The organism is Microbacterium sp. Leaf151 (assembly GCF_001424225.1).
Taxonomy (GTDB): domain Bacteria; phylum Actinomycetota; class Actinomycetes; order Actinomycetales; family Microbacteriaceae; genus Microbacterium.
Genome location: NZ_LMOR01000001.1, coordinates 345,008 through 401,758, shown reverse-complemented (window position 1 = coordinate 401,758; position 56,751 = coordinate 345,008). Strand labels below are relative to the sequence as shown.

Sequence of the window (56,751 nt, the reverse complement as noted above, 5' to 3'; positions counted from 1 at the left end):
GACGCTGCGGCAGTACGACCGGCTCGGTCTCGTCGTGCCCGCGCGCACCCAGGGTGGATCGCGGAGGTACTCGAGCCGTCATGTTCAGCAGCTGCGCGAGGTCGCCCGGCTGTCGGGCGAGGGCATGAGCCTCCCCGCCATCGCCCGCCTGCTCACCCTCGAGCAGCAGGTGCACGACCTCGCCCGTCGTGTGAACGACCTCGAGCGTCAGCTCACCGTCGAACGCCAGTCTCGACCGGGTGCGCGCGTCTTCGCGGCCGGAGCCACGGGCTCCGTCGTCACCCTCCGCCACGGTGCACGCGTGCGCCGTGCCACCGACATCGTCCTCTGGCGTCCGCGCGACATGCACGGCGACTGACCCCCCGCGGGATCCCGGATACCGGGAGTGCTGGTGGCTTCGACGGGCTCGGCCACCCATGGCCCGTGAGCCCTTCGTCGGAGACCGGATGCCATTTCCTCCGGTGCGTCGACAGGCTCAATCACCCCGGGATGGGCGGGTTCCGAGGCCGGTCGGCGCGGCGGCTGTCGTGGCGCAAGGTCCTGGAGCCCGTTGAGGGGACCGGTCGCCGCCGGGGTCAGGCGGGGTCGAGCCGCAGGACCGTCGGCGATTCGCCGACCCGCAGGTCGTCGGCCACGCGGATCGTGCGGGCCACGGCATCCACGGCTCCGATGACCGTGCCGAACCGCTCCCGATCGGCGCACACCGCGGTCACGGTCACGAAGTGCGAGCCCGTGTCCCACGTGTACGTCGCGAACGGGGGAGTGCGTGCGTCGCTCGGCAGCGGCATCGCGAGCTTCTCGCCCACCCCCAGGAAGGGGTTGGGGAAAGATTCGGTGTCGTCGTACTCCATCGGCATCATGGCCCGCGCGGTACGCGCCTGCGGGGTGGCCTCCTGCAGCTGCGCCATGACGACGAGCAGCTCGGGATCGCTCTTCCACACCCACACGAGCACGCGACCGGCGGCGCGGCGCATCAGCAGGGGGGCGGCTTGGCTGAGGATCCACGCGAACGCGCCACCGCCGGGCCGGGGGGTCGCGCCGGCGGCCTGGTTCGCCTGGCTCAGCAGCATGCCGATCGCCGCCTTCCGGTGACGACGCCCGCGCAAGCCGAGAGATCCGGTCACGGGCACCCAGAGGTCGGCGGGAGCGTCGGCCTGCAGTCGAGACATGGCTTCAGCCTACGAGCCGGGGCTGTGCGGCGGATGAGTCACGACACCATGGGCGCGGCGAGGGCATCCTTCGCACCCGCCGCTCCCCACTGACGCAGGGCCCCGGCGACGGCCTGCGAGTCTTCGTTGGCGTCGATCTCGTAGGCCTTACCCCATCGCATGCGTACGATGTGCACCCCGTGATTGCGGTAGGCGGAGCCGTCGGGCAGATCGGCCGTGGCCGTCCAGCGGATGGTGATCGTGGTGTGCCACGGGCCGCCGGCCGCCCACACGTCGTGCACCGTCAGGTGCAGCGTCGGCGTGACGGCGACGAGCCGCTCGAACCAACGCCGCAGGGCGTCCTTATCGTGGCGCTCGCCGCCCAGCGCGTGGTCGACACTGAAGCGGTGGTGGATGTCGTCGGTGCACGCGGCGAGAAGAGCGTCGAATTCTCGCGCGTTCACCAGTTCGAAGTTGCGGCGGGCGAGTCGGCGGACCAGGAAGTGATACACGGCATCCCTTTCAGGATCGTGCGCGGGTGAACGCGCGGAGACGGCGGTGGATGGCGGCCTGCTTCCACAGGTAGAGGCCGCTGAGGACGATCGCGGGGATGACGACCGCCTGGAGCAGCAGGCGCATCGGCTCCGCGAAGGCGGGGGGCGCGTACACGAACGTCCCGATCAGGGCGCCGGCGACGAGGTGGATGACGCGCGAGAGGGAGCGACGTGTGCCGGGGCGGGACAGGAAGGCCATGAGAACTCCGATCTGGTTGACAGTGTCAAGTCATCGTGGCGCGACTACTTGACACTGTCAACCCCTCTCGCGAGAATCGATCCATGGAACCTTCAGACGGAGATCTGCGTGGACGCCTGATCGCGGCTGCCCGCGCGGAACTCGACGATCACGGCTACGGCCGAGTGAGTCTGCGCGCCGTCGCCCGCCGTGCCGGGGTGTCGCACGCGGCGCCGGCCTACAGCTTCGGAGATCGCACCGGCATGCTGTCCGCCGTCGCGGCGCAGGGGTTCCGAGAACTGGCCGCCGAGCTCGACGAGCCGATCTCGGAGGGTCGGTCGGTCCTCGCTGAACTCGGAAAGCGGTACGTGGCGTTCGCTCGTCGACATCCCGCGCTCTACGACCTGATGTTCCGCCCCGGCGAGGTCGACGAGAGCACCCCCGAGCTGGTCGACGCGCGCCGTGCCTCGCTCCTCGCGCTCGTCGCGGCCACAGGTGGGGCGGAGTCGGGGGAGCCGAGCGCACTCACGATCATCAGCTGGGCGCTCGCGCACGGGCTCGCCTCGCTCGATGCCCAGGGTGCTGTCGGCTCGCTCGCAGCCGATGCGACGCCCGCCCTGCTGCTCGATGCGTACGCGCGGGTGGTGGAGGACGCCGGAGATCCGATGCGGTCGTAGGGCGGCCGGGGCGCTCCGAATGCGTCGCGCCCCACGGGCGGCGTTCGCGACGAGAGAACGCTCCCGCAGCGCAGGGGGTCGCCGGTGTCGGAGGTTGGTGCCAGGCTGTATCCCGCGGCCACCGCGACCGCATCGACCTGTTCTGGAGGTGCCGTGCTCGGCAAAATCCTCATCCGCTACCTCTCCCGGTACCGGTGGTTGCTCCTTGCATTGCTGGTTTTCCAGTTCGTGGCGGCCATGGCGTCGCTCTACCTCCCACGGCTGAACGCCGACATCATCGACCAGGGCGTCGCACGGGGCGACACGGCCTTCATCTGGTCCCAGGGGTCGATGATGCTCGCCATCTCGCTCGGTCAGATCACCGCCTCCGTCATCGCGACCTACTTCGCCGCTCGCGCGGCGATGGCCGCGGGCCGCGACATCCGTCGCGACATCTTCGAGAAGGTCAGCGGCTTCTCCGAGCGCGAGCTGTCGCAGTTCGGGGCCGGGTCGCTCATCACCCGCAACACCAACGACGTGCAGCAGGTGCAGATGCTGGCGATGATGGGCGCGACCATGCTCGTCAGCGCACCGTTGCTGGCGATCGGTGGCGTCTTCATGGCGCTGCAGCAAGACGTCGGCCTCAGCTGGTTGATCGCCGTCTCGGTGCCCACACTCCTGATCGCCGCGGGCCTCATCATCGCGCGCATGGTGCCGCTCTTCCGCAGCTACCAGGCGAAGCTCGACGCGGTGAACCGCATCATGCGCGAGCAGCTCACCGGCGTGCGCGTCGTGCGCGCGTTCGTCCGCGAGCGCATCGAAGAAGAGCGGTTCCGCGGGGCGAACACCGACATCATGATCGTCGGGCGCAAGGTGGGTTCCCTCTTCGTACTGCTGTTCCCGCTGGCCATGCTCGTGCTGAACGTCACCGTCGTCGGCGTGATCTGGTTCGGCGGCATCCAGGTCGATCAGGGCGGCGTGCAGATCGGCACGCTGTTCGCCTTCATGCAGTACGTGGCGCAGATCCTCATGGGAGTCCTCATGGCGAGCTTCATGACGGTGATGATCCCCCGGGCGGCCGTGTCCGCTGAGCGCATCGGCGAGGTGCTCGACAGTCATTCGACACTCGAACGACCCGCGAACCCCGTGAGCGTGTTCCCCGAGCGCGGGGCCATCGAGTTCGACGATGTCTCGTTCGCCTACCCGGGCGCCGAGTCGGCCGTGGTGTCGGGCATCAGTTTCACCGCCCGTCCGGGCGAGACCGTCGCCATCGTCGGCTCCACCGGCGCCGGAAAGACGACGCTCGTCTCTCTCCTCCCGCGACTGTTCGACGTCACCGCGGGCGCCGTGCGCGTCGGGGGTGTCGACGTGCGAGAGGCAGACCTCGACGGGCTCTGGAAGAGCATCGGGCTCGTCCCGCAGCGGCCCTTCCTCTTCAGCGGCACCGTGGCATCCAACCTCCGCTTCGGGCGGGAGGACGCCACCGACGACGAACTGTGGAAGGCGCTCGAGATCGCGCAGGGGCGCGACTTCGTCGAGGCGATGGAGGGCCGACTCGACGGGCGCATCGCCCAGGGCGGCACGAACGTGTCGGGTGGTCAGCGCCAGCGCCTCGCTATCGCGCGGGCCATCGTGCATCGCCCGGCGGTGCTCGTATTCGACGACTCCTTCTCGGCGCTCGACCTCAGCACCGATGCCCGGCTCCGACAGGCGTTGTGGCAAGAGCTGCCCGAGGTGACGAAGATCGTCGTCGCCCAGCGCGTGTCGACGATCACGGGGGCCGATCGCATCGTGGTTCTCGAAGAAGGACGACTCGCGGGCGTCGGCACCCACGAGGAGCTCCTGCAGACCAGCAGCACCTACCGCGAGATCGTCGAGTCGCAGTTGGGGGTGGAGGCATGAGCACCACCGATGCGCTCACCGAAGAGGAGCGGGCCGAACTCGAGTTGGCCGAGCAGGCTCGACTCAATTCCGGCGACTGGGACAGCGTGGCGCCCGGAAAGGCGTCGAACTTCGGCCCCAGCTTCCGCCGGCTGATCGGCCTCCTGCGCCCCTACGCGGGGGCGTTCACATTCGTCTCCGTGCTCGGCGCCCTCGGCGTCGTGCTCGCCGTGCTCGCGCCCCGCGTGCTCGGCGACGCCACGAACATCATCTTCGAGGGCGTGGTCTCGAAGGGGTTGGCCGAGCAGTTCCCGGCCGGCACCTCGCAGGCCGATGTCGTCGAGGCTCTCCGCGCGGCGGGCCAGGGCGATGTCGCCAACATCGTCGGGGCGATGAACAACTTCTCCGTCGGCGCAGGTGTCGACTTCGACGCCCTGCGCATGGTGGTGGTCGCCGTCCTGGCGATCTACGTCGGTTCGTCGCTGCTGTCGTGGATCCAGGGCTACGTCATCAACGTCATCATGGTGCGCACGATGTGGCGCCTGCGTGAAGACCTCGAGGCGAAGATCAACCGCCTGCCGCTGTCGTACTTCGACAAGGTGCAGCGCGGAGAGCTGATCTCGCGTGTCACCAACGACGTCGACAACATCACGCAGACCATGCAGCAGTCGCTCTCGAGCGCGCTGACCTCCGTTCTCACGGTCGTCGGCGTGCTCATCATGATGTTCACGATCTCGTGGCAGCTCGCTCTCGTCGCTCTCGTCTCCCTTCCGCTGATGGCCGTCATCTTCGGCGTCATCGGACCCCAGTCGCAGAAGGCGTTCGGCGAACAGTGGAAGAAGGTCGGTCGCCTCAACGCCCGCGTCGAGGAGTCGTTCTCAGGTCACGCCCTCGTCAAGGTGTACGGACGCGAGAAAGACGCCCGAGACAAATTCGAGGTCGAGAACGAAGAGTTGTACGAGGCGAGCTTCAAGGCGCAGTTCCTGTCCGGCATGATCATGCCCGGCATGATGTTCGTCGGAAACCTCACCTACGTCGGCATCGCCGTGCTCGGCGGTCTCATGGTGGCCGGCGGGCAGCTCCGCCTCGGTGACGTGCAGGCCTTCATCCAGTACTCGCAGCAGTTCACTCAGCCGCTGTCGCAGCTGGGCGGTATGGCCGCGGTGGTGCAGTCGGGCACCGCATCGGCCGAGCGCGTTTTCGCGCTGCTCGACGCCGACGAGCAAGACCCGGATGCCGCAGACGCCCCCGACCACGTCGGCGGACACGGTGTCATCGAGTTCGAGAACGTGCGCTTCGCCTACACGCCCGACCGGCCGCTCATCACCGACCTGTCGTTCCGCGTCGAGCCCGGACAGACGGTCGCCATCGTCGGGCCCACCGGCGCCGGCAAGACGACGCTGGTCAACCTCATCATGCGGTTCTACGAACTCGACGGCGGTCGCATCCTGCTCGACGGGCAGGACATCGCCGACCTCCGTCGCGACGATGTCCGTGCCCGCACCGGAATGGTGCTGCAGGACCCGTGGCTGTTCGCCGGCACGATCCGCGACAACATCCGCTACGGGCGCGAGAGCGCGACCGACGACGAGATCGTCGAGGCCGCCGTCGCCACGCGCGTCGACCAGTTCGTGCACTCGCTGCCCGACGGCTACGACACCGTGCTCGACGAAGACGCCGCCAACGTCTCGGCGGGTGAGAAGCAGCTGATCACCATCGCCCGCGCGTTCGTCGCCCGGCCGTCGGTGCTCATCCTCGACGAGGCGACCTCGTCGGTCGACACCCGCACCGAGTTGCTGCTGCAGCAGGCGATGGCCGCGCTCCGCGAGGGGCGCACGTCGTTCGTCATCGCGCACCGGCTGTCGACGATCCGCGACGCCGATCTCATCCTGGTGATGGAGCACGGCGACATCGTCGAGAAGGGTACGCACGACGAGCTCATCTCCGCCGGTGGTGCGTACTACCGCCTCTACCGTTCGCAGTTCGAGCAGGCGGCGTCCGACCTCGACACCGTCGAGACCGAGGCCGAGCGTTCCGTCGATCCGCGGCACGCGCCGCCCGCTGACGACGCTGTGGTGGTGTCGGCGATGGCGGCCGCGGCATCCGAGGTCCGTGCTCCCGCGGGTACCGACGGCCCGCCGCGCCCCGCCCACGGCTCGCCCGCCCCCGACCGCCGAATCGACGGCGAGGGCTGACCCGCGCGACGGGCTATCCGCTGACGAGCCCGTCCGGCCGTGCGCCGGGCGGGCTTGGTCGTGCGGGCGGTGGGCTCGACGGCGCGGTCGCGTCGGGTGCCCGGCGGCGCCGTCTCGTCCCTCCCGCGCCGCGCCCGGCGAGAGCCTCACCCTGGGGACAGTCGCCGAAGCGACGAAACCCGCTCCGGTACAGTGGACGGCGCATGATCCTCACCGCGCGACCCGACCGCCGCATAGATAGGCCTCACCCCTCGTGACCACTCCTGCGACGCCCGCCGACCAGTCCGCGCCCGTCGCGTCGACCGAGATATCCGGCCGATCCGAGGCGGCGAACACCCCCGACCGCCCGCTTCGCATCCTCATCGGCGCCGACACCTTCCTCCCCCATGTCAACGGAGCTGCGCGCTTCGCCGAGCGCCTGGCCGCCGGACTCGTCGCCCGCGGCCACGACGTGCACGTCGCGGCGCCGGCCGTCGACCGTCGCGGCGCCGGGTCGGCGACAGAGACCATCGAGGGTCAGCCGGTTCCGATGCACCGGCTTCCCGCTTACCGCTTCCTGCCGCACGACTGGCTCACCTTCGTGCTGCCATGGCGGTCCAAGCACTACGCCCGCCTGCTGCTCGACGAGATCAAGCCCGACGTCGTGCACATCCAGTCGCACATCATCATCGGACGAGGACTCACGCGCGAGGCTCGAAAGCGCGGCATCCCCGTCGTCGCAACCAACCACGTCATGGCCGAGAACATCCTCGACTTCACGACCCTCCCCGATTTCCTCGACCGCATCTTCGTCAAGCTCGCCTGGGCCGACGCCGAGCGCACGTTCAAGATGACGCGCGCGGTGACCACGCCCACGCGCAAAGCGGCCGACTTCCTCGAGTCGACCATCGACATCTCGGGCGTCATCCCGATCTCGTGCGGCATCGACCGCTCGAACTATCGCCCCGACCTCACGCCTCGCGACGCGAACCGCATCCTCTTCGTCGGTCGCCTCACCACCGAGAAGCACATCGACGTCGTGCTCACGGCCCTGTCGCAGCTCGACCCCGCCCTCGACGTGACGTTCGACATCGTCGGCGGCGGCGACCAGCGCGCCAAGCTCGAGGCTCTCGCACAACAGCTGGGGGTCGCCTCCCGCGTGACCTTCCACGGCCACGCCTCCGAGGAAGACCTGCGCAGGCTGTACTCACGCGCCAGCGTGTTCGCCATCGCGTCGATCGCGGAGCTGCAGTCGATCGCGACGATGGAGGCCATGGCCTCCGGGCTGCCGATCGTCGCGGCCGACGCCGTGGCATTGCCGCACCTCGTGCACCACGGCGAGAACGGCTACCTCTTCACGCCCGGCGACGCCGAGGAGCTCGCCGAACGGCTGACCGACGTGCTCACCGCCTCGTCGGACGACCGCGAACGCATGCAGCAGGCCTCTCTCGATGCCGTCGCGGTGCACGACATCACCCGCACCCTCGACACCTTCGAGGCGCTGTACCGCGGTCGACCGCTGCCGGAGTAGTCGCGTGCACGTCGTGATGTTCGCCGACCAGCATCTCGAGTCCCTCGGCGGTGCGCAGGTGTCGATGCGGCTGCAGAAGCGATTCCTCGAGCGTGCCGGCCACGTCGTCACGGTGGTGGCGCCGCGCCCGCACCGACCCGCCGCCCACGACGCCTCCTACCTCGATCTGCCCTCCCTGCCGATCACGGTCGACCGCGAGTACGCGCTCGCCTGGCCGGGCGCCCGCACCGATCGGTTCCTGGATGCCGAGATGGGCGCGCGTCTGCCCGTCGACGTCGTGCACGTGCAGGCCGATTTCTGGGGCGCCTTCGTCGGTCACCGCTACGCCGACCGTCACGGTCTGCCCGTCGTGCACACCATGCACAACCGCGTCGACGTGGGCATCGAAGCGACCGCACCCTTCCCGGGCCTCGTGCTGCGCGCACTGAACGCCTGGGCGCGGCGCGCGCTGCCGCGCGGGGGCACCGCGGCGGTGGCGGGGCGCGGTACGGCCCCGGTCGGCCGCGGCATCGACGGCTGGGCCTACCTGCGCCGTCTCGCGGCCCTGTCCCACGCCGTGACCGCGCCCTCTGCCCACTTCGCCCGGCGTCTCGAACGGCACGGGGTGGCGCCCTCGGTCGATGTGATCTGGAACGGCATCGACGACGACGCGCTCGATGCCGCCCTCGCGGCCGGACCCACCGAGCGTCGCCCGGGTCGTCCGCGTTTCGTCTGGCTCGGCCGCATGAGTCCCGAGAAGCGTCTGCTCCCCTTCCTCGAGGCGGTCGCCGAGTCGAGGATCGATGCCGAGGTCGAGATCATCGGCGGCGGTGGCCAGCTTCGTGCCGCGCAGCGGCTGGTCGAGCGCAGGGCGCCGGTGGCATCCGTCGCCTTCGCCGGACGACTGCCCTACGCCGAGACCCTCCGCCGGCTCGCCGACGCCGACGCCGTGCTACAGACGTCCATCGGCTTCGAGACGCAGGGCATGACGGTTTTCGAGGCCGCCTCGCTCGGCACCCCCGCCGTCGTCAGCGACTCCGACATCGGTGCCGAGCTCGGCGCGGGAACCTGGGCCGTTCCGGATGCCACGGTCGCTGCGCTCGCGCAGACCCTCCGCCGCGCGGCCGCCGACATCGCCGCCGGGTCGCCGGTGACGCCCGATGAGAGTGTCGCGGAGCGTTTCCGCCAGTCGTCGCGCACGGCGGCGATGGTCGCCGTGTACGAGCGGGCTGTCACCGCCGGTCGGTGACCCTGCGGGTCCCACGCCCGCCGAGCCTCGGCGTTGCGGGACGGCCTGTGTCGTCCCACGCCCGCCGAGCCTCGGCGTTGCCGGGGCGGCCTATGCCGTCCCACGCCCTCCGGGCGGCGCCGGGGCGGCGTGTGTCGCGTCTCCGGGTCACTCCGTCCCCACGATGCGCAATGAAGCGGTCGCCGCCGATGCCGATGGCAGGGTGACGTGCAGGGTCGGGCGTGCGGCTTCGACGGCGGGGGCGGCGTGGACCGCGCTCTCGCGCGAGCGGGTCGAGCGGTCCGTGCGGGGCGTCGACGACGCGACGCGCGACGGGTCGGTCGGAATGCGCCCGTATCCGTCGTTACGGACGAGCCATACGGTGCCGACGACGCCGGCGAGGGACAGGATGCCGAGAGCAATGAGATAAGCCATGGCAGAAAAACTACGTCTAGAGGAATCATGCCCACGAGTGGCATGATGGACGGTGTTCGTCAGATTCCTGCCACACCGGAGGTGCGCTCATGCGCTCGGTCGCCGTCGTCATCCAGTCCGGGTTCGCGCCCTTCGAGTTCGGCCTCGCCTGCGAGGCGTTCGGCCTCGACCGGAGCGACGACGGCATCCCGAACTTCGACTTCCGCATCGTCGCACCCGACCCGGGTGTCATCCCCTCCAACATCGGCTTCTCGGTCAATGTCGAGCTCGGCCTCGATGCGGCGGCAGACGTCGATATCCTCGTCCTCGCGCCGATCCCCCGCGAGCAGTGGGGCGCCGTCGACCCGCGCGTGACCGAGGTAATCCGCGCCGCACATGCGCGCGGTGCGTGGTTGCTGAGCGTGTGCAGTGGGTCGTTCGTGATCGCGGCATCCGGGGTGCTCGATGGAAAGCGCGCGACGACGCACTGGCGGTACGCCGATGTCATGGCGCGGATGTATCCGGCGATCGAGGTCGACCCCGACGTGCTCTACGTGCAGTCGGGCAACATCATCACGAGCGCGGGAACCGCCGCAGGACTCGACGCCTGCCTTCACCTGCTGCGCCAAGAGCTCGGTTCAGAGCTCACCAACCGCATCGCCCGGCGCATGGTCGTGGCGCCGCAGCGCGATGGCGGACAGGCGCAGTTCATCGCATCGCCGATCCCGATCGACTCCTCGCTGTCGCTCGCGCCGGTGACGGAGTGGATGCTCCAGAATCTGGATGCCGAGCTCTCCGTCGACCGCTTGGCGGCACGTGCGCACATGTCTGCGCGTACCTTCGCCCGGCGGTTCAAGGCGGACCTCGGCGCGACCCCGGCGGCGTGGCTCGCCCGCCAGCGGCTGCTGCACGCGCAGCGCCTGCTCGAAGAGACCGACCTCGGTCTCGACCGGATCGCGTCGGAATGCGGCTTCGGCTCGGCGGCGGTGCTCCGGCAGAACTTCGCCCGCACGATGGGACTCACCCCCACCGCGTACCGCGCGCGATTCTCGTGCGCGGGGCCCGAGGAGGCGGCATCCGATCTGCCCGAGATCGATGCCGAGTCGGTGCCGGCCTGACCGACGGATGACGCGGCTCGGGGGTGCGTCCATCTGCCGGTGGCGGCGCGTCCGGGGTCGGGCGTCTGCCGACCTGCGCGGCGGGCCTCAGCCTCGAGATCACGCGACGTCGTCGAGGTCACGCGAAGTCGTCGAGGTCACGCGACGTCGTCGAGATCACCCACGATCGCGGGTGATCTCGCGCAGATCGCGTGATCTCGGCGGGTCCTCCTCGTGTCGCGCTCGGGATGCTGAGGCTTCGTTGCCCTCGCCCGAGCTCACTGCTAAACTTGAGTCAACGCCGCTCAAGTTTGAGCGAGAGCGAGAACACTTCCAGGAGAACACATGAACGCCACGCAACAGCCGGGGCAGGAGGACGCGCGTAGCGCCCTCGAGCAGTTCGGCATCAACCTCACCGACCGGGCACGCCAGGGCAAGCTCGACCCCGTGATCGGGCGCGACGGAGAGATCCGCCGCGTCAGCCAGGTGCTCACCCGGCGCACCAAGAACAACCCGGTGCTCATCGGCGAGCCCGGCGTCGGCAAGACCGCGGTCGTCGAGGGCCTCGCCCAGCGCATCGTCGCGGGCGACGTCGCCGAGAGCCTGAAGAACAAAGAGCTGGTCGCCCTCGACATCTCGGCGCTCGTCGCGGGGGCCATGTACCGCGGTCAGTTCGAGGAGCGCCTCAAGAGCGTCCTCAAAGAGATCACCGAGTCCGACGGGCGCGTGATCACGTTCATCGACGAGCTGCACGTGCTGATGGGCGCGGGCGGCGGCGAGGGTTCGGTCGCCGCGTCCAACATGCTCAAGCCCATGCTGGCCCGCGGTGAGCTGCGCCTCATCGGAGCGACCACGCTCGACGAGTATCGCGAGTTCATCGAGAAGGATGCCGCGCTCGAGCGCCGCTTCCAGCAGGTCTACGTCGGCGAGCCCACGGTGGAAGACACCGTCGCGATCCTCCGCGGCCTCAAGGAGCGGTACGAGGCGCACCACAAGGTGGCCATCGCCGACGCTGCGCTGGTCGCCGCGGCATCCCTGTCGAACAGGTACATCCCGTCACGCCAGCTGCCCGACAAGGCGATCGACCTGATCGATGAAGCGGCATCGCGCTTGCGGATGGAGATCGACTCGGCCCCGCTCGAGATCGACGAGTTGCGCCGCCACGTGGACCGACTCAAGCTCGAAGAGCTCGCCCTGAAGAAAGAGAAGGACGCCGCCTCGAAGGAGCGCCTGGCCGCGCTCCGCGAGTCCCTCGCCGCCGAGCAGGCCAAACTCGACGAGCTGCAGGCGCGGTGGGAGCGCGAGCGCGCGTCGCTCAACCGCGTGGGTGAGCTGAAGACCCGCCTCGACGCCGCCCGCGTGGATGCCGAGCGCGCGCAGCGCGAGGGTAACCTCGAGCGTGCGTCCCGGTTGCTGTACGCCGAGATCCCGGCGCTCGAGCGCGAGCTCATGGCCGCCGAGCGCGAAGAGCCCGCGGGCGACCGCATGGTCAACGACCAGGTCACCGACGAAGACATCGCGGCGGTCATCGCCGCCTGGACGGGCATCCCGGTCGGGCGCCTGCTGCAGGGCGAGACCGAGAAGCTGTTGCACCTCGAGCGCGAGTTCGGCAAACGCCTGATCGGACAGCGGGATGCCGTGAAGGCGGTGTCCGACGCCGTCCGTCGCTCGCGCGCGGGGATCAGCGACCCCAACCGCCCGGTCGGCTCTTTCCTGTTCCTCGGCCCGACCGGTGTCGGCAAGACGGAGCTGGCCAAGTCGCTCGCCGACTTCCTCTTCGACGACGAGCACGCGATGGTGCGCATCGACATGTCGGAGTACGGCGAGAAGCACTCCGTCTCGCGGCTCGTCGGTGCCCCTCCGGGGTACGTGGGTTACGAGCAGGGTGGACAGCTCACCGAGGCCGTGCGCCGTCGCCCTTACAGCGTGGTGCTGCTGGACGAGGTCGAGAAGGCGCACCCCGAGGTGTTCGACGTCCTGCTGCAGGTCATGGACGACGGCCGACTCACCGACGGCCAGGGTCGCACGGTCGACTTCACGAACGTCATCCTGATCCTGACGAGCAACCTCGGCTCGCCGATCCTGATCGATCCGACGCTGTCGATGGAGGCCAAGACGCACCAGGTGCAGGCGCTGGTGCGCCAGGCCTTCAAGCCCGAGTTCGTGAACCGTCTCGACGACATCGTGATCTTCCAGGCGTTGAGCCAGGACGACCTCGCCCAGATCGTCGAACTGGCCGTCGACGCGCTGCACAAGCGCCTGCGCGAGCGCCGGCTGACCCTCGCGGTCACGCCCGACGCGCGGTCGTGGCTCGCCGAGCGCGGCTACGACCCGGTGTACGGCGCCCGTCCCCTGCGCCGGCTCATCCAGACCGAGATCCAGAACCGCCTCGCGATGGCGATCCTCGCGGGGACGGTCCGCGACGGTGACGTCGTGCGGGTCGATGTGGCCAGCGACGCGGATTCGCTGATGCTGGTCAGCGCGGGGCCGGCGGCCTCCGGTGACGAAGACTTCGTCGAGGCGGAGATCGTCGAATAGGAACGACGAGGAAGGGGGATGCCGCGCGAGGGCGTGGCATCCCCCTCTCCGTGTGCGTGCGGTCGACCGCGCATCGCGCGGTGTCGGCCTCTGCGCCCCGAGGCTGTTCGCTCATAAACGCTGTCCGTGCGCATAAACGCGTTGGCAGAGTGTTTCTGCGCACGAATGGTGTTTATGGGCGGTGCGCCGCCGCGGCCGAGCGCTGGCAGAGCGCACGGCCGCGGCCAAGCGCTGGCAGAGCGCATCGGCAGAGCGCCGACACAACGACGAACGCCCGCCGCGCCGGCACCCCGCTGACGGGCTCCGGCGCGACGGGCGTCGTCGCGGGCGGGCCGATCAGTCGTCGACGAGCAGCGACTCCTCGACCGTGCGGCGCTGGCGGGGAGCGAGCTCGCGCTCGCGCAGGCCCTCTTCAGCGGCGTCGATGTCGCCCAGGGCGCCGACGGCGATGACGGTGACGGGGGTGAATCGGGCGTCGATGTCGAAGGCCGTACGCAGATCGTCGGCGACGAAGCCGCCCATCTGGTGGGTCGCCAGTCCCTCGGCGTGCGCCTGCACGGTGAAGTGGGCCGCGGCCTGACCGCTGTCGTACAGCGCCCACGTGCGGGCCTCGCCGTCTTCGGTCTCGGTCTCGGCGAGTACGACGACGAGGGCGCCGGCGGCGGGGGCCCACGCCTGGTTGAAGCCCATGAGCGCGCCGACGAGCTTCTGGTGCGCGGCGGTGCCGCGGCGGGCCACGATGAAGCGCCAGGGCTGGAAGTTCATGCCCGACGGCGCCCAGCGGGCGGCCTCGAGCGCGGAGCGCAGCGCCGACTCGTCGATGGGCGTCTCGGGGTCGAAGACGCGGGTACTCCAGCGTTCGGCGAGCACGTCGAGGATGGGGGCGTCGGTGGGGGCGGTGCGGTCGAGAACGAGAGACATGGGTACTCCTGAGAACGGATGACGAAACCGGGACGCCGTTGACCCGAACCAGTGAACGCCCATCGCGCGCGAGATGTTCCCACGTGACGGAGTGAGTCGTTCCGTTCGCGGCCGCGGGAAGATCCCGGTCAGTTCCGTTGCACGATGGCGGGCGGGCTCGGCGACACACCGGTGGAGGATGCCAACGGTGCGGCGTGTTCGGTCGAAGCCCCGCCGTTGTGCGCCGGCTCTTCCCGCCGTCTCACTCCGCCCAGGATGCGGGGCCCGCGGTGCCCGCTGCGTACTCGTCGAGCGGTACCTCGTCTTTTCGCCACGCATCGATGACCGGCTGCACGATCCGCCAGCACTGCTCGGCCGCGTCGGCGCGGACGGCGAGCATCGCATCGCCGTCGAGGATGCCGGAGAGCACCTCGCCGTAGGCCCTGAGCGCGCCCTCACCGAGGTCGGCCGCCAGGGTCACGCGCTCGAGCTCGAGGGGATCGGCGGCACCGTTGACGTTGAGGCCGAGACTCATGGTGTCGGGGCCGAGCGAGAACACGAGCTCGGACGGCTCGCTCTCGCCGACGAACCCGCCGGGAAGGTGTCGCACGGGCTTGAAGGTCACGGTGACGGCCCGGTGGCCGGAGCTGAGCGCCTTACCGGAGCGCAGGGTGATGGGAACGCCCTGCCACCGGGTATTCCGCACCTCCACCGTCATTTCGGCGAGCGTCTCGGTGCCGCGCGCCGCATCGACCCCCGGCTCGTCGACGTAGGACGAGAAGTGGCGGTCGCCGACGCTGCCCGCGGTGTACCGGGCGCGGCGGGAGTTGCGCACGGGATCGTCACCCCGCACGTGGGTGGCGCGCAGCACCGCCGACGTGGCGTCGCGCAGATCGAGCTGAGTGAGGGATGCCGGGGGCTCCATGGTGACGAACGCCATGACCTGCAGCAGGTGGCTCTGGATCATGTCGACGAGAGCACCCGCCCCGTCGTAGTAGCCCGCGCGACCTTCGAGGCCCAGGGGCTCGGGGTAGTCGATGTCGACCGAGGCGATGTCGTCGGCCGACCAGACGCTCTCGAGGAGGCGGTTGGCGAAGCGGGCGCCGAGCAGGTTGAGCACGGTCGAACGCCCCAGGAAGTGGTCGATGCGGAACACCTGGTCTTCGGGCACGAGCTTCGCCAGCTGCTGATTGAGCCGGTGGGCGCTGGCCTCGTCGGTGCCGAACGGCTTCTCGAGAGCGAGGATCGTTCCCTCCGGAATGGTCACGTCGCTCAACGCGAGGCACGACTTCTCGGCGACGGCCGGAGGCACCGCGAAGTACAGGGCGGGCCGGCCCTCGGAATCGTCGAGGAGTTTCTGCAGGTCGGCAGGCTTCGTGATGTCGGCCTGCGAGTAGGTGGTCTCCGAGACGGCGGCGAAGGCGCCTTCGGCATCCATCGTCTGGAACGCCGTGTGCACGACCTCGCGCCAGTGTTCGTCGGTCCAGTCCTCCATGCCCGCTCCGTGCAGCCGCACCGACCGGCCGGGTTCGCGCGTCAGCAATTGGCCGAGGGCGGGCAGGAGCAGTCGAGACGTGAGGTCGCCCGAGGCGCCCAGGATGATGAGGGTGGTGTCCGCGGCCATGCGGCCACCGTAGCGCTCCCCTCCGACACCGGTGCGCCGCTTGCAGCGAGCCCATGGATGCCACTAGCGCGATGCCCGGCCACGATGTCGGTGCCCTCTGCCATGATCCGAGGGTGACCACTCCGATCGAGGATTACGCCGTCCTCAGCAACTGCCGCTCCGCCGCGCTGGTGTCCCGCGACGGCAGCGTCGACTGGTTGTGCCTCCCGCGCTACGACAGCGGGTCGATGTTCGCCGCGCTCCTCGGCGACGAGTCGCACGGGGCATGGTCGCTGCGCCCGGCCGATCCCGACGCGCGGGCGACCCGGCGGTACGACGGCGACACCTTCGTACTCGTCACGCGGTGGGAGACGGCGACCGGCATCGCCGACGTGTACGACGCGATGCCGATCGACGGGGGCATCGACGCCCTCGTGCGACGAGTGGTCGGGGTGTCGGGCGAGGTGGACTTCGTCACCGAGGTGCGCTTGCGCTTCGACTACGCTCGCGCGGTGCCCTGGGTGCGACAGATGGGCCACGGCGGCGAGCACCTCATCCTCGCCGTCGCCGGCCCGGATGCCGTGACGATCCGCGGCCCGCGTCTGATCGCGGTCGACACCACGCACCGCGGCCGGTGGACCACCGCGGCCGGTGCGAGCGTCGACTCGGTGCTGTCGTGGGGTCCGTCGTGGAAAGACGCCCCGCCGGCATTCGACGTCGAGGCCGCTCTGGAGCGCACGCGCGAGTGGTGGGCCGCCTGGGCCGACCGCGTGCAGTCGGCCGGCACGCACGCGGCGCTGGTGACGCGCTCGCTCATGGTGCTCCGCGCCCTCACGCACTCCGAGACCGGTGGCATCGTCGCGGCGGCGACCACGTCGCTCCCCGAGGCTTTCGGGGGCTCCCGCAACTGGGACTACCGCTACGTCTGGCTCCGCGACGCCGCGCTTACGCTGAGCGCCTACATCGATCACGGCTACCTCGATGTCGCTCAGCACTGGCGCACCTGGCTGCTGCGGGCGATCGCCGGGGACCCGGCCGACGTGCAGATCATGTACGGCATCGCGGGCGAACGCGACCTGCCCGAGCGGGAGCTCGAGAGCCTGCCGGGCTACGGGGGAGCGGCCCCCGTGCGCATCGGCAACGGAGCCGTCGATCAATACCAGGCCGACGTGATCGGCGAGGTGATGGTGGCACTCGAGGCCGCGCGCGACGCCGGGGTCGAGGAGACGACGTTCTCGTGGTCGCTGCAGCGGGCCCTGCTCGACCAGCTCGCGCACGAGGTCGACAAGCCCGACCTCGGCATCTGGGAGATGCGCGGCGACCCGCACTTCTTCACCCACTCCCGGGCGATGGTGTGGGCGGCGTTCGACCGCGGCATCCGGGCCGTCGAGACCGGCGGGCACGACGGCGAGGTCGACGTCTGGCGCACGCTGCGCGATCACGTGCGCGCCGACATCTACGCGCACGGCGTGCACGAGGGCGGGTGGTTCACGCAGCACTTCGACACCGACGAGGTCGACGCGTCGCTGCTCGTGCTGCCGCAGGTGGGTTTCTGCGCCTACGACGATCCGCGCATGCTGGCCACCGTCGCCCGAATAGAAGAGACCCTCATGCCCGACGGCTGGTTGCTGCGGTACCGCACGACCGGGGTCGACGGGCTGACGGGTGACGAGCATCCGTTCCTCGCGTGCTCTTTCTGGCTCGTCGGGCAGTACGCGCACAGCGGTCGGCGCGACGAGGCCGTCACCCTGATGAAGAAGCTCACGGCGGTGGCGAACGACCTGGGGCTGCTGTCGGAGGAGTACGACCCCACGGCCGGACGTCAGGCGGGCAACACCCCGCAGGCGCTCTCGCACCTGGCGCTGGTGGCCGCCGCCGATGCCCTGGATGCCACGGCCCCGCACCACGACGGCTGACCCCGGCCTAGAGTCGTCGCATGGACGACGAGGTCGAGTTACGACGCCTGCGCGAACGCGTGTACGGCGCCGGAGGTGCGCCTGCGACGCCCGCGATGCTCGAGCGGCTCGCCGAGCTGGAGGACCGCTCCCGGCCGCCCCTCGGCGACATCGACCGGCTCGCGCCCGCCGACCCGACGACGGCGCCCCCCGAGCCGGACCGTGTCGACGATCCGGAACGCCTCGACGAGCCGGAACGCTCCTACGAGGACGTGGATGCCGCCGCACCCGCGTCGCGACCCGTCCTCCGCGGGGTTCTCACCGCGGTCGGAGCGGTCGCCCTCCTCGGCGTGGGGTTCGCCGTCGGCTCGGCGGCGACCGCGTCGATGCCCGGCGACCCCGCCGCCACCGCCGACCCCGCCGCGGCGATGTATCCCGAGCTGACCTTCCCGCAGACGATCGAGGACGCCATCTCGGCCGACGTGCTCCGCGACAGCGCGATCGACTCCGGCAGCACCCGGTTCATCGGCACGGTCAATGACTTCGACATCTTCTTAGCCCAGCCCGCCGACGGCATCGGCCGCTGCATCGTCACGTTCACCGCGATCGATGATCGACCGTGGTCGGCGGGCTGCGCGAGCGGCACGCAGGAGGGCGCAGCGGTCTTCGGCATCGACGACCGTCTCACCGTCGCGATCGGCGATCCCGACGACTCCGAGATCGAGGGCATCCCCATCCGCCTGTCCGAGAGCGTCACGGCGTACGTGGCGCGATAACGAAGGAGAAAGCCATGTTCCATCCCGACGGTGCCTACTCGGGCCTCTCGGTCGACGACCTCGAGGCCGCCCATCACTTCTATGCCGAGACTCTCGGGCTCCGGGTCGAGGTGCTCGAGGGTTCGGGTTTCCTCACTCTTCACCTGGGCTCGGGCGGCCGCGTCTTGGTCTACGGCAAGCCGCACCATGAGCCCGCGTCGTTCACGGTGCTGAACTTCCCCGTCGCCGACGTCGAGGCCGCCGTCGACGACCTGCGTTCGCGCGGCGTCGACACGAAGATCTACGACGACGCCGACTTCCCGACGGATTCGCGCGGCATCATGCGCGAGGGCGGACCGCTCATCGCCTGGTTCCGCGACCCGGCCGGCAACGTGCTGGCCGTTCTCGAGGAGTGACGGAGAGGGGATGGATGCCGGTGTGCCCGGCATCCATCCCCTTCATCACTGAGGTCCCTGAGCGTGTCGAAGGGACCGGGCTCCGCGCGTGGAGGCGGGGGGCTTCGACGGGCTCAGCCACCGTGGTCGATGGTCCCCGAGCGTGTCGAGGGGACCGGGTCACCCGCGGCCGCGGCTCAGCCCTTCAGCGCCTCCGCGAGCTTCACGCGCGCGCCCATGCGCAGGAGCGAGTTGCGATAGATCCGCGCCGCGAGACCGATCGCCAGCACGCACGAGGCCATCAGCACCAGCAGCGACAGCACGGGCTCCCACCACTGGGCGTCACCGAGGTACATGCGCAGCGGCATCCCGACCGGCGCCGAGAACGGCACGTACGACATGATCGTCAGCACGACGGGGTTGTCGTTGAAGAAGATGACCAGGAAGTACGGCGCCATGATCAGCATCGTGATGGGGGTCGTGGTCGCCCCGATGTCCTCCTGACGCGACACCATCGCCGCCGCGGCCGCGAAGAGCGACGCCAGCAGCACGAAACCGAACAGGAAGAAGATCGCGAACCAGGCGATGGGAGCGCCGAGCGCATCGAGCACCCCTGCCTGTCCGGTGACCGCGAGACCGATCACCGCGACAGCCGCGAGCAGCACGATCTGCGCCATCGCCAGGATCGTGTTGCCCAGAACCTTCCCGGCCAGCAGTGCCCGCACGGGGATGGCCGAGATGAGGATCTCGACCACGCGGGTCTGCTTCTCCTCCACGACGCTCTGCGCGATCGTGCCGCCGAAGGTCGACGCGGCGATGAGGAACACCAGCCCGAAGCCGAGCGCGATCAGGTACCGCAACGCGTCGGCCGCTCCCGCACCCGGATCGAGCATCTGCACCGGCGGGGTCTCGCTGAGCATCTGCAGCAGCGTCGAGGGCACGTCGTCCTTCACCACGACGGTGTAGTCGAACGCGGCGTCCGAAGACCCCGAGACCAGGGCGGCATCCACCGTTCCGTCTTCGACGAGGGCGCGCGCGGCGTCGTCGCTGTCGGACACGGTGACCTCGAGGCCGTCGACGCCCGAGACCGCACTCTGCGTCTGCGAGGTGACGGCCACCGGCGTGCCGCTGCCCGAGGCGTTGTTCGCGGCGAAACCGCCCCAGACCACCGAAGCGAGGGCGGCGACGATGAGGATCGCGGTCGAGATGACGAAAGCCTTGCTGCGCAGCTTCGACCCGATCTCGCGCTCGGCGACGAGCCAGATGCTCTGCAGCTCGCTGGGCGCGCGGCGCGCGGGAGGAGTGGTGGTGTTCACTGGATGACCTCCTTGAAGATCTCGGCGAGAGACGGTTTCTGCGGCGCGAAGCTGGCGACGTCTCCGCGCGCGACGGCGCCGCGGAGAATCCGCTGCGCGGTGGTGTCGTCGGCCGCGTCGAACAGGGCGTAGCCGCCGTCGAAGTCGAGCACGGTGATGCCCGGCTCGTCGCGCACCCATCCGGCGTCGCCGCCGGAGACCAGCTCGTAACGGTGGGTCGCGTGCTGAGCGCGGAGGTCGTCGCGGGTGCCGGCGGCGCGGATCGTGCCCCCGGCGATGATGACGAGGTCGTCGCACAGCCGCTCGACGACGTCGAGCTGGTGCGACGAGAACAGCACCGCAGCTCCCGCCGCAGCCTTCTCTTGCAGGACACCTGCGACGACGTCGACGGCGAGCGGATCGAGGCCGGAGAACGGCTCGTCGAGGATCAGGACATCCGGTTCGTGCACGAGGGACGCCGCGATCTGCGCGCGCTGCTGATTGCCCAGCGACAGCGTCTCGACGAGGTCGCCGAGGCGCTCTCCGAGCCCGAGTCGCTCGAGCAGCGCCGTGGCCTTCTTCGTCGCTTCGGCTTTGCCGAAGCCGTGCAGACGCGCGAGGTAGGCGATGTGCTCGGCGACCTTCATCTTCGGATACAGCCCGCGCTCCTCCGGCATGTACCCGAAGCGGCGACGGTCGGTGGCGGTGAGGGGCGCGCCGTTCAGCGCGACGGTGCCCGCGTCTTTGGCGAGCACCCCGAGTGCGATGCGCATGGTGGTGGTCTTGCCGGCGCCGTTGCCGCCGACGAAGCCCGTCAGTCGCCCCGGGGCCACGGTGAAGCTCACGTCGTCGAGCACGCGGCGTCCGCCGTAGCTCTTGGTGATGCCGTTCAGATCGAGCACGATGCATCCCTTCTTCTCGATGTCTCCCACGCTAGGCATCCGGATGCCGCGGCACCTCCACCCGGGGAGGGGTCGTGGCCTCCGCCGTGAGGGGGAGGACGGGACGGGCCCCGCCGCGTGGGGCGATCGGCTCGCGTCAGGCCAACCCGTGCCGGTGGGCGAGCACGACGGCCTGCACGCGGTCGCGGGCGCCGAGCTTCTGCAGCACGTTCGACACGTGCGTCTTGACGGTCGCCTCGCCGATGAACAGCCGCGCGGCGATCTCGGCGTTGCTCATCGCCTCGGCCACGAGCGTGAGCACCTCCGACTCGCGCTCGGTGAGCGGCTCCGTCAGAAGCAGGGGAGAGGGAGCGGATGCCGTGGGCGCGGGCGGTATCCCCGCGAAGCGCGCGATGACCCGGCGCGTCACCTCGGGCGCGAGGAGCGCGTCACCGGCGCCGACGACGCGCACCGCCGCCACGAGCTCCTCCGGGCCGGCGTTTTTGAGCAGGAACCCGCTCGCTCCGGCGGCGAGGGCGTCGAACAGGTAGTCGTCGCGGTCGAAGGTCGTGACGATGAGCACGGCTGCCTTCGAGGCGGGGTCGGCTGTGAGCCGGCGGGTGGCCTCGAGGCCGTCCATGTCGGGCATCTGCACGTCCATGCAGACCACATCGGGCTGCAGTTCTATCGCGGCCGCGATCGCCTCGACACCGGAGGCGGCTTCGCCGACCACCGTGATGTCGTCTTCCAGCGACAGGATCGTGCGAAAGCCCGCCCGCATCATCACGTGGTCGTCGACCAGCAGCACGCGCAGCTCAGACACGTGTCGCCTCCGCGCGAGCGAGCGGCACCCGCACGCGCACGAGATACCCGCCGCGGGCCCGGGGGCCGATCTCGATCGTCCCGCCCGAGACGGCGGCTCGTTCGCGCATGCCGGTCTGTCCGAGCCCCGGCGTCGACGAGCCGCGGCGGCCGGTGTTCGACACCTCGAGTTCGACGGCATCCGGATCGAATCGCAGACGGACATCGGCGGTCGCGTCGGGCCCGGCGTGGCGGCGGGCGTTCGTCAGTGCTTCTTGGGCGATGCGGTACAGGTTCACCTGCACGAGGGGCGCCGGATCGTGGGCGGGTTCGCCGACGACCGTGAAGGTGGTGGGAAGCCCTGCCGCAGCAGCGTCGTCGACCAGCGCGCGGATCGAGGTGAGCCCGTGTGTGGTGGGCGCGGTGTCGGGCGCGCTGTCGGTGCCGGGGGTCCGCAGCGTCTCGAGCAGGTGTCGCAGCTCGTGCAGCGACGTGCGCGCCGAGCCCTCGATGCCCGTGAGCACCTCGCGGGCGGCGTCGGCATCGCGGTCGAGGAGTGAGCGGGCGACTCCCGCCTGCACGCCCATCAGCGACACGTGATGGGCGACGACGTCGTGCAGCTCGCGCGCGATGCGGACGCGGTCGAGGGCGACGGCTTGGGCTGCGGTCACCTCGCGCTCGGCCTCGAGCTCGGCGGTGCGCTCCTCGAGGGCCGCGCGTTCGCGCATCTGCTGATGCGAGCGGTCGCCGAAGTAGTAGGCGCCGCCGAAGAAGAGGGCGTTCACCCCGATCATGAGCAGCTGGTACGCCACGAACGGCGAGAAGGCCCCCGCCCGCGAGAACGCGCCCTCGACCGCGGCGTCGACGGGCTGCGTGGCGTCTTGGAACATCACCACGAACAGCCACGCGAACATGCCGACGATGATCGCGACGCGCACGATGGTGGCGCGGCGCCGGTTCTGTTCCCAGGCGCCGACCGTGTAGAGCGCGATGAACATCGCGATGTTGCCCGCGTACAGCTCGGGAATGCGGAACGTCACGGCCAGGAAGTACGCCACCGACACGATGACCGCCGTCGCCGACGGCCACCGGCGGCGGAACGCGAGGGGGACGGCGAGGACGGCGACGTATCCCAGCGCGACGGCGAGCGAGCCCTGTTCGTCGCCGTAGATGCCCGAGACCGCCGACAGCACGGCGCTCAGCAGACCGCCGAGGAACAGCACGAGAGCGAGCACGAGGTCGCCTCGCTGCTGGGTGCGGGTGGGGCGTGGCATCCCTCCACGGTAGAGCGGACGTCCGACACGTGCATCCCCCGCGGGGCGGAGTCAAGAGGGCGGGGAATACAGATTCGACCCGGATGCTTGCAGGTGAATGCATCCGGGCTCTCCGCCCCCGTCATCCCAGAGAGGATCATCGTGACCGAGTACACGATCGGCTACATCGTCGGCAGCATCTCCAGCACCTCGATCAACCGCCGCCTCGCCAAGGCGCTCGAGAAGGTCGCGCCCGAGGGCGTCACCCTGAAGGAGATCCCGATCAAGGACCTCCCCTTCTACTCGCCCGACCATGACGGCAACTTCCCCGAGGTCGCGACGACCTTCAAGACCGCGATCGAGGATGCCGACGGCGTCATCATCGTGACCCCCGAGTACAGCCGTTCCATCCCCGGCGTCCTGAAGAACGCGCTCGACTGGTCGGCTCGTCCGTACGGCGAGGCGTCGTTCAACGACAAGCCCACCGCCGTCGTCGGCACCTCGCAGGGCGGAGTCGCCACCGCCGCCGGCCAGCAGCACCTGCGCGCGGTGCTCCTGCACTACAACGCCCTCGTCCTCGGACAGCCCGAGGGCTACATCCAGTCGACCCCCGGGCTCTTCGAAGAGGACGGCACCGTGACCGACGAGGGCACGGCCGACTTCCTCCGCTCGATCATCGAGGCGCTCGTGACGCTCATCGCGCGCACCGCCCCGGCAGAGGTCCCCGCGGCCTGACGCATCCCGCGGCGGGGCCGGGGTTCGCTCCGGCCCCGCCGTCGTTCGTCCGTCACCCGCCGGGCGCGTCAGCCTTGCGCCGCAGCAGCGCCGCCTCGCGCTCATTCCGGGTCAGGTCCGCCGCTCGCAACAGCTCCGACCGGGCCTCGCGCGTGCGCCCCAGCCGGCTCAGCAACTCTCCGCGCACCGAGGGGATGAGGTGCGAGCCCTTGAGCATCCCGGACGCCGAGAGCGCATCGACGAGCGCGAGCCCCTCGAGAGGACCGGATGCCATCGACACGGCGATCGCGCGGTTGAGATCGACGACGGGACTCGGCGCGACACGGCCGAGAATCTCGTACAGCAGCACGATGCGGTCCCAGTCCGTCGCATCGACGCTCGTCGCCTCGGCATGACACAGCGCGATGGCCGCCTGCAGTTGGTAGGGGCCTCGACCCCGACCGAGGGCGTCGGCACGGTCGAGCAGCGACGCACCGCGGGCGATGGCCGAGCGGTCCCAGCGGCGACGGTCCTGGTCGGCGAGCAGCACGGCGTCCCCGCTCGCATCCACGCGCGCGGCGAAACGCGAGGCCTGCAGCTCCATGAGCGCCGAGAGACCGAGCGCCTCGGGTTCGCGGGGTAGCAGACGGTTCAGCACGCGGCCCAGACGCACCGCTTCGTGCGCGACGTCGGTGCGCAAGACGGCGTCGCCGGTGCTCGCGGCGTATCCCTCGGTGAAGACGAGGTAGACCACGCTGAGCACTGCGCCGAGGCGTGCCGGCCACTCCGCCGGATCGGGCACCGCGAAGGGCACATGCGCTGCGGACAGCGCTTTCTTCGCGCGCACGATCCGCTGCTGCATCGTCGGCACGGGCACGAGGAACAACCGGGCGATCGCGTCGGTGTCGAGGCCCGCGACGACTTTCAGCGTCAGCGCCACCTGTGCCTCGCGGGCGAGGACGGGATGGCACGCCGTGAACACCAGTCGCAGCACGTCGTCGTCGATCGGCTGCCACTCGGCATCCGAGATCTCGTCGAGATCAGCGCCGATCAGCCGGTACTTCTCGCCGAGGTTCTGCGCGCGGCGCCAGCCGTCGATCGCCCGTCGCTTCGCGACCGCCGTCAGCCAGGCGCCGGGGTTGCGGGGGACACCGTCGCGAGGCCACTGCACGAGCGCTTCGGCGACGGCATCCTGAGCAAGATCCTCGGCGGTCGCGAGATCGCCGACCACACGGGCGAGCGTCGCGACGATGCGGGCGCCTTCGATGCGCCAGATCGCCGCGACGCGTCGCGGCAGGTCGGGGTCAGGGGTCACGACGCGGGCTTCGCCTCCGCGGGAGGCTTCGTCGCGCGAAGGGGTGCGGGTCACCGCGAGGACTGCTCCTCGCGCCAGCCCTCCTCCTTCTGGATGTACTCGTTGTCGGCGAACGCCGCGAAGTCGGTCTCGTCGGTGACGCGACGCACCTCGAGCTTGTTGCCGGCGATGAGGGGTGCCCGCCGCGCCCACTCGACGGCCTCGTCGCGCGACGACACCTCGATGATCCAGAAGCCGTTGAACAGCTCGTGCGTCTCGCCGTAGGGGCCGTCGGTGACCACCGGCTCGTCGCCGCCGAACTCGACGACGAAGTTCTTGCTCATGTCTTCGGCAAGACCGTCGCCGGCGACGAGCACTCCGGCGTCGATCATGGATTCGTTGTACGCACCCATCTCGTTGATGACCTGCTCGAAGGGGATGTCCTTGTATGCCGCGTACGCCTCGTCGGTGCCGCGCATGATCAGCATGTACTTCATCGTGAACTCTTCTCGTGTGTGCTCGGTCGAGCGATCGGAGGGGAGCGAATGCCTTCCCCTACTATCGCGTCGAACGGGCGCGAGCGGAATCGACAGACTCGCAGAAGATTTTTCGGAGAGGGGTGCGTTCCTCAGTCGAGCCGGCGGCGGCGGATCTCCTTATCCATGGCCCAGCGGGCCTCTTCGAGCGGCTCGTTCATGGAATGCGAGACAGTGGCGATGAAGCTTCGGGAACTGAGGTGACGGTGGAACTCCTCTCGTTCGATCCGGGCGAGCCATCCGCGCCGGTGGATGAGCTCGTCGTCCGAGAGCTCCCCGATCTTCGACACGTCGTACAGGTCGCTGTCGGCGGGCCGGTCGTTCGGCACGTCGAAAGAACTCATCGTCCGACCCCCCGCTCCCATGAATCGACGGTTTCGCTGTCGCCGACCGCTCCATGATCAGTTATCCGACCCTCTCGCCTCAAGCCTTTCCTCCGTAGCCGGCATCAGCTTTCGGGAGGCGGGCGAAACCGTACGGCCAGCGCTAGCGCCTAGGAGCGGGAGAGAGGCGCACCGGATGCCGCGCCGCCCGCGGCTGCGAGAGGCATCAGCCGAAGATCATCGGCAGGTCGTCATCGTCGTCCGCGGCCGAGAAGTCGAGGTCGGCGACGACGGGGACGTGATCGCTGGGCACCTCGCCCTTGCGTTCGTTGCGGTGGATCTCGGCCCCGTGCACGGCGTCGGCGAAGGCCGGGGAGCCGAGGATGAAGTCGATGCGCAGGCCCTCGTTGCGCGGGAAGCGCAGCTGTTTGTAGTCCCAGTAGGTGTAGCCGGTCGGGATGAGCGGGCGCACCACATCGGTGAGCCCCGCCGTCTCGAAGGCGGCGAACGCCGCTCGCTCGGGAGGGGAGACGTGGGTGGTGGCGCCCTCGACGACCGTGGGGTCGCCATTGTCGGCGTCTGTGGGCGCGATGTTGAAGTCGCCGGTCAGTGCGAGCGAGAGGTGGGGGTCGGCCGCGAGAGAGGTTGCGGCGTACTCGCGGAGCTTGTCGAGCCAGTCGAGTTTGTACGCGTAGTGCGGGTCGTCGAGGCCGCGGCCGTTGGGGACGTAGAGGCTCCAGACGCGCACGCCGTTGACGGTCGCCCCGATCGCGCGGGCCTCCTGCGGGAGGTCGGGCCCCTCTTTGCCCTTCTCGAACCCGGGCATGCCGGGGAAGCCGATCTCGACGTCTTCGAGCGGCTCACGGCTGGCGATCGCGACGCCGTTCCACTGATTCAGCCCGTGTGCGGCGACGTGGTAGCCGGCTTCCTCGAACGCGGCGTACGGGAACTGCTCCGTCTTGCACTTGATCTCCTGCATCGCCAGCACGTCGATGTGCTCGCGCACGCAGAACTCGACGGTGCGGGTGACGCGGGCACGGACGGAGTTGACGTTCCAGGTGGCCAGGCGCATGGCATCCAGCCTACGTTCGGCCGCCGACATCGCCGTCCGCCGGAGCGTCCACCGGATGCCGTGTGCACAACGGCGGATGCCTGGGGCGACACGCCGTGACACGGTACCCCGGACACGGCGTGTCGTCGATGCACCCGCCGTTGTGCGCGCGCCGGTGCGGGCCGGGACCGCGCAATAGAATCGACGCCGTGACCGCAGCCTCTACTCCCGAGCTCGAAGCCGACCGCCAGGCACTGATCCGCCTCATCAACGACGAGGCGGTGTTCCACGGCGACTTCACCCTCTCGAGCGGCAAGAAGGCGACGTACTACGTCGACATGCGCAAGCTCACCCTCGACCACCGCGCGGCCCCGGCGATCGGTCGCCTCGTGCTCGACCTGGTGAAGGATCTCGACGGCGTCGTGGCCGTCGGTGGACTCACCCTCGGCGCCGATCCCATCGCCAACGCGGTCATGCACGAGTCGGTGCACGCCGGCCGCCCGCTCGACGCGTTCGTCGTGCGCAAAGAGCCCAAGGACCACGGCCGCGGCCGCCAGGTCGAGGGCGCCGATGTGAAGGGCAAGCGCGTCGTCGTCGTCGAAGACACCTCCACCACGGGGCAGTCGGCCCTCAAGGCCGTCGAGGCGCTGCGCCGCGAGGGAGCCGAGGTCGTCGCCGTCGCCGTCATCGTCGACCGCAAGACCGGTGCGCAGGCCGCGATCGAGGCCGAGGGACTGCAGTGGCTGTCATCCATCGACCTCGACGACCTGGGTCTCGCTCCGCAGTAGGAGGGCCCCGCGAGAACAGGACGTTCGTCGGGCGCAGGGCGGTTCGGTGCGGAGCGGTCCTGTCCTGGCGTGATCCCCTGTCCTCGGGTGGCCGCGTGAGGCCCCGAGTTCGGGCGTCCGCGTCGCGCGGCGGGGGATGCCGGCCGGCGCCCACCGCCCGCGAATCCGGGCACCGGCGGCACCGGCGACAACGGCCGGCACCGGCGGCACCCGCGTCAGCACCGGCGGCACCCGCGTCAGTGACGGCGGCGCGACTCCGGATGCCGCGTGCCGCTCGCGCCGGGCGGAGGACTCAGCGCGGGTCGTCGTCCGGTCCCGGACCGTCGAACGGATCCCGCCCGCCGCCGCCGCGGCGCGAACGCCGCCACTGCACGATGAACGCGACGAGCGTGCCAGCGGTGATGAAGAAGGCCACGATCAGCCACAGCGTGCGGTCGTCCATGGCATCCATCCTGTCCGACGCGACGTGCTGGGCGTCAAGGCCGGCCGGAGCGTCGAGCGATCAGGGTCGACGGTTCTCTGCCGCGTCAGCGACGATCTTGGCGATCCGCGTCGCCCGGGTCTGCGGGCGCACCGCCAGAGCGATCTGGGTGAGTCCGTATTTGCGGGCCGACGGGGGGAATGCGTCCCAGTGGGTACGAGCCAGGGGGACTCCGTCGAGCGCGGTCGTGAGATCGGGGGGCTCGACTCCGGCTTCCGGTCCGTCGAGCACCTCCCACGCGCCGTTCGCTCGCGCGACCTCGAGGGCTCGCCGGCCGGCCGGTCGCAGTCGCCCCTCGGCCTCGAGTCGGGCGATGCGGGCCTTGTTGGTAGCGGCCCACCCGCTCGTGGCGCGCCGCGGGGCGAACCACAAGCCCGAGCTCACCTCGTCGAACACGCGCACGGGTCCGTCGATCCAGCCGAAGCAGAGCGCCTCGCAGATCGCGTCTTCGTAGTCGACGTAGCGGCCGGCGTCGGCGCCGCGGCCGCGCACCAGCCATGCTCCCGTCGACGTGGTGTGGTGCTGCTCGAGCCAGACGCTCCACGCGGCGACGTCGGGCGCCACCACCCTCTCGCCGTCGTCGAGCGCGCCCATGCTCAGAGACCCGCTTCGAGGCCCTCTTCGCCGTCGGCGAGTTCGGTCTCGAACGGTTCGGCGCGCACGAGTTCGGCGACGGAGCCGAGGATCTCGTCGGGTCGGAAAGGGTAGCGCTCCATCTCGCGCTGGTCGCTGATCCCGGTGAGCACCAGCACGGTGTGCAGGCCCGCCTCGATGCCGGCGACGATGTCGGTATCCATACGGTCGCCGATCATGCCGGTGTTCTCGCTGTGCGCACCGATGCGGTTCAGCGCGGAGCGGAACATCATCGGATTGGGCTTGCCGACGATGTAGGGCTCTTTGCCGGTCGCCTTGGTGATGAGCGCGGCGATCGCGCCCGTCGCCGGGAGCACTCCCTCGGTCGAGGGGCCCGTGGCATCCGGGTTCGTGGCGATGAAGCGCGCACCGCCGCGGATGAAGCGGATGGCCTTGGTGATGGCCTCGAACGAGTAATTGCGGGTCTCGCCGACGACGACGTAATCGGGCGTGGTCTCGGTCATGATGAAGCCGGCCTCGTGGAGGGCCGTGGTCAGACCCGCCTCGCCGATGACGAACGCGGAGCCGCCCGGCATCTGCGACTTGAGGAAGTCGGCGGTCGCCAGCGCCGAGGTCCAGATGGACGCCTCGGGAACGTCAAGACCGGACGCGCGCAGCCGGGCGCTGAGGTCGCGCGGCGTGAAGATCGAGTTGTTCGTCAGCACAAGGAACGGCGTGCCCTCGGTGCGCCACTGCGCGAGCAGTTCGGACGCCCCCGCGATGGGCGTGTTCTCGTGGACGAGAACGCCGTCCATGTCGGTGAGCCAGCACTCGATGTCGCCACGCGTCCGCATGGGGCCAGCCTAACCCCGGCCTCCGACACGGCCCAGGAGGGTTGTCTTCCCGGCGACCGCGGATCCTCATCCCCCGGGAACGAACGAGGGCGGGCCCGGCTCGAACGCCATGACCCGCCCGTCCGCGGAGGAGACGATTACTTGAAGGTGTCCTTGACGTTCTCGCCGGCCTTCTTGGCATCCGCCTTCACCTGGTCGGCCTTGCCCTCGGCGACGAGCTTGTCGTTGTCGGTGGCGTTTCCGATGGTTTCCTTCGCCTTGCCCACGATGTCCTGTGCGGCGTTCTTGATCTTGTCGTCCAGACCCATGATGTGACTCCTTCTCGAAATGTCGGCGTCGGCGAGGGGTCTCGTCGCGTCGGAGCGCGTGCTCGCAATGGAGACGTGCGGAGTCGCCGATTCGTCACGCATCGGCCGCGAGAATTTTCCCGGGGGACGATATGCCAGGAACGGAATGAACCCGTGACGGCGGCGGACGATCTGGCTAGGGTCGAAGGGTGGCGCGCACCGAGTGGGATCCTCAGAACCTCCCCGACCTGTCGGGGCGGTCGTACCTCGTCACCGGCGCGACGCGGGGGCTCGGCTATTTCGCCTGCGAGCAGCTCGCCGGCGCCGGGGCGCGCGTGCTGCTCACCGGACGCAACCCGAACCGTCTCGCCGCGGCGAAGTCGGCGGTGAAGCGGTCGCATCCGGATGCCGCGATCGAGACGCTGCTGCTCGACACGAGCAACATGGGGTCGGTGCGCGCGGCCGCGGCGACCGCCCGTGCCCGAGGCCGGCTCGATGGACTCCTTCTGAACGCGGGCGTCGTGCATCCGCCGAAGCAGCGCGAGACCGTCGGCGGGCACGAACTGGTGTTCGCCACCAACGTGCTCGGCCACTTCGCGCTCGCCGGAGAACTGCTCAAACCGCTCGCCGCCGCCCGCGGTCGGATGGTGTGGGTGGGCAGTATGTCGACCTCGATCTGGGGACACCTGCCCACCGATCCCGAGCTCGGCGAGGGCTACACGCCGTGGCGCGCATACGTGCAGTCGAAGGCGGCGACCACGGCGCTCGCGCTCGAGGCCGACAAACGTCTGCGCGCGCACGGCGTTCCGGTGCAGAGCCTCGTGGCGCATCCCGGCTACTCGACCAGCGGACGCACCCGCGGGGTGCGCGGCGTCAATGAGCCGAGCCGGCTCACCCGCTTCCTCGACAACCTGCAGGCCCCGATCACGCAGTCCAAGGAGCAGGGCGCCTGGGCGCTCGTGCGCGCGGTGGTCGATCCGCTCGCCGAGGGAGGCGAGATGTACGGCCCGGCGCTCGTCGCCCGGGGCGAGCCGCGGGTGGCAACCCCGGCACGGCGCACCCGGCGCAGCGAGCTCGGAGCCGAGCTTTGGCGGGCGTGCGAGACCGCGACGCACGTGCGCTGGCCCTTCGACCGGGCCCGGCGCGCGGCATCCTGATCCCCCCGTGTCGATGTCGGCGCTGAGCCCTACAGTGATCGCATGGACCAGGCAACCGCCGAGAGCATCGATTCCGCCGACGTCCGCGGCCTGAGCGCTGCCGACGTCGCCGAGCGGGTCGCCGCGGGGCAGACGAACGCGTTCACTGCCGACAGCAGTCGCAGCGCGTGGAACATCGTGCGGGCCAACGTCTTCACGCTGTTCAACGCGATCGTCGCGGCGTGCTTCCTCGTGCTGTTGCTGCTGGGGCGCTGGCAAGACGCCCTGTTCGGCGTGGCCGCCCTGTCGAACGCGGTGATCGGCTGCGTGCAGGAGTTCCGCGCGAAGGCGGCCCTCGACCGTCTGGCCCTGCTGAACGCCCCCCGTGCCCGCGTGCACCGCGAGGGCGTCGACGCCGAGATCGCGCCCCCCGACGTCGTCCGAGACGACCTGCTCGTGCTCCGAGCGGGAGACCAGGTGCCCGCCGATGCGGTCGTGGTCGACTCTCGGGGGCTGCAGATCGACGAGTCGATGCTGACCGGCGAATCGGATGCCGTCGACAAGCGCCCCGACGACGAAGCCCTGTCGGGATCGATCGTCGTCGCCGGCGAGGGTACGGCGCGGGTCGTACGCGTGGGCGCCGAGTCGTACGCGAACACCTTCGCCGCGGAGGCGAAGCGCTTCCAGCTCGTCTCGAGCGAGCTGCGGACCTCGATCGACCGCGTGCTGCGATGGGTCGGGTGGGGAATCGGCCCCATCGGGCTGCTGGTGCTGAACGCCCAGATGATGGTCGCCGGCGGGTGGGTGCAGGCGTGGCAGCAGGGCACCTGGCAACAGGCGGTGGTGAACACGATCGCGTCGCTGACGGCGATGATCCCGCTCGGACTCGTGCTGATGACCTCGATCGCCTTCGCCGTGGGCGCCGCGCGACTGGCAGGGCAGAAGGTGCTCGTCAACGAACTGCCCGCGGTCGAGGGCCTCGCCCGCGTCGACGTCATCTGCCTCGACAAGACGGGCACGCTCACGGCCGGTGAGATCCGCTTCGACGACGTGCTGACCCTCGAGGAGAGCGACGGGTGGCGTACCGCCCTCGCCTGGTACGGCGCGGCGGCGGACGCGAACGCCACAGCGAAGTGCCTGCGCGAGCCGTTTCCCCTCGATGAGCCGGTCGAAGCGGTGCGACGCATCCCGTTCTCGTCGGCGCGCAAGTGGAGCGCGGTGTCGTTCGCATCCGGGGGCACATGGATCCTCGGTGCGCCTGAGATGGTGTTCGGCGATCTCGCCGCCGACGCGGGCAGCGACTTGGGCGCCGCCGTCACGAGGCTGGCGTCATCCGGCCGTCGCACGCTCGTGCTCGCCCGCGCCGGCGCCGCCCTCGACGACATCGACGTCGACGAGGAGCGGTTGCCCGAGGCTCCCGTCGCCGTCGCCGTGCTCACGTTCGTCGAGGCCGTGCGGCCCGACGCCGCCGAAGCGCTGGCGTACTTCCGGCAGCAGGGCGTCGGCGTGCGGGTCATCTCGGGCGACAACCCCCGCACGGTGGCCGCGATCGCCCGCGAGGTGGGTCTCGAGGTCGACGAGGGCTACGACGCGCGCCGCCTGCCCGAGGATGACGCCGAACTCGGTCTCGTGCTCGAGCAGCACACCGTCTTCGGCCGCGTCACGCCTGATCAGAAGCGACGGATGGTCACCGCGCTCCAGGCGCGCGGTCACGTCGTGGCCATGACGGGCGACGGGGTCAACGACGCCCTGGCCATCAAGACGGCCGACATCGGCATCGCCATGAACTCGGGCGCCGCGGCCACCAAGGCGGTCGCGCGCCTCGTGCTGCTCGACGGGCGCTTCTCGCACCTGCCCTCGGTGGTCGCCGAGGGTCGCCAGGTCATCGCCAACATCGAGCGCGTCTCGATGCTCTTCCTCACCAAGACCGTCTACGCGACGGGCCTCGCCGTGCTCTTCGGGGCGCTGGTCATGGAGTTCCCCTTCCTCCCGCGGCAGTTGTCGATCACCGACGGCCTGACCATCGGCATCCCCGCGTTCTTCCTGGCGTTGCTGCCGAACACGCAGCGCTACGTGCCGGGGTTCCTCAGGCGGTCGTTGAGCTTCGCGATCCCGGCCGGGCTCGTCATCGCCGTCTCGCTCACGCTGTACACGCGACTCGCGATGGGCATCGGTCTCAGCGTGGAGCAACTGCGCACTGGCGCGACGATCATCCTCGCGATCGTGGCGATCTGGGTACTCACCGTGCTGTCGCGGCCGGTGACGCGCGTGAAGGTGCTCGTCATCGGTGCGATGTTCATCGCCCTGACCGCGATCTTCACGGTGCCGGCGCTGGGGGAGTTCTTCCAGCTGCAGGATCCGGGCGAAGACGGCGGGGTGCTCATCACGGTGGTCGTGGTCGTGGCCATCGGCGCGATCGAGGTCGTCCGTTTCGCGCACCGCCGTTTCGTGCAGCGTTCGCTCCTCGCCCTCGCCGGTCGTCGGCAGGACGAGACTCTGGACGCGACCGCGGTGTCTGCGCGGCGTCGGCCCACGGCCGTCTCGGCGGCGATCGTGCTCGTGTACGTCGGCGGCCTCATCAACACCGCCCTGGGTATCGTCGTGCTGCTCACCCGCTACGGGGTGCCGGACGATCTCGTGCTCCCCACCTCGCTCGTCGGCGCGGCGACCGTGCTTCTGGGGCTGCTCACCGTCGCGGGCGGATCCGCGCTCTCGCGCGGCAGCGTGCTCGCGCGCAACCTGCTCACCGCCTATCTCGCGCTGCTCGGTGTGCTGCAGGCCGTAGCGATGATCCTCACCGAGCTCGACCCTGTGCTCACAGTCGCGCTCGTCGCGGCGGTGGCCGTGATCGTCGCGATCTGGGTGCCCGCGGGCTCCCGTCGGTGGTTCCGGCCCGTGGGTGCCCGCCCAAGCGAATCGACGCCCTCCGTTTAGCGTCCCGCCGCGGGCCGCGGGCCGCGGGCCGGGGGCCGCGGCGGTCAGGCCGTCAGCCGGAACCACCCGATGCATCCTGCCCGGGCGCCCCGCCGCAGCGGGAGTCGGGCCGTCAGCGAGACCGCGCCGCGTGTCAGGCCGTCAGCCAGACCGACCCGCCCGCACCGGCGGGGAGGGTCACCTCGACACCGTCGGCGCGCACCACCTCGTCGGACACGACCTCGAGCTCGTGCCCCACGTCGATGCGGCGTTCGACGAGCGCGCGCAGGAGCTCGGGGTCGCGATCGCTCACGCGCAGGACGCGTCCGGCGTGGCCGGTGGGCGCCTCGGTCAGGAGCACGAAGGGTTCGCGGTGCACCACGCCCTCGGCATCCGGGATCGCGTCGCCGTGCGGGTCGAACCGGGGCCGCCCGAGGCGCTCGTCGATCCCCTCGAGCAAGCGCTCGCTCAGCGCGTGCTCGAGCACCTCGGCTTCGTCGTGCACCTCGTCCCACGCGTAGTCGAACTCGCGCACGAGCCACGTTTCGATGAGCCGGTGGCGGCGGATGACGCCGGCCGCACGACGAGCGCCCGCGGCGGTCAGCGACACGGGTCCGTAGGGGCGATGCGTCACGAGACCTTGAGCGGCGAGCTTCTTCACCATCTCGGTGACGCTCGAGGGGGCGAGGCCCAGCACGCTCGCGAGCTGTGAGGGCGTGATCGGGGTGTCCTGCCACTCGGTGTGGTGGTAGATCGCCTTGAGGTAGTCGTCGGATACGGGCGATTCCACGCCGTCAGCCTATCCGCCGGTGAACACCAGCCACAGGAGCGCGACGTTGAGGGTGATGAGGAATACGGATGCCACGACCCCGGCGACGGTCGTCAGGATGCGGTTGCGGTAGGCGCCGAGCACCGTTGCCCGGGCCGTGAGCACGACGAGGGGGACGAGCGCGAACGGGATGCCGAACGACAGCACCACCTGGCTGAGCACCAGCGCGAGGGTCGGATCGACGCCCAGGGCGAGGATCACGAGCGCCGGCACGAGCGTGACCAGCCGCCGCACCATCAGGGGGATGCGCGCGTGGAGCAGGCCGTGCATGATCTCGGCGCCGGCGTAGGCGCCCACCGAGGTCGAGGCCAGTCCGCTCGCGAGTAGCCCGACGGCGAAGAGCGTCGCCACGAGGGGACCCAGTCCGTCACGCAGGGCGGCGTACGCGCCCTCGAGGCTGTCGGTGCCGTCGACCCCGGCGAGGTTCGCCGCCGCCAGCAGCAGGATCGCGAGATTGACCGTGCCGGCGACCGCGAGGGCGATCGTGACGTCCCAGCGGGTCGCGCGGAGCAGACGGGGGGTGGAGATGCCGCGAGCCTGTTCGAGGCGGGAGTGCGCGGCGACCGTCGCGTCGGCCTCGGCCGCGGTCGGCGCCGTGGCCCACGTCGACGGTCGCGAGGCGGTGTCGGCGTCCGGCATGCGGGGCCCTGACGCGGTGGCATCCGACGATGGTCGTGAGGAGGCGGCGTCCGACGGCGCGAGAACCGAAGCGGCCTCGATGCCGACCGTCGGCGCGAACCGGTCTCGCGCCAGCGCCGAGTGCGCGTAGATGGCGTGCGGCATGATCGTCGCGCCGAGGATGGATGCCGCGAGCAGCACCGACTCCGTGCCCTCGAAGCGCGGAACCAGCCCGCCGATGACACCGTCGGCTGCGGGTGGGGCGAAGAACAGGCCGAACGAGAAGCCCACCGCGATGACGACGAGCAGGCCGATCAGCACGGTCTCGAACGCCCGCGCACCCCGCCGCGTCTGCACGAGCAGCAGGCCCATCGACACCACTCCCGTGATCGCGCCGCCCCAGAGCAGAGGGACGCCGAAGAGCAGATACAGGGCGACGGCTCCGCCGATGACCTCGGCGACGTCGGTCGCCATCGCGACGAGCTCGGCCTGCAGCCAGTACGCGCGGCGCGCCCACGGCCGGCGGATACGGCGTCCGAGCACCTGCGGCAGGCTCTCGCCCGTGACGATGCCGAGCTTCGCCGAGAGGTACTGGATCAACCAGGCCATGACGTTGCCCAGCACGACGACCCACACCAGCAGGTAGCCGAACGCGGCGCCGGCGGTCATGTTGCTGGCGACGTTTCCGGGATCGAGGTAAGCCACGCCCGCGACCATCGCCGGACCCAAGAGCCAGAGGGCGCGCCCCGGTGCGTGGCGTCGGTCCCCGGCATCCACAGTTTTCGGCATGCCGAAAAGTTATCAGGATTTCGGGCGCCCGAAAAGAAGAGGGACTCGTCGCCGAAGGGTCCGCTATGGGAGGAGATTCGGGGAGCGGAGGACCAGGTTCGCGGAATCCGTCCTCCCTCCCCGAATCACCTTCGGGCCCGTGGGACCGGCACCTCCTCGGCTCCCGGGGCCCCGCGCCAGCCCGCGGGGGCGTCCCGCCCGCCCGGGTAGCCTGAAGGGGTGACGGATGCCGACGAGCCCACGCCGGCGCCGGGCGGCGACCCGGCCGACGCGGCGCGGACCGACCCACCCCCGACCCACGGTGTCGGTCCCTGGCCGGGGGGACCCGCGCAGTGGCCGGACGACCCGCGTTACGACCCCGAACTGCTCGCCGACGGCGACACCCGCAACGTGGTCGACCTCTACCGGTACTGGACGATGGAGGCGATCGTCGCCGATCTCGACGCGAAGCGGCATCCGTTCCATGTCGCCATCGAGAACTGGCAGCACGACCTCAACATCGGCTCGATCGTGCGCAGCGCCAACGCCTTCCTCGCGGCCGAGGTGCATATCGTCGGCAAGCGCCGCTGGAACCGGCGCGGGGCCATGGTGACCGACCGGTACCAGCACGTTCGTCACCACGAAGACGTCGCGGCGTTCGCCGCGTGGGCGCACGAGGCGGGTCTGCCCGTGATCGCCGTCGACAACGTCGAGGGATCGGTGCCCGTCGACCGGGCGGACCTGCCCGAGGCCTGCGTGCTGTTGTTCGGGCAGGAGGGGCCGGGGCTGTCGCCCGAGGCGATCGCCGCCGCCTCCGGGGTGGTCGAGATCACGCAGTACGGCTCGACGCGCTCGATCAACGCGGCCTCGGCGGCGGCCGTGATCATGTACGAGTGGTGCCGCCGCTGGGCGTGAGCCGTGGCGCGGGTGAGGGGCCGGTCCCTTCGACGGGCCCGGGGACCTCGGTCGTGCGGGGGCCGGGCCGCAGGGCGTGAGCCACAGGGCTGTGAGCGTTCGACCCATCCGATGGCTCGGGGACCTCGATCGTGCGCGGCCTCGGCCGTCGGAGTGTGAGCCGTGGCGCTGCCAGGGGCCGCCGCCCTCCGCGGGCTCGGAGACCTCGGTCGCAGGGAAGCTCAGCCGCCGGCCGTCATCCAGGACTTCCCGCGCACCCGCAGGCCCAGGGTGAGCGCCCGCGCGAGCATGTAGACGCCGAAGAACGCCGCGGCCACCCAGGCGAGCCCCGCCGCACCACCGCCGGCGAACATCGCGACGAGCACGAGCGCCGGCACGTAGGGGACGAGGTTCAGCACGCCCGCGAGGGCGAGGTAGCGCGCGTCACCCGCACCGATGAGCACCCCGTCGAGCACGAAGACGAACGCGGCGAGCGGCTGCGCCACCGCGAGCACGAGCAGCGCCGGCTGGATGAGGGCGGCGATCTCGGCATCCCCCGTGAAGACCAGGCCGAGCACGCCCGACGACACCGCGACCAGGCCTCCGACCGCCACCCCGAACCACACGCCCCACGCGCTCGTGCGAGCGAGGACGCGCCCGACCGTGTCGGTGTCACCGGCGCCGAGCGCCCGCCCGATCAGCGCCTGCGCGGCGATCGCCAGTGCGTCGAGCGCGAACGCGGCCGTGGAGAAGATGGTGAACGCGATCTGCCAGCCCGCCAGCTCGGCCGAACCGAGACCGGTGGCCACCGCGACGGTCGCGAGGAAGGCCGCGCGCAGGCTGACCGTGCGGAGGAACAGCCAGCCGCCCGATCGCACGGTTCCTCCGAGGCCGTCGCGCTGCGGACGGACGGATGCCGCGTGCAGACGTGCAAGGCGCCGCACGACCAGCACGTAGGCGCCCACCATGCCCCACTGGGCCGCGACCGTGCCCACGGCGGAGCCGGCGATGCCCCACCCGAAGCCGTAGATGAACAGGGCGTTCAAGGCCGCGTTCGCGCCGAAGCCCAGGCCCGCGATCCACAGCGGGGTGACGGTGTTCTGCATGCCGCGCAGCAGACCGGTCGCCGCGAAGACGACCAGCATCGCGGGAAGGCCCCACATCGAGATCGTCAGATAGGTGCGGGCGTTCTCGGCGACATCGGGCGCCGCGCCGAACAGGTCGACGACCAGAGGCGAGAGGATCGACCCCACCGCGGCCAGCACCGCTCCGAGCGCGAGGGCCAACCACATGCCGTCGATGCCCACCGACACGGCGCGTCCGGGTTCGCCCGCACCGAACCTCCGGGCGACGGCCGGGGTGGTCGCGTACGCGAGGAACACCATGAGCCCGACGATCGTGTGCAGCACAGCCCCGGCGATGCCGAGGCCCGCCAGCGGAGCGACGCCGAGGTGCCCGATCATCGCGGCGTCGACGATGAGGAACAACGGCTCGGCGATGAGCGCGCCGAGCGCCGGAACGGCGAGCCGCAGAATGGAGCGGTTCAGCGTCTCTGGCGGCGAAGTCGTCACTCTCCGAGCCTAGGACGCACCCCCGACACCGATCCTGACCCACCCGGCGCGGGTTCGGAGCCGGCACAGAGAACCGGCCTTTATCCTGTCTGCATGACCGACATCCCCCGCTCCTCCGGTCTCGCGCTCGACGAGCTCAGCGACGAGATCCGCCCCCAGGACGACCTGTTCCGCCACGTGAACGGCCGTTGGCTGGAGCGCACCGAGATCCCCGATGACAAGGCCCGCTGGGGCTCCTTCCACCTCATCGCCGAGCAGGCCGAGGCCGACGTCCGCACGATCGTCCAGGAGTCGCAGGACGCCGAGCCGGGCACCGAGGCCCGCAAGATCGGCGACCTGTTCGCCAGCTTCATGGACACCGAGCGCATCCAAGCGCTGGGCCGCGAGCCGCTGGCGCCGCAGCTCGGGCGCGTCGCCGGCGTCGACGGCATCCCCTCCTTCCTGCGACTCACCGGCGAGCTCGAGCGCGACGGCCTCAGCGGTCTGCTCACCCTGTTCGTCGAGCCCGACCCGGGCGACCCCACGCGCTACGTGCCCGTGATCTACCAGGGCGGCATCTCGCTACCCGACGAGAGCTACTACCGACTCGACAACTTCGCCGAGACCCGTGAGGCGTACCGCGCACACATCGCGCGCATCCTCGAGCTCGCCGGTGTCGCCGAGGCCGCGGCATCCGCCGATCGTGTCTTCGCCCTCGAGGCCGAGATCGCCTCCGCGCACTGGTCGCGGGAAGACAGCCGCGACTCGGTGAAGACCTACAACCTGAAGACGTGGGACGACGTCGTGGCGCTCTCGGGCGTCGACCTCGATCCTTGGCGGGCCGGAGTGGCGCCGGGCCACGACGACGCGTTCGCCGAGGTGGTCGTGTACCAGCCCAGCTTCGTCGAGTCGCTCGGCGGGATTCTCGTCGAGGAGCGTCTCGAGGATTGGAAGGCATGGCTGCGCTTCAAGATCGTGCACGCGGCGGCGGCTTTCCTCTCCGATGACTTCGTGGCCGAGAACTTCGCGTTCTACGGCACGCAGCTCACCGGCGTCCCGGTCAACCGCGAGCGGTGGAAGCGCGGCGTGAGCCTGGTGGAGGCGGCGCTGGGCGAGGCGATCGGCAAGGTTTACGTCGAGCGGCACTTCAAGCCGGCGGCCAAGGACGCGATGGACGGCCTCGTCGCCGACCTGATCGAGGCGTACCGCCGCTCGATCCGGAATCTCGAGTGGATGACCGACGAGACGCGCGAACGCGCGCTCGCCAAGCTCGACACCTTCGTCCCCAAGATCGGCTACCCGGTGCGGTGGAAGGACTACTCCGACGTCGAGGTCGATCCGACCGACCTCGTCGGCAACGTCCGCCGCGCGCACGTGTGGGAGCACGACCGCCAGCTCGCGAAGGTCGGCCAGCCGATCGACCGCGACGAGTGGTACATGACCCCGCAGACGGTCAACGCGTACTACAACCCGCTCATGAACGAGATCGTGTTCCCCGCGGCGATCCTTCAGTACCCCTTCTTCGACGCCGACCGCGACGCCGCCGCCAACTACGGCGGGATCGGCGCGGTCATCGGCCACGAGATCGGACACGGCTTCGACGATCAGGGCAGCCGCTTCGACGCCGACGGGTCGCTTCGCGACTGGTGGACGGATGCCGACCGCGCGGCCTTCGAGGAGCGGACGAAGGCCCTCGTCGCCCAGTACGAGGCTCTCGTGCCGCAGGGCCTCGGCGACGAGCACCACGTCAACGGGGAGCTCACGATCGGTGAGAACATCGGCGACCTGGGGGGCCTGGGCATCGCGATCGCCGCGTACCGCCTGTTCCTCGCCGAGCAGGGTGAGACCGAGGGTGACGGGCCCGTGGTCGACGGGTACACGGGGATTCAGCGCCTGCTGCTGAGCTGGGCGCAGATCTGGCAGCAGAAGGGCCGGGATGCCGAGACCATCCGCCTTCTCACCATCGACCCGCACTCGCCGAACGAGTTCCGGTGCAATCAGATCGTGCGTAATATCGACGCGTTCTACGCGGCCTTCGACGTCGCCGAGGGCGATGCGCTGTGGCTGGACGCCGACCAGCGCGTCACCATTTGGTGAGGTCGCGTTTGTTGTCTTCCTGACGCAGAAGGAGCCACGCTCGTGGGCATGCCCCCGGTTCCCGAGCCCGCCCTGCCCGATCCCGTCGGCGGGCCGGTGGCGTCGTCGCGGCGCGACGCCCCGGCCCTTCGAGGTGCGGGCCGCAAGGGACCCAAACGTCTGCCCCGACGTGCGGCGGCGGGGAGGCGCTCGTTCACGGCGACGCTGCGTGCCCTCGACGAGCTGGCCGCGTCGGGGGCTCAGGTCTCGGTGCGCATCGACGACCTCGACGGGGGCGCGCAGGTGCTCGCGGGCGACGACTTCGTCACCCTGCCGGTCGGCGGGCTGGGTGTCGTGCCCCTGCTGGTCGAGGTGGCCGCGGCCTTCGAGGACGGTCGCATCGAACCGCTCGAGATCCTCGACCGTGCCGCCGTGCAGGGCGCCGCGCACGGGGGCGTGTGGCAGCACCTGAAGGCGCCGGCCCTGCCGCTGATCGACGTCGCGATGCTCGCGGCGTCGTCGGGCGACGCTCTCGCCGTCAACGCGCTGCTGCACCGGGTGGGGCTCCAGGCCGTGCGCGCGCGGATCGAGCAGTTGGGGCTTCGGCGAACCGCCCTGCTCGACCGGTTCCGTGACGACCGCGGTCCCGACGACGCACCACACCTCGCCCTCTCGACCGCGCGCGAGATGGCCCAGGTGTTCGCGGGGCTGGTGAACTCGACCGTCGTCTCGCCCGGTGTGAGCGCGCAGGTCGCGGAGTGGCTGAGCCTCAACCACGATCTCTCGCTCGTGGCATCCGCCACCGGACTCGACCCCTTCGCGCACGAGAACGACCAGCACGGGTTGCTGTTCGTCAACAAGACCGGCCGTGCGGCGGGGGTGCGCGCCGAGGCGGGCGTTCTCGGCGGTCCCCGCGCGGGGGTCGCCTACGCGCTCATCGTCAACTTCGACGACCTCACGATCGCGCATCGGCTCCGTGCACACGACGCGTTCCGCGTGCTCGGGGTCGAACTCATGGAGTACGTGTACTGACGAGCGGACCGCCGATTGGTGTTGTCTCGCGGACGTGAACGACTCGATCGCGTCGTTGGAGCGGCGGTCGGCGCGCCTCGAGGAGGCGTTCTGCTGACGGTCGCACGGCCCCGCCAGGGCGGGTCGGTGGCCCAGGGGGAAATGCACACCGCAGGCGCCGAACTCCGCGCGGAAGGACGGGCGGGAACCGTCCCCCTCCGGCGGCGAGAACGCAATCCCTCCCGGGTATCACCTCCTCGCTGCGACCCTGGGGGCCACCGACCGAAACAGCTTGAACGAAAGGGACCCCGAGGCCATGTCCGACTCCTCTTCCACCACCGACCCGTTCGCCGACTCCAGCGGACCAGAGGGCCACTCCATCACCGACTGGACGGACCTCGGCCGCGAGATGTGGTCGTACCTGACCGGTCGCGGCGCCGCCGTGAACTACTCCTTCGTCGACATGACCGTCGAGGTGCCCCGCGACATCGGCCCCGACGCTCCCCGCGCGACGTGGAAGCTCAACGGCACCCTGCGCGTCACCACGAGCGACGACACCGCGGCCGGGTCCGACCCGTACCGCGGTAACTGAGGGGCGGCGCCATCATGGTGCGCCTCGACATCGACCTCGCCTTCTCGGAGCACGAGGAGGGGGCGGATGCCGACACCCCGCCGTTCGAGGGCACGATCACGGCCGCGGGATCCGAGGTGCGCATCGTCGTCAGCGACCCCTCCCGACTGCCGGGTAATGGCCGGCGGACACTGACGGAGCTGTCCACGGTCGCCGACGCCCTGGCATCCCGAGGCATCTCGGTCAAGGTGGAGGGGCCGGACGGTCCGATCCTGCACCTCGGCGATGTGAAGAAGAGCGCTCTGCAGCGGGCGATCACGGGTTCGCGGCACATCCGGTTGGGATCGGTCGGGGCTGTCGCGCCGCTGTTGACGCGACGCAACAAGGGGCAGGCGCTGACCTTCCCCATCCCGCCGGAGACGCCGTTCCCGCTGGTGCCGACGGTCAATCGCACCGTGCGCCGACGCATCACCACGACGCACTACACCCCCGGCTCGGGGCGTCCGCGGCTCATCTTCGCCGTGGGCGACGCGACCTGGGACGGATCTCGCCCCCGCGAGTTCGACCTGCTGCCGACCAAGACGGTCATCGGATCCGGCGACGAGGCCGACCTGCGGCTGCCGGGTCTCGCGCCCGTGCACGCCGAGATCCGGCACGAGGGCGACGACGAATACGTGCTGTACGGCTTCGACGTGGTCGGCGGCGGCGGGGCGCGCGAGCAGGGTCCGGGCCGCGACGGCGGCGGGCGGATCCTCCGCACAGGCGCCCGCATCGAGCTCGGCGACTGGCGGCTCGCCTACTTCCGCGCCGAGTTCGCCGACCACGGCCGTCCGTACGGTGGCCGCATCGGGGGCGAGCTCTCACGGCAGCGCAGGCAGCCGCCACGCGGCGGCAGCGGTCCACTCAGCCGCGCGGGCGAACCCGACTGAGGCGGCGCCGGGCGGGTCGGGCGCGTGCCGCTCGGTCGGCCCGGCGGCGTCCGGCCGGGTGCTCCGCGGGCGCGCGCGTTCGCGGTGGTCCGGCGCCGCGCGCGTTCGCGTTCGTCCTGGCTCCTGGCTCCTGGCTCCGGGCTCCTGGCTCCTGGCTCCTGGCTCCTGGCTCCTGGCTCCGGGCGCCGGGCGCCGGGCGCCGGGCTCCGCGCTCCGGGCGCCGGCGGTTTCGCCGAGATCACATCCGATCGCCGAGACGACAGGCGATTGCGGTGAGAACGGTGTGATCTCGGCAGACACGTGTGATCTCGCCGCCGAAGCCGAAGCCGAAGCCGAAGCCGAAGCCGGAGCCGGAGCCGAAGACCGGCCCACCCGGTGCGTCAGAAGACGATCGTGTGGTTCCCGTCGCGCAGCACGCGGTCTTCGGCGTGCCACAGCACAGCGCGCGCGAGCACCTGGCGCTCGACGTCGGCGCCGCGGCGGGCGAGTTCGGCGGCGGAGTCGGCGTGGGTCACGCGCACGGTGTCCTGCTCGATGATCGGGCCCTCGTCGAGGTCGCTCGTGACGTAGTGCGAGGTGGCGCCGATGAGCTTGACGCCGCGTTCCTTGGCCTTCTTGTACGGCTCCGCGCCGATGAAGGCCGGCAGGAACGAGTGGTGGATGTTGATGACCGGCACGCCGATCTTGTCGAGGAAGTCGGGCGAGAGGATCTGCATGTACCGCGCCAGCACGATGAAGTCGACGTTGCCGACGAGCAGCTCGAGGATGCGGGCCTCGGATGCCGACTTGTCGGGCCCGGGCGTCGACGGCACGTGGAAGAAGGGAACGCCGAAGGATCGCACGTCGTCGGCCGAGGTGGTGTGGTTCGACACGACCATCGAGATGCTGACGGGCAGGTCACCGCGACGGTGGCGCCACAGCAGGTCGAGGAGGCAGTGGTCCTGCTTCGACGACAGGATGGCCATGCGCTTCGGCGTCGACAGGTCGGTGAGGTTCCACTCGAGCTCGAAGCCGTCGCCGAGGGTTCTCGCGAGGTCGGCCTCGATCTCGGGCATGGCCGCGGGCAGGTCGGGACGGTGGAACACCACGCGCTGGAAGTACGCGCCGCCGCGAAGCTGGTCGGAGTACTGGTCGAAGGCGACGACGTTGCCGCCCTGGCGCGCGATCAGGGCCGAGACCGCGGCGATGATTCCGGGGGTGTCCTTGCCGTGCACGATGAGGCAGGCGTGATCGGGCTGCAGGTGGGGGCTCGCGGAGACCATCGGACCATTCTGCCGTGCCCGGATGACGCCGCCGACCACGCGTCTGTGCGCCGTGTCACAGCCGCACGACCACCTTCCTCGCCGAGACGCCCGCACGCTGCCGATCAAGCGCCCCCTGCAGGGTGTCGAGGCCCGTTCCGACCACCAGTGGCGCGGGTACCGGGCGGAGGGCCCCCGCGGAGACGGCGCGCGGAACGACCTCGCCCCACAGGCGGGGTCCGACCTCGTCGTCGCGCAGGCTGCTCCCCCACACGAACCCTGCGCGGATGCCGGAATGGCGGGCGCGCAGTGCCGATCGCGCCGTCGCGAGGCCGATGCGCGAGAAGACGGGGATCATCGCGGGGAGGAGGCGGCGACGGCCCACCAGGTCGGCGAGCGAGATAGGGGTGCTGGCCATGGCCAGCCGCGTCCCGCCGGTGCGGCGCAGGACCTCGATGCAGGCGTCGGTCGACCCGGCGCCCAAGGCGACCGCTCCCGCGACGGGGCGGGAGCCGATCGCGGCGACGAGGTCGTCCACTGCCGTGGGTGCGTGATGATCGGCCCCGTACTCCGCGCCGAGGTCGCGCACCAGGTCGGCGTTGCGGGCCGACGCGGTGGTGACGACGTCGTATCCGGCGGCGCGTGCGAGTTGGATCGCGTTCAGCCCCACACTGGTCGATCCGCCCCAGACCACCACCACCTCGCGTGTTCGCGCGTCGCCCTGCTCCGTCGGCATCCGGAGTCCGAGGTGGGCGGGTTGGAACAGCGCGCAGGCGGCCGTCGAGAGGGCGAGGGGGAGCACCGCGGCCTCGTCGTCGGTCCAGGCGTCGGGAGTGGGGGCGGCGAGGCGTTCGAGCAGGACGGAGTACTCCTGGAACGCACCCTCGCGCACCGCGTCGCGCCCGCGATCCGTGCCGGTCGCGAGCCCGAACACGCGCTGGCCGACGTGGAAGCGCGTGACGTCCGAGCCGATCGCGACGACCTCGCCCGCGATGTCGGAGCCGAGTACCGCGGGGGTGTGCAGCCAGCGGTAGGTGATGCGGCTGGTGCCCTGGACGACCCAGTCGACGGGATTCACCGCCACGACGCGCACGCGGACCAGGATCTCGTCGCGAGCCGGTTCGGGGGTCGCTGTCGGTCGCACGGCGAGGCGGGCGCGGGGAGTGGGCATGACGGCCGCGAGGTGGGAGGACATGGAGACCTTTCGGCAGTGATGACACGCAGTGTCCTCACTATACGACCTGATGACACCAGGTGTCTTCGTTTATGCTCGACCGCATGGGCAGATGGGCTCCTGACACCAGGGAACGGCTGCGCGAGGCCGCGCTCGACCTGTTCCGAGAGCGCGGATTCGCCGCCACGACGGTTCCCGACATCGTCGAGCGTGCGGGAGTCACGCGGCGCACCTTCTTCCGCCACTTCAGCGACAAGCGGGAGGTCTTCTTCGGCGACGACGAGATCCCCCGGCTCGCGACCACCCTCCTCGCGGCGGCCCCCGCGGAGGCGCCGGCTTTCGATGTCGCCTGGGCCGGTCTGCACGCGCTCGCCGCCGACCGTTTCGAGCCCCGGCGCGCGCAGATGGTCGTTTCCCGCCGGATCATCGAGACGGAGCCCGCCCTTCGCGAACGCGATCTGCAGAAGCAGGCCGATCTGCGGGAAGCGATCCGCGAGGGGTGCGCCGCGCGCGGCGTCGACCCGCTCACGGCCCGCGTCACCGCCGGGGTCACGGTCGACCTGCTGCAGACCGCGCTCGAGCAGTGGCTCGCCGACGACGCGGGGCAGCCGCTGGTCCGGCACCTCGACGAGGTGCGGCGCCGCATGGCCGGCGTGCTGGGCGGGGTGCCCGGGTCCGCGTCCGGTGTCGGTGGTCCCCGTTAGCCTGGAACACGTGACCAGCACCCTCCGCCTCGACCGGCCGGGTTGGCGCACCTGGACGCTGTGGATCGTCGGCGTGCTCGCCTACGTCGTGTCCATCATCAACCGCACGTCGCTCTCGGCCGTCGGTGTGGATGCCGCGGTGCGCTTCGACGCCGACGCCTCGGCGCTGTCGATGTTCGCCGTCATCCAGCTCTTCGTCTACGGCGCGATGCAGATTCCCGTCGGGCTCCTGCTCGACCGGTTCGGCGCGCGCCCGATGATCGCGATCGGCATGGTGCTGATGGCCGCGGGGCAGCTCGTCATGGCCTTCGCGGATGCCGTGGGGATCGGCATCCTGGCCCGTGTGCTCATCGGCGCGGGCGACGCGATGATCTTCCCGAGTGTGCTGCGTGTGATCGCGACGTGGTTCCCCGCGCAACGTGCGCCGGTGCTCGTGCAGCTGACGGGCATCATCGGTCAGCTCGGACAGATCGTCGCGGTGGTGCCGCTCGCAGCGCTTCTGCACGCCACGAGCTGGAGCATCGCGTTCGGCAGCGTCGCGGGTCTCGGGGTGCTGTTCGCCGTCCTCACGTACGCGATCATCCGCAACCGTCCGCCGGAACGCCGGGACGACCCCGTCGACACCTCCGTCGACACGCAGACCGGCGCGATCAGGGTGGTGCGGTCGGCGCCCGATCTGCGCCAGGGCTTCCGTGAGTCGTGGGCGCACCCGGGCACGCGTCTGGGCTTCTGGTCGCACTTCGCGACGCCGTTCGCGGGAACGGCCTTCATGCTGTTGTGGGGCTTTCCCTTCCTCACTGCGGGGGAGGGGTTGGAGCCGGCGACGGCGTCGCTCGTGATGACCTCGCTCGTCCTGTTCAGCATCCTGAGCGGTCCGGTCATCGGGGCGCTGTCGAGCCGGCATCCGACGCGCCGTTCCCGCTGGCTGGTGCTGCCGACGGTCGTCTTCCAGGCGGTGGTCTGGATCGTCGTCATCGCGTGGCCGGGGCCGGCGCCGGCGTGGCTGCTGGTCGTGCTGATGTTCGCGTTGTCGACGGGCGGTCCGGCGTCCATGATCGCGTTCGATCACGCCCGCACGTTCACCCCCAGCCACCGCCTCAGCACGGCGACCGGCATCGTCAACGGCGGAGGCTTCCTCGCGGCGCTCCTCGCCATCCTCTTCATCGGTATCGCCATGGACGTCCAGGGGGCGGGGACGCCCGACACCTACACGCTGGACGCGTTCCGTCTCGCGTTCCTCACGCAGGTCCCCCTGTGGCTCGTCGGCGGGATCGCCATCGTCATCGAGCGCGGCCGCACCATCCGGCACGTGGGCGGCGTGCTCCCCCGCTGACGCAACGACGACGGCGTGCCCCGTCGAGCGGAGCGCGCGTGTCAGCCGCCGGTCACCCGCTGCCAGAGGTCGACGACGATCGGCACGATGTCCGACGCCCGGTCGGCGGAACCGACGGCGACGGCGATGAGGGGGAACACCGTGACCGCGAGGGCGACGATCACCGCGATGATCGCGAGGGTCCACGACATCCACGGACGGCGCCGTGTGACGGCCAGCAGCAGGGCACCGGCCACGACCAGCAGGCCGAGCAGGGTCACGCCGGTGACGCTGCCGAGGGGGAAGGGCACGAGCCCCGCCGTGCTCGCCGTGGTCGCAGCGAGGAAGCCCACCAACGGCAGGTAGAGCGCCAGCGCGATGATGGCCGCGAGAGCGGCGCCGACGCCGGTAGCGACGTACACGCCACGGGGCCGGCTCGCGCGCGAGGAGGATACGCGCCTCACGAGAGTACCCCGGACGAGGTCCCGCGGCGGTCGATGAGCGTGGTTGCCATGTCGTTGTCCTCTCCTCGGTGACGCTGTCGTTCGCCTGCACCAGTGAGACGCGCCGCGGCGGTGAAACGTCACGCGGGAACGGCGCCTGCGGGAGGAGTCGGCGGTGCGAGACTCGACGCATGAACGCGATCGGCATCCGCACCCTGGACGACGTCGACGGCATCCACGAGGCCGCTCGCGTCCTCGACGAGGTGTGGGGCGAGCGGGGCACGATGCCGGCGAACATCCTGCGGGCCCTCGAGCACGCGGGCAACTATGTTGTCGGCCTGTTCGACGGCGACCGGATGATCGGTGCCTCGGCGGCCTTCTTCGGTCCGCCCGCCGAGAGGTCGATGCACTCGCACATCACCGGCATCCTGCCCGGCCACCAGGGTCGCGGTCTCGGCCGTCAGCTGAAGGAGCATCAGCGTGCCTGGGCGCTCGAACGGGGCGTGGGGCACATCACCTGGACGTTCGACCCGCTGGTCGCCCGCAACGCCTACTTCAACCTCGCGGTGCTCGGCGCTCGCGCGACGGAGTACCTCGTCGACCACTACGGGGCGATGGCGGATGCCGTGAACCGCGGCGACGAGTCGGATCGGCTCATGGTGAAATGGGCGCTCGCGGAGCCGCCCGGGCCGAGGCCGACGGATGCCGAGACCCTCGCCGTCGTGGCCGTACCCGCCGACATCGAAGCCCTCCGTCGGAGCGACCCCCCGGCCGCCGCCGAGTGGCGCCGGCGCATGCGCGACGATCTCGGCGGGCACCTGGCATCCGGTCACCGGATCGGCGGCTTCGACCGCCGCGGCTACCTGATCGTGAGGTGATGCGCGGGGGCGTCGCATCGGCTCGCCCCCGCACGGTCACTGCTCGCTGATCGGCACGTCTTTCTCCGCCGCCGGGTCTCCCTGGCCGGGTCCCGGACGCACCGCGGCGTCGTCGCGCACGTCGATGCGCGTGACACCGTCGTGCTCGCTCACGTCGAAGCGCGGGGCCGCGTCTTCCTCGGTCGCCTTCGGGGCACTCGTGAGCTGGTCGTGGCGGTTCTCTTCGAAGCTCTTCTCGTCGCTCATCGTTCTCACTCCTCGCCGGCCGAACGCCAGGCGTCCGACTCCATGTGCGAGCCCGCCTGCGGGCCCATGTGCAGCATCCCGCCGTCGACGACCCAGCTCGCGCCCGTCACGTACGAGCCCGACGGCGACGCGAGGAAACGGATGACGTCGGCGATCTCCTCGGGCTTGCCGGGGCGGCCGAGGGGGATGCCGGGGCGGTGGATGCGATCGGCGTCCTCCGCCGACATGTCGTTGATGGGGGTGGCGATCTCCCCGGGGGCGACGGCGTTCGCCGTGATCCCGTACTGGCCGAGCTCGAGGGCCATCGTCTTGATCAGACCGCCGACGCCGTGCTTCGCGGCGACGTACGGTGCCGATCCGACGCGCGGCTGGTGCTCGTGCACGCTCGACACGACGATGAGCCGTCCGCCGTTGCCGGCCTTCACCATGCGCCGGGCCGCGGTGTGCAGGGCGAGGAACGCGCCGTCGAGGTTGAGCGAGATGTCGGTGCGCCAGGTGTCGAAGTCGAGGTCGAGAAACGAGCCGCCGATACCGCCGCCGGCGTTGTTGACGAACACGTCGAGACCGCCGAGCTCGTCGGCCATGGCGTTGACGGCATCCGGGACCGCGTCGAAGTCGGTCGCATCGAATTGCGCGACGGTCGCGCGCGACCCTCGGGCACGGACTTCGTCGGCGACCTTCTCGGCGCCGTCCTTGTCGGAGTGGTAGGTGATCGCGACGTCGAGACCGGCGTCGGCGAGGGCGAGGGCGGTGGCCGCGCCGATGCCCGAGTCGGATCCGGTGACGATCGCGTGGCGGGGGGTGAAGTCGTCGCTCATTTTCCCGACGGTACGCGCGCGGCTTCCCGCCGCCCGCGGCCTTGCCACGGCCCGGCGCGGACGTTACGGTCGCGGTCCGACCCCGCTACCCTGCCCCCATGCCCCTCACCCGCTCCGCTTCGCCCGTGACCCTGGATGCCGTGGAGCTCCGCGTGCTGCAGATCCCCCTCGTGTCGCCCTTCACGACGTCGTTCGGCACCGAGACGGTGCGGGAGGTCATCATCGTCACGGCCGAGACGCCCGACGGACGCGGGTGGGGCGAGGTCGTCACACAGTCGGAGCCGTCGTACTCCAGCGAGTACACGCAGGGCGCGTGGGACGTGCTCACCCGCTTCCTCGCCCCGGCCCTGTTGCAGCGCCGCACGCTCGCGCCCGAAGAGGTCGGCGGCATCCTCGACCGGGTCATCGGGCACCGCATGGCCAAGGCGGGTCTCGAGCTCGCCGTCATCGACGCGGCCCTCCGCGCCGAGGGCCTCAGCTTCGCGCGGTACCTCGGCGCCGAGAAAGACAGGGTTCCCTCGGGGGTCTCGGTCGGCATCCAGCGCGATCCCGCTGCCCTCGTCGACGCCGTCGGCGGCTACCTCGATGAGGGGTACGTGCGCATCAAGATCAAGATCAAGCCCGGTCGCGACGTCGACGACACCGCCGCCGTGCGGGCGGCGTTCGGCGCGATCCCGCTGCAGGTCGACGCCAACTCGGCCTACACGCTCCAGGATGCCGAACTCCTCGCCGAGCTGGACCGCTTCGAGCTGCTGCTGATCGAGCAGCCCCTGCAGGAAGACGACCTGGTCGATCACGCCACCCTCGCGAAACGCCTGACCACCCCGGTGTGCCTCGACGAATCGATCGTGTCCGACAAGGCCGCCGCCGACGCACTCGCGCTCGGGTCGGCAGCGATCCTGAACATCAAGGCCGGACGTGTCGGCGGGTACCTCGAGGCTGTCGCGATCCACGATCGCGCCCGAGCCGCCGGCATCCCGGTCTGGTGCGGCGGCATGCTCGAGACGGGGATCGGACGCGCCGCCAACGCCGCCCTCGCCGCGCTCCCGGGTTTCACGCTACCGGGCGACATCTCGGCATCCGCCCGCTTCTACGAACGCGACATCGTCACCGAGCCGGCCGTGCTCGAAGACGGGCACGTGCGCGTGCCCACCGGCCCGGGCCTCGGCGTCGAGATCGACGCGGCGGCGCTGGAGGCCTTCACCGTGCGCCGCGAGCGGATCACGCGGTGAGACGGACCCGGCACGACGCCGGCGGACGTCACGGCCTCGGCGAGACCGATCGCGATGACGTGCCGTGGGGCCGGCCGGCCGTGGACGGCATCCCGATCCCGCCTTTCGCGGAGGCCGCGGCCCACCGCACCTACCTGCGGTCGTTGCAGACGTTCGTGCTGCTGCTCGACGCGGGCGACCCGTCGGCAGCGACCATCGCGCTCGCCGCCGCCCTCGAGGCCGAGGTTCCGCGGGCGGCCACCGAGGCCCCGCGCTTGTCGTCGCTGGCGCTCGGCGTGAGCATGTCGATCTTCTTCCCGGCGCCCTGGACTCCCGAGGCGCTCGCGCTCGCCCTCGACGGGTCCGGCTACGGCACGCCCATTCGCAGCCGGGGCGGCTGGTCGTGGGGCGGCGATCCCGATTACACGGCGACGCGCGGTCGGCCGGGGTGGCGGATCGAGCGCCAGGAGCGCGGGTCGCGCACCTACGCGACGCTGCCGGACGACGGCGACCTGGTGCTGCTGTGGATGGACATGTTCCGAGGCCGCTTCCCGTATCCGATCGCGCACACACCCGCCGGCTCCGTGCCCCCGCCCGAGGCGCTCGCCGCGGCCGCCCGGGCGACCCTCGCCGCCCACTCCGTGAACGTCGTGATGCCGTATCTCCAGACGTGGCGGTCGGAGCGCGATCGCGCGCGCGACGGCGGGCCGGGCGATACCGGCCCGCTTCGATAAACTGGATGCCGCGCACTCGCGCACGATCCCCACATCTTTGCGACCATTGGAGCCACCGTGGCCGAACAGTCCCGCCTCGACAAGGTCATCGCCCTCGCCCGCCATCGCGGGTTCGTGTTCCAGGCCGGTGAGATCTACGGCGGTTCGCGTTCGGCATGGGATTACGGCCCCCTCGGTACGGAGCTGAAAGAGAACATCCGCCGCCAGTGGTGGCAGACGTTCGTCCGCGGCCGCGGCGACATGGTGGGCCTGGACTCGAGCATCATCCTGCCGAAGCGCGTGTGGGAGGCCTCGGGCCACGTCGCCACCTTCACCGACCCGTTGGTCGAGTGCCTCAGTTGCCACAAGCGCTTCCGCGCCGACAACCTCATCGAGGACTTCGAGGCCCGCAAGAACCGCAAGGCCGAGAACGGTCTCGCCGACGTGCCGTGCCCGAACTGCGGCACCAAGGGCCAGTACACCGAGCCCAAGTCGTTCTCGGGTCTGGTCAAGACCTACCTCGGCGTCGTCGACGACGAGTCGGGCCTGCACTTCCTGCGCCCCGAGACCGCGCAGGGCATCTTCGTCAATTTCTCGAACGTGCTCACGGCATCCCGTCGCAAGCCTCCGTTCGGTGTCGGCCAGGTCGGCAAGGCGTTCCGCAACGAGATCACGCCCGGAAACTTCATCTTCCGCACGCGCGAGTTCGAGCAGATGGAGATCGAGTACTTCACCCCGCCCGCCGAGGCGAACGAGTGGTTCGAGCACTGGGTCGAGGCGTGCTGGAACTGGTTCATCGAGCTGGGCATCGACGCCGACAACATGAAGCGTTTCGACGTGCCCGAAGACGACCGCGCGCACTACTCCGCCGGCACGATCGACGTCGAGTACCGCTTCGGCTTCCCGGGCAAGGAGTGGGGCGAGCTGATGGGCGTCGCCAACCGCACCGACTACGACCTCAAGAGCCACTCCGAGGCGTCGGGTCAGTCGCTCACGTTCTTCGACCAGGCCTCGGGCGAGAAGTACACGCCGTACGTCATCGAGCCCTCGTTCGGTCTGACGCGCGCGATGATGGCGTTCCTCGTCGACGCGTACCGCGAAGAAGAGGTGCCCAACGCCAAGGGCGGCACCGACACCCGCACGGTGCTCAAGCTCGACCCGCGCCTCGCGCCCGTGAAGGTGGCCGTGCTGCCGCTCTCGCGCAACGAGCGCCTGTCGCCGCTGGCGCGCGAGGTCGCCGACACCCTGCGTGCCGCCGGGTGGAACATCGACTTCGACGACGCCGGCGCCATCGGCCGCCGCTACCGCCGTCAGGACGAGATCGGCACCCCGTTCTGCGTCACCGTCGATTTCGACTCGCTCGACGACAACGCCGTGACGGTCCGCGATCGCGACACGATGGGCCAGGAGCGCATCGGTCTCGATGCCCTGCACGGCTACCTCGCGGAGCGCCTGCGCGGGGCCTGACCCCCGACGAACGACCGGATGCCGTCGCCCGAGGGTGGCGGCATCCGTCGTTCCCACGGGCCGCGGAGCGCGCGACGTCGCCGCCTCGGCTGCCACACTGAGCACGGGGCGAGCGAGGGGAGCACGAATGAAGCCACAGCCGGATGCCGAGCGCCCGACGCCGCGGCGCAAGCGACGGCGTCTCGCCGTGTCCGCCGCGATCATCGTGGGCGTCGCGCTCGTGGTCACCGCGGTCTTCTCCCTCACCCCGTGGCCGTCGGCGATGATCGTGCGCGCGGTCTTCGAGAAGAACGGCGCCGACACCGTCGCCGAGATGCAGCGCCACGTTCCCGACACGCCGCTGCGCACCGAGCTCGGCGTGCCGTACGGCGACCAGCAGGATGCCGCGGGCGGCGGTGACACGACCCTCGACCTCTTCACCACGGCCGACGAGGGGGAGAGACGCCCGGCCGTCATCTGGATCCACGGCGGAGCCTGGGTCTCGGGTTCGTCGGCCAACGTCGACCCGTACCTGCGCATCCTCGCCTCCACCGGCTACACCGCGATCGGTCTGAACTACAGCCTCGGCCCCGAGCAGGTCTACCCCACCGCCGTGCGCCAGATCAACGACGCCCTGGCCTACATCGACGCGCACGCCGACGACCTCTCGGTCGATCCGGACCGGATCGTGCTGGCCGGCGACTCGGCGGGCGCGCAGCTCGCCAGCCAGCTGGCCGCGCTCACCACCGACAGCGAGTACGCCGACCTGCTCGACGTCGCACCGGCGCTCTCGGCGTCGCAGCTCGTGGGGGTCGTCTTGAACTGCGGCATCTACGACCTGCGGTCGATGGACGACCTCAACGGCCTGATCGGGTGGGGGTTCTCGTCGTCGCTGTGGGCGTACACCGGCACCAAGGACTGGTCGGTCGAGAGCGCGGGCGCGACCATGTCGACGATCGACTTCGCGGCATCCGGATTCCCGCCGACCTACATCAGCGGAGGCAACGGCGACGGCCTCACCTGGCTGCAGGGTATCCCGATGGCGCAACGCCTGCGGCAGCTCGACGTCGATGTGACCACGCTGTTCTGGCCGGCGGATCACACCCCCGCCCTGCCGCACGAGTACCAGTTCCGCCTCGACCGGCCCGAGGCGCAGCAGGCGCTGACCGAGACACAGGCGTTCCTGGCCAAGGTCGCACCGCTGCCCGTGGGCTGAGTCCTTCCGGCCGCCTGGACGTCGGGTGGGGTTCCGTTTCAGCCGAGGTGTACCGCGGTACCGCCGCGCGCGGTGGCGGCCGCCTCGATCAGACGGACGCCGATCACACCCTCGGGCTCCCAGGTCGTGAAGCAGTCCGTCGACCAACGGGCATCGGCCGTCACCGCGACGGTGCCGTAGATGCGGGCGAACTCCGCCGGCGCAGGGACGAGTCGCGGGCGCAGCACGGTCAGCACGACCCGGTCGATCATCACGACCTGGGCCGCGGCGCCGTCGTCGAGCGGGCGGATCTCCACCGGGGTCGCCGCGAGTTCTTCGGGCGTGAGCACGGCGGACACGGCGTCCGCGAGCGCCTCGATGTCGATCGGATCGCGGGTGAAAGCGACGCTACTGCGGGGCACGATTCCTCCTCCGTCGTGTCAGGGGTGGATCATCGGCGGCGGCAACAGCGACGTGCGCAGCAGCCTCCGCCGTGCTCGCCGGAGGGACCGTCGCCTCGCCGGTCACTGCCACCGCGGTCGTGGCATCCGCCGACGGCACACCCTGGTCCGCCGGTTCCTCCAGGTCCGCCTCGCCGGCGACGAAGTTCGCCACCTGCATGAGCGTCGGCCGGTCGCCACGGCGGGCGAGGCGCCCGCGTCCGGCGATCATCGGCTCGGCGTACAGCTTCGGCAGCAGCGCACCCTCGGAGCGGTCGCCCGACATGATGAGCGTCGTGCCGCCGGTGTCGCGGATGCCCTGCAGCGCCAGATCGAACATCGCCCGCGACGCGCCGGCGACCGGGCGACTCACGACCACGTTCAGCCGCAGGTCGCGCGCCGACGCCAGGTAGGGCAGCAGGGGGCGCAACGGCTCCGTGCCGCCGGCGGCGAGGATGTCGAAGTCGTCGGCGACCACGAGGATGCGTGGGCCCGAGTCGCGGTCGCTCTGCCGCTTCTCGAGCTCGACGGCGATCGACTCCGCCAGCAACCGCGCCTGCCGACCGGAGGTCGCGTGCCCGCCGAGATAGGCGTCGGGGATCTCGGATGCCAGGTCGCCGCGGGCGTCCATGAGGGCGACGACGAGTTCCTCCGGCGAGTGCCGGTCGACCGCGCCCTGCACGATGCCCCGAAGCACCGTCGTCTTGCCGCACCGGCTGTCGCCGAGCACCAGCAGGTGCGGGTCGCGGGTGGCGATGTCGAGGGTGACGGGCTGCATCGTGTCCTGCCGCAGGCCGAGGGGTACGGCATCCGGTTCGTCGATCGCGTCGGGAAGGTCGGCCGGATCCAGGACCTCGGGCAGCAGGCGGATCGGTGCCGCTCCCTGGCCGCCCCAGCGGGCCGCGCTCTCGCGGGCGAGCCGCTCGAGGGCTTCTCCGGTGTCGCCGTCGTCGACCTCTTCGAGCAGGGGCAGGGCGACCTGGGCGAACAGTTTGGCGTCGGTCAGCACGCGGCCCGGCTCATCGGCCCGGAGCGTCGTCGACAGCTTGCGGGCGATCTGCGAGTCGGCCGGGTCGTTCAGTTTGAGTTCGAGACGGGTACCGATGAGCCCCTGCAGATTCATGCGCAGTTCGTTCCAGCGCGAGAGGGCGACGACGACGTGGATGCCGAAGCTCCCGCCGCGCTCGAGCAGCTGGCCGAGCGGTGCCTCGAGGTCTTCGAAGTCCTGTCGCAGCGCGCCGAGGCCGTCGACGAGCAGCACGACGTCGGCGCTCGGCAGATCGGGGAGGCGCCCGGCCGCATGCTGCCGGCGCATGTCGGCGAGCGAGTCCAGGCCGTGATCGCGGAACACGCGCTCGCGCACGGCGAGCATGCCCGTGAGCTCCTCGAGCAGCCGCATGAGCCGTTCCCGGTTGCCGCGCGTGGCGACACCGCCCACGTGCGGGAAGGGCTCGATGCGCGCGAGCCCGCCGCCGGTGAGGTCCATTCCGTAGATGCTCACCTGGCGCGGCGAGTGAGTGAAGGCGAGTGAGGCGGCGAGGGTGCGCAGGAACATCGAGCGCCCCGACTGGGGTGCAC

General features: G+C 70.6%; 55 protein-coding genes (2 of these 55 only partly in view). 27 read left to right on the top strand and 28 right to left on the bottom strand.

Annotation, left to right across the window (positions count from 1 at the left end; all coding sequences use genetic code 11):
- Positions 1–358, top strand: partial view of a heat shock protein transcriptional repressor HspR gene (locus tag ASF76_RS01705; RefSeq protein WP_055952016.1) — the 3' portion only. 80 nt of this gene lie to the left of the window's left edge; only the last 358 of its 438 coding nucleotides appear in the window; its start codon lies beyond the left edge, outside the window; the stop codon is at positions 356–358.
- 217 nt (positions 359–575) lie between these two features.
- Here ASF76_RS01705 and ASF76_RS01700 read toward each other — a convergent pair whose 3' ends face one another.
- The 3 genes from ASF76_RS01700 to ASF76_RS01690 are packed head-to-tail and all read right to left on the bottom strand — an operon-like array spanning position 576 to position 1,901.
- Positions 576–1,169: a hypothetical protein gene (locus ASF76_RS01700; RefSeq protein WP_055952013.1), complete on the bottom strand. Its 594-nt coding sequence runs from the start codon at positions 1,167–1,169 to the stop codon at positions 576–578.
- Positions 1,170–1,207: 38 nt separating this feature from the next.
- Entirely contained in the window at positions 1,208–1,660 is a 453-nt protein-coding gene (locus ASF76_RS01695; RefSeq protein ID WP_055952010.1) for a nuclear transport factor 2 family protein, read from the bottom strand.
- A 10-nt stretch (positions 1,661–1,670) separates the two neighbouring features.
- On the bottom strand, positions 1,671–1,901 hold the full coding sequence (locus tag ASF76_RS01690; protein WP_055952006.1) for a hypothetical protein: 231 nt from the start codon (positions 1,899–1,901) through the stop codon (positions 1,671–1,673).
- Between the two features lie 83 nt (positions 1,902–1,984).
- On the opposite strand from ASF76_RS01690, the gene ASF76_RS01685 reads away from it, so the two are divergent.
- The 5 genes from ASF76_RS01685 (at position 1,985) to ASF76_RS01665 (ending at position 9,350) form a co-directional block, all read left to right on the top strand.
- Positions 1,985–2,557: a TetR/AcrR family transcriptional regulator gene (locus ASF76_RS01685; protein ID WP_055951996.1), complete on the top strand. Its 573-nt coding sequence runs from the start codon at positions 1,985–1,987 to the stop codon at positions 2,555–2,557.
- Between the two features lie 153 nt (positions 2,558–2,710).
- On the top strand, positions 2,711–4,438 hold the full coding sequence (locus ASF76_RS01680; protein WP_055951994.1) for an ABC transporter ATP-binding protein: 1,728 nt from the start codon (positions 2,711–2,713) through the stop codon (positions 4,436–4,438).
- Positions 4,435–6,612: an ABC transporter ATP-binding protein gene (locus ASF76_RS01675; protein WP_235561208.1), complete on the top strand. Its 2,178-nt coding sequence runs from the start codon at positions 4,435–4,437 to the stop codon at positions 6,610–6,612. The genes ASF76_RS01680 and ASF76_RS01675 overlap by 4 nt, the downstream gene beginning before the upstream one ends.
- Positions 6,613–6,919: 307 nt before the next feature.
- A complete protein-coding gene (locus ASF76_RS01670) occupies positions 6,920–8,122 on the top strand; it encodes a glycosyltransferase (protein WP_055953325.1) in 1,203 nt (400 codons plus the stop codon).
- A 4-nt stretch (positions 8,123–8,126) separates the two neighbouring features.
- Positions 8,127–9,350, top strand: coding sequence for a glycosyltransferase (locus ASF76_RS01665; RefSeq protein WP_055951991.1), 1,224 nt, complete (start codon positions 8,127–8,129; stop codon positions 9,348–9,350).
- Positions 9,351–9,497: 147 nt separating this feature from the next.
- Here the strand turns inward: ASF76_RS01665 and ASF76_RS17270 are convergent, their stop codons facing one another.
- Positions 9,498–9,764: a hypothetical protein gene (locus tag ASF76_RS17270; protein WP_055951989.1), complete on the bottom strand. Its 267-nt coding sequence runs from the start codon at positions 9,762–9,764 to the stop codon at positions 9,498–9,500.
- A gap of 89 nt (positions 9,765–9,853) precedes the next feature.
- Between ASF76_RS17270 and ASF76_RS01655 the strand changes: the two genes are divergently transcribed.
- Entirely contained in the window at positions 9,854–10,861 is a 1,008-nt protein-coding gene (locus tag ASF76_RS01655; protein ID WP_055951986.1) for a GlxA family transcriptional regulator, read from the top strand.
- A 324-nt stretch (positions 10,862–11,185) separates the two neighbouring features.
- Positions 11,186–13,378, top strand: a complete 2,193-nt coding sequence (locus ASF76_RS01650; RefSeq protein ID WP_082484790.1) for an ATP-dependent Clp protease ATP-binding subunit — start codon at positions 11,186–11,188, stop codon at positions 13,376–13,378.
- Between the two features lie 336 nt (positions 13,379–13,714).
- On the opposite strand, the gene ASF76_RS01645 is transcribed toward ASF76_RS01650, so the two are convergent.
- Positions 13,715–14,299 carry a nitroreductase family protein gene (locus tag ASF76_RS01645; RefSeq protein WP_055951981.1) on the bottom strand — a complete coding sequence of 195 codons (585 nt, stop codon included), beginning with the start codon at positions 14,297–14,299 and terminating at the stop codon, positions 13,715–13,717.
- A 241-nt stretch (positions 14,300–14,540) separates the two neighbouring features.
- Positions 14,541–15,902 carry a glucose-6-phosphate dehydrogenase gene (locus tag ASF76_RS01640; protein WP_055951976.1) on the bottom strand — a complete coding sequence of 454 codons (1,362 nt, stop codon included), beginning with the start codon at positions 15,900–15,902 and terminating at the stop codon, positions 14,541–14,543.
- A 113-nt stretch (positions 15,903–16,015) separates the two neighbouring features.
- Here ASF76_RS01640 and ASF76_RS01635 point away from each other — a divergent pair, with 113 nt between their 5' ends.
- Genes ASF76_RS01635 through ASF76_RS01625 form a run of 3 tightly spaced genes read left to right on the top strand, consistent with a single transcriptional unit; the run spans position 16,016 to position 18,947 of the window.
- Positions 16,016–17,797, top strand: a complete 1,782-nt coding sequence (locus ASF76_RS01635; RefSeq protein WP_235561207.1) for a glycoside hydrolase family 15 protein — start codon at positions 16,016–16,018, stop codon at positions 17,795–17,797.
- A gap of 20 nt (positions 17,798–17,817) precedes the next feature.
- The gene (locus ASF76_RS01630; protein WP_055951969.1) at positions 17,818–18,552 is read left to right on the top strand and encodes a hypothetical protein; all 735 of its coding nucleotides are present in this window, start codon (positions 17,818–17,820) and stop codon (positions 18,550–18,552) included.
- Positions 18,553–18,566: 14 nt separating this feature from the next.
- Complete coding sequence (locus ASF76_RS01625) at positions 18,567–18,947, top strand: VOC family protein (RefSeq protein ID WP_055951966.1); 381 nt, start codon at positions 18,567–18,569, stop codon at positions 18,945–18,947.
- Positions 18,948–19,123: 176 nt separating this feature from the next.
- On the opposite strand, the gene ASF76_RS01620 is transcribed toward ASF76_RS01625, so the two are convergent.
- From ASF76_RS01620 to ASF76_RS01605, 4 genes are all read right to left on the bottom strand, one after another.
- A complete protein-coding gene (locus ASF76_RS01620; protein ID WP_055951963.1) occupies positions 19,124–20,242 on the bottom strand; it encodes an ABC transporter permease in 1,119 nt (372 codons plus the stop codon).
- Positions 20,239–21,123, bottom strand: a complete 885-nt coding sequence (locus ASF76_RS01615; RefSeq protein WP_055953322.1) for an ABC transporter ATP-binding protein — start codon at positions 21,121–21,123, stop codon at positions 20,239–20,241. Before ASF76_RS01615 ends, ASF76_RS01620 begins: the two co-directional genes overlap by 4 nt.
- 136 nt (positions 21,124–21,259) lie before the next feature.
- The gene (locus tag ASF76_RS01610; protein WP_082484789.1) at positions 21,260–21,925 is read right to left on the bottom strand and encodes a response regulator; all 666 of its coding nucleotides are present in this window, start codon (positions 21,923–21,925) and stop codon (positions 21,260–21,262) included.
- A complete protein-coding gene (locus ASF76_RS01605) occupies positions 21,918–23,177 on the bottom strand; it encodes a sensor histidine kinase (protein WP_055951960.1) in 1,260 nt (419 codons plus the stop codon). Before ASF76_RS01605 ends, ASF76_RS01610 begins: the two co-directional genes overlap by 8 nt.
- Before the next feature lie 141 nt (positions 23,178–23,318).
- Between ASF76_RS01605 and ASF76_RS01600 the strand changes: the two genes are divergently transcribed.
- Positions 23,319–23,891 carry an NADPH-dependent FMN reductase gene (locus ASF76_RS01600; protein ID WP_055951957.1) on the top strand — a complete coding sequence of 191 codons (573 nt, stop codon included), beginning with the start codon at positions 23,319–23,321 and terminating at the stop codon, positions 23,889–23,891.
- A 52-nt stretch (positions 23,892–23,943) separates the two neighbouring features.
- On the opposite strand, the gene ASF76_RS01595 is transcribed toward ASF76_RS01600, so the two are convergent.
- The 4 genes from ASF76_RS01595 to ASF76_RS01580 form a co-directional block, all read right to left on the bottom strand.
- Positions 23,944–25,185 carry an RNA polymerase sigma factor gene (locus ASF76_RS01595; protein ID WP_200936076.1) on the bottom strand — a complete coding sequence of 414 codons (1,242 nt, stop codon included), beginning with the start codon at positions 25,183–25,185 and terminating at the stop codon, positions 23,944–23,946.
- Between the two features lie 50 nt (positions 25,186–25,235).
- Positions 25,236–25,661, bottom strand: a complete 426-nt coding sequence (locus tag ASF76_RS01590) for a YciI family protein (RefSeq protein ID WP_055951954.1) — start codon at positions 25,659–25,661, stop codon at positions 25,236–25,238.
- 131 nt (positions 25,662–25,792) lie between these two features.
- A complete protein-coding gene (locus ASF76_RS01585; protein ID WP_055951950.1) occupies positions 25,793–26,044 on the bottom strand; it encodes a hypothetical protein in 252 nt (83 codons plus the stop codon).
- A 205-nt stretch (positions 26,045–26,249) separates the two neighbouring features.
- The gene (locus tag ASF76_RS01580; protein ID WP_055951946.1) at positions 26,250–27,095 is read right to left on the bottom strand and encodes an exodeoxyribonuclease III; all 846 of its coding nucleotides are present in this window, start codon (positions 27,093–27,095) and stop codon (positions 26,250–26,252) included.
- Positions 27,096–27,283: 188 nt separating this feature from the next.
- On the opposite strand from ASF76_RS01580, the gene pyrE reads away from it, so the two are divergent.
- Complete coding sequence (pyrE, locus tag ASF76_RS01575; protein WP_055951943.1) at positions 27,284–27,862, top strand: orotate phosphoribosyltransferase; 579 nt, start codon at positions 27,284–27,286, stop codon at positions 27,860–27,862.
- A gap of 292 nt (positions 27,863–28,154) precedes the next feature.
- Here pyrE and ASF76_RS16910 read toward each other — a convergent pair whose 3' ends face one another.
- The 4 genes from ASF76_RS16910 to ASF76_RS01560 form a co-directional block, all read right to left on the bottom strand.
- Positions 28,155–28,304, bottom strand: coding sequence for a hypothetical protein (locus ASF76_RS16910; RefSeq protein WP_156459078.1), 150 nt, complete (start codon positions 28,302–28,304; stop codon positions 28,155–28,157).
- Between the two features lie 60 nt (positions 28,305–28,364).
- Positions 28,365–28,937 (bottom strand): YdeI/OmpD-associated family protein, encoded by a 573-nt coding sequence (locus ASF76_RS01570; RefSeq protein ID WP_055951940.1) that lies wholly within the window; start codon positions 28,935–28,937, stop codon positions 28,365–28,367.
- 2 nt (positions 28,938–28,939) lie between these two features.
- Positions 28,940–29,770, bottom strand: coding sequence for an HAD-IIA family hydrolase (locus tag ASF76_RS01565; protein WP_055951937.1), 831 nt, complete (start codon positions 29,768–29,770; stop codon positions 28,940–28,942).
- Between the two features lie 137 nt (positions 29,771–29,907).
- Positions 29,908–30,078, bottom strand: a complete 171-nt coding sequence (locus ASF76_RS01560; protein ID WP_055951934.1) for a CsbD family protein — start codon at positions 30,076–30,078, stop codon at positions 29,908–29,910.
- A gap of 188 nt (positions 30,079–30,266) precedes the next feature.
- Between ASF76_RS01560 and ASF76_RS01555 the strand changes: the two genes are divergently transcribed.
- Both ASF76_RS01555 and ASF76_RS01550 read left to right on the top strand, forming a co-directional pair.
- Complete coding sequence (locus ASF76_RS01555) at positions 30,267–31,214, top strand: SDR family NAD(P)-dependent oxidoreductase (protein ID WP_055951929.1); 948 nt, start codon at positions 30,267–30,269, stop codon at positions 31,212–31,214.
- A gap of 42 nt (positions 31,215–31,256) precedes the next feature.
- On the top strand, positions 31,257–34,127 hold the full coding sequence (locus tag ASF76_RS01550) for an HAD-IC family P-type ATPase (protein WP_055951926.1): 2,871 nt from the start codon (positions 31,257–31,259) through the stop codon (positions 34,125–34,127).
- A gap of 133 nt (positions 34,128–34,260) precedes the next feature.
- Here the strand turns inward: ASF76_RS01550 and ASF76_RS01545 are convergent, their stop codons facing one another.
- Entirely contained in the window at positions 34,261–34,896 is a 636-nt protein-coding gene (locus tag ASF76_RS01545; RefSeq protein ID WP_055951923.1) for a metal-dependent transcriptional regulator, read from the bottom strand.
- 9 nt (positions 34,897–34,905) lie between these two features.
- Positions 34,906–36,342: an Nramp family divalent metal transporter gene (locus ASF76_RS01540; protein ID WP_055951920.1), complete on the bottom strand. Its 1,437-nt coding sequence runs from the start codon at positions 36,340–36,342 to the stop codon at positions 34,906–34,908.
- A 219-nt stretch (positions 36,343–36,561) separates the two neighbouring features.
- On the opposite strand from ASF76_RS01540, the gene ASF76_RS01535 reads away from it, so the two are divergent.
- On the top strand, positions 36,562–37,236 hold the full coding sequence (locus ASF76_RS01535; RefSeq protein WP_055951917.1) for a TrmH family RNA methyltransferase: 675 nt from the start codon (positions 36,562–36,564) through the stop codon (positions 37,234–37,236).
- 221 nt (positions 37,237–37,457) lie between these two features.
- On the opposite strand, the gene ASF76_RS01530 is transcribed toward ASF76_RS01535, so the two are convergent.
- Positions 37,458–38,786: an MATE family efflux transporter gene (locus ASF76_RS01530; protein WP_055951914.1), complete on the bottom strand. Its 1,329-nt coding sequence runs from the start codon at positions 38,784–38,786 to the stop codon at positions 37,458–37,460.
- A gap of 93 nt (positions 38,787–38,879) precedes the next feature.
- Between ASF76_RS01530 and ASF76_RS01525 the strand changes: the two genes are divergently transcribed.
- The 4 genes from ASF76_RS01525 to ASF76_RS01510 all read left to right on the top strand — a co-directional run bounded on the left by ASF76_RS01525 (position 38,880) and on the right by ASF76_RS01510 (position 43,352).
- Complete coding sequence (locus ASF76_RS01525) at positions 38,880–40,862, top strand: M13 family metallopeptidase (protein WP_055951911.1); 1,983 nt, start codon at positions 38,880–38,882, stop codon at positions 40,860–40,862.
- 48 nt (positions 40,863–40,910) lie between these two features.
- The gene (locus ASF76_RS01520) at positions 40,911–41,873 is read left to right on the top strand and encodes a serine hydrolase (protein WP_055953314.1); all 963 of its coding nucleotides are present in this window, start codon (positions 40,911–40,913) and stop codon (positions 41,871–41,873) included.
- Positions 41,874–42,168: 295 nt separating this feature from the next.
- Positions 42,169–42,444, top strand: a complete 276-nt coding sequence (locus ASF76_RS01515; protein WP_055951910.1) for a hypothetical protein — start codon at positions 42,169–42,171, stop codon at positions 42,442–42,444.
- 14 nt (positions 42,445–42,458) lie between these two features.
- Complete coding sequence (locus ASF76_RS01510; protein WP_055951907.1) at positions 42,459–43,352, top strand: FHA domain-containing protein; 894 nt, start codon at positions 42,459–42,461, stop codon at positions 43,350–43,352.
- 380 nt (positions 43,353–43,732) lie between these two features.
- On the opposite strand, the gene purU is transcribed toward ASF76_RS01510, so the two are convergent.
- Together purU and ASF76_RS01500 are read right to left on the bottom strand one after the other, a co-directional pair.
- On the bottom strand, positions 43,733–44,614 hold the full coding sequence (gene purU / locus ASF76_RS01505; protein WP_055951905.1) for a formyltetrahydrofolate deformylase: 882 nt from the start codon (positions 44,612–44,614) through the stop codon (positions 43,733–43,735).
- Between the two features lie 55 nt (positions 44,615–44,669).
- On the bottom strand, positions 44,670–45,788 hold the full coding sequence (locus ASF76_RS01500) for a zinc-binding alcohol dehydrogenase family protein (RefSeq protein ID WP_055951901.1): 1,119 nt from the start codon (positions 45,786–45,788) through the stop codon (positions 44,670–44,672).
- Positions 45,789–45,871: 83 nt separating this feature from the next.
- Here ASF76_RS01500 and ASF76_RS01495 point away from each other — a divergent pair, with 83 nt between their 5' ends.
- Positions 45,872–46,471 (top strand): TetR family transcriptional regulator, encoded by a 600-nt coding sequence (locus ASF76_RS01495; protein WP_055953311.1) that lies wholly within the window; start codon positions 45,872–45,874, stop codon positions 46,469–46,471.
- 10 nt (positions 46,472–46,481) lie between these two features.
- Positions 46,482–47,804, top strand: coding sequence for an MFS transporter (locus ASF76_RS01490; protein WP_055951898.1), 1,323 nt, complete (start codon positions 46,482–46,484; stop codon positions 47,802–47,804).
- A gap of 41 nt (positions 47,805–47,845) precedes the next feature.
- Here the strand turns inward: ASF76_RS01490 and ASF76_RS01485 are convergent, their stop codons facing one another.
- Positions 47,846–48,205 carry an MFS transporter permease gene (locus tag ASF76_RS01485; protein WP_235561205.1) on the bottom strand — a complete coding sequence of 120 codons (360 nt, stop codon included), beginning with the start codon at positions 48,203–48,205 and terminating at the stop codon, positions 47,846–47,848.
- Positions 48,206–48,417: 212 nt separating this feature from the next.
- On the opposite strand from ASF76_RS01485, the gene ASF76_RS01480 reads away from it, so the two are divergent.
- Positions 48,418–49,104 (top strand): GNAT family N-acetyltransferase, encoded by a 687-nt coding sequence (locus ASF76_RS01480; RefSeq protein ID WP_055951892.1) that lies wholly within the window; start codon positions 48,418–48,420, stop codon positions 49,102–49,104.
- Positions 49,105–49,140: 36 nt separating this feature from the next.
- Here ASF76_RS01480 and ASF76_RS01475 read toward each other — a convergent pair whose 3' ends face one another.
- On the bottom strand, positions 49,141–49,350 hold the full coding sequence (locus ASF76_RS01475; RefSeq protein WP_055951889.1) for a hypothetical protein: 210 nt from the start codon (positions 49,348–49,350) through the stop codon (positions 49,141–49,143).
- A gap of 5 nt (positions 49,351–49,355) precedes the next feature.
- Positions 49,356–50,168: an SDR family oxidoreductase gene (locus ASF76_RS01470; protein WP_055951885.1), complete on the bottom strand. Its 813-nt coding sequence runs from the start codon at positions 50,166–50,168 to the stop codon at positions 49,356–49,358.
- A 98-nt stretch (positions 50,169–50,266) separates the two neighbouring features.
- On the opposite strand from ASF76_RS01470, the gene menC reads away from it, so the two are divergent.
- From menC to ASF76_RS01450, 4 genes are all read left to right on the top strand, one after another.
- On the top strand, positions 50,267–51,400 hold the full coding sequence (gene menC / locus ASF76_RS01465) for an o-succinylbenzoate synthase (RefSeq protein ID WP_055951882.1): 1,134 nt from the start codon (positions 50,267–50,269) through the stop codon (positions 51,398–51,400).
- Complete coding sequence (locus ASF76_RS01460) at positions 51,397–52,113, top strand: hypothetical protein (RefSeq protein ID WP_055951879.1); 717 nt, start codon at positions 51,397–51,399, stop codon at positions 52,111–52,113. Before menC ends, ASF76_RS01460 begins: the two co-directional genes overlap by 4 nt.
- A 57-nt stretch (positions 52,114–52,170) precedes the next feature.
- Positions 52,171–53,559 carry a glycine--tRNA ligase gene (locus ASF76_RS01455; RefSeq protein ID WP_055951875.1) on the top strand — a complete coding sequence of 463 codons (1,389 nt, stop codon included), beginning with the start codon at positions 52,171–52,173 and terminating at the stop codon, positions 53,557–53,559.
- Between the two features lie 127 nt (positions 53,560–53,686).
- The gene (locus tag ASF76_RS01450; protein ID WP_055951872.1) at positions 53,687–54,754 is read left to right on the top strand and encodes an alpha/beta hydrolase; all 1,068 of its coding nucleotides are present in this window, start codon (positions 53,687–53,689) and stop codon (positions 54,752–54,754) included.
- A gap of 38 nt (positions 54,755–54,792) precedes the next feature.
- Here ASF76_RS01450 and ASF76_RS01445 read toward each other — a convergent pair whose 3' ends face one another.
- Complete coding sequence (locus ASF76_RS01445) at positions 54,793–55,155, bottom strand: hypothetical protein (RefSeq protein ID WP_055951869.1); 363 nt, start codon at positions 55,153–55,155, stop codon at positions 54,793–54,795.
- Positions 55,142–56,751 carry the 3' portion of a type VII secretion protein EccCa gene (eccCa, locus tag ASF76_RS01440; protein ID WP_082484787.1) on the bottom strand. Its footprint extends 2,470 nt past the window's final position, so only the last 1,610 of its 4,080 coding nucleotides appear in the window; its start codon lies off the right edge, out of view — the gene reads right to left on this strand; its stop codon occupies positions 55,142–55,144. Before eccCa ends, ASF76_RS01445 begins: the two co-directional genes overlap by 14 nt.

Excerpts from the sequence above, each read along its gene's own strand:
- ASF76_RS01700 (WP_055952013.1), bottom strand. The coding sequence starts at position 1,169 with ATGTCTCGACTGCAGGCCGACGCTCCCGCCGACCTCTGGGTGCCCGTG.
- ASF76_RS01690 (WP_055952006.1), bottom strand. The coding sequence starts at position 1,901 with ATGGCCTTCCTGTCCCGCCCCGGCACACGTCGCTCCCTCTCGCGCGTC.
- ASF76_RS01685 (WP_055951996.1), top strand. The coding sequence starts at position 1,985 with ATGGAACCTTCAGACGGAGATCTGCGTGGACGCCTGATCGCGGCTGCC.
- ASF76_RS01675 (WP_235561208.1), top strand. The coding sequence starts at position 4,435 with ATGAGCACCACCGATGCGCTCACCGAAGAGGAGCGGGCCGAACTCGAG.
- ASF76_RS17270 (WP_055951989.1), bottom strand. The coding sequence starts at position 9,764 with ATGGCTTATCTCATTGCTCTCGGCATCCTGTCCCTCGCCGGCGTCGTC.
- ASF76_RS01655 (WP_055951986.1), top strand. The coding sequence starts at position 9,854 with ATGCGCTCGGTCGCCGTCGTCATCCAGTCCGGGTTCGCGCCCTTCGAG.
- ASF76_RS01650 (WP_082484790.1), top strand. The coding sequence starts at position 11,186 with ATGAACGCCACGCAACAGCCGGGGCAGGAGGACGCGCGTAGCGCCCTC.
- ASF76_RS01645 (WP_055951981.1), bottom strand. The coding sequence starts at position 14,299 with ATGTCTCTCGTTCTCGACCGCACCGCCCCCACCGACGCCCCCATCCTC.
- ASF76_RS01640 (WP_055951976.1), bottom strand. The coding sequence starts at position 15,902 with ATGGCCGCGGACACCACCCTCATCATCCTGGGCGCCTCGGGCGACCTC.
- ASF76_RS01630 (WP_055951969.1), top strand. The coding sequence starts at position 17,818 with ATGGACGACGAGGTCGAGTTACGACGCCTGCGCGAACGCGTGTACGGC.
- ASF76_RS01625 (WP_055951966.1), top strand. The coding sequence starts at position 18,567 with ATGTTCCATCCCGACGGTGCCTACTCGGGCCTCTCGGTCGACGACCTC.
- ASF76_RS01605 (WP_055951960.1), bottom strand. The coding sequence starts at position 23,177 with ATGCCACGCCCCACCCGCACCCAGCAGCGAGGCGACCTCGTGCTCGCT.
- ASF76_RS01590 (WP_055951954.1), bottom strand. The coding sequence starts at position 25,661 with ATGAAGTACATGCTGATCATGCGCGGCACCGACGAGGCGTACGCGGCA.
- ASF76_RS01585 (WP_055951950.1), bottom strand. The coding sequence starts at position 26,044 with ATGAGTTCTTTCGACGTGCCGAACGACCGGCCCGCCGACAGCGACCTG.
- ASF76_RS01580 (WP_055951946.1), bottom strand. The coding sequence starts at position 27,095 with ATGCGCCTGGCCACCTGGAACGTCAACTCCGTCCGTGCCCGCGTCACC.
- ASF76_RS16910 (WP_156459078.1), bottom strand. The coding sequence starts at position 28,304 with ATGGACGACCGCACGCTGTGGCTGATCGTGGCCTTCTTCATCACCGCT.
- ASF76_RS01570 (WP_055951940.1), bottom strand. The coding sequence starts at position 28,937 with ATGGGCGCGCTCGACGACGGCGAGAGGGTGGTGGCGCCCGACGTCGCC.
- ASF76_RS01565 (WP_055951937.1), bottom strand. The coding sequence starts at position 29,770 with ATGCGGACGCGTGGCGACATCGAGTGCTGGCTCACCGACATGGACGGC.
- ASF76_RS01560 (WP_055951934.1), bottom strand. The coding sequence starts at position 30,078 with ATGGGTCTGGACGACAAGATCAAGAACGCCGCACAGGACATCGTGGGC.
- ASF76_RS01550 (WP_055951926.1), top strand. The coding sequence starts at position 31,257 with ATGGACCAGGCAACCGCCGAGAGCATCGATTCCGCCGACGTCCGCGGC.
- ASF76_RS01540 (WP_055951920.1), bottom strand. The coding sequence starts at position 36,342 with ATGCCGAAAACTGTGGATGCCGGGGACCGACGCCACGCACCGGGGCGC.
- ASF76_RS01525 (WP_055951911.1), top strand. The coding sequence starts at position 38,880 with ATGACCGACATCCCCCGCTCCTCCGGTCTCGCGCTCGACGAGCTCAGC.
- ASF76_RS01520 (WP_055953314.1), top strand. The coding sequence starts at position 40,911 with ATGCCCCCGGTTCCCGAGCCCGCCCTGCCCGATCCCGTCGGCGGGCCG.
- ASF76_RS01515 (WP_055951910.1), top strand. The coding sequence starts at position 42,169 with ATGTCCGACTCCTCTTCCACCACCGACCCGTTCGCCGACTCCAGCGGA.
- ASF76_RS01510 (WP_055951907.1), top strand. The coding sequence starts at position 42,459 with ATGGTGCGCCTCGACATCGACCTCGCCTTCTCGGAGCACGAGGAGGGG.
- purU (WP_055951905.1), bottom strand. The coding sequence starts at position 44,614 with ATGGTCTCCGCGAGCCCCCACCTGCAGCCCGATCACGCCTGCCTCATC.
- ASF76_RS01500 (WP_055951901.1), bottom strand. The coding sequence starts at position 45,788 with ATGTCCTCCCACCTCGCGGCCGTCATGCCCACTCCCCGCGCCCGCCTC.
- ASF76_RS01495 (WP_055953311.1), top strand. The coding sequence starts at position 45,872 with ATGGGCAGATGGGCTCCTGACACCAGGGAACGGCTGCGCGAGGCCGCG.
- ASF76_RS01480 (WP_055951892.1), top strand. The coding sequence starts at position 48,418 with ATGAACGCGATCGGCATCCGCACCCTGGACGACGTCGACGGCATCCAC.
- ASF76_RS01475 (WP_055951889.1), bottom strand. The coding sequence starts at position 49,350 with ATGAGCGACGAGAAGAGCTTCGAAGAGAACCGCCACGACCAGCTCACG.
- ASF76_RS01470 (WP_055951885.1), bottom strand. The coding sequence starts at position 50,168 with ATGAGCGACGACTTCACCCCCCGCCACGCGATCGTCACCGGATCCGAC.
- menC (WP_055951882.1), top strand. The coding sequence starts at position 50,267 with ATGCCCCTCACCCGCTCCGCTTCGCCCGTGACCCTGGATGCCGTGGAG.
- ASF76_RS01450 (WP_055951872.1), top strand. The coding sequence starts at position 53,687 with ATGAAGCCACAGCCGGATGCCGAGCGCCCGACGCCGCGGCGCAAGCGA.